The sequence below is a fragment of the Streptomyces sp. NPDC057939 genome, assembly GCF_042887545.1.
Classification (GTDB): Bacteria; Actinomycetota; Actinomycetes; order Streptomycetales; family Streptomycetaceae; genus Streptomyces.
Map to the genome: position 1 here is coordinate 1 of NZ_JBHVPG010000049.1, position 56,608 is coordinate 56,608.

47 protein-coding genes and 1 pseudogene (1 of these 48 cut by a window edge) are annotated in these 56,608 nt (G+C 73.6%); 31 read left to right on the forward strand and 17 right to left on the reverse strand.

All coding sequences use genetic code 11. The features are described 5' to 3' along the window. Together carB and ACFVS6_RS34205 are read left to right on the forward strand one after the other, a co-directional pair. Window positions 1-576 (forward strand): annotated as a pseudogene (carB, locus tag ACFVS6_RS34200) (carbamoyl phosphate synthase large subunit); the annotation flags it as partial. Window positions 577-688: 112 nt separating this feature from the next. Then, complete coding sequence (locus tag ACFVS6_RS34205; protein ID WP_389710153.1) at window positions 689-1,273, forward strand: hypothetical protein; 585 nt, start codon at window positions 689-691, stop codon at window positions 1,271-1,273. Window positions 1,274-1,497: 224 nt separating this feature from the next. Here the strand turns inward: ACFVS6_RS34205 and ACFVS6_RS34210 are convergent, their stop codons facing one another. Beyond that, complete coding sequence (locus tag ACFVS6_RS34210; protein WP_389710155.1) at window positions 1,498-2,721, reverse strand: molybdopterin molybdotransferase MoeA; 1,224 nt, start codon at window positions 2,719-2,721, stop codon at window positions 1,498-1,500. A 627-nt stretch (window positions 2,722-3,348) separates the two neighbouring features. After that, on the reverse strand, window positions 3,349-4,227 hold the full coding sequence (locus ACFVS6_RS34215; RefSeq protein WP_389710157.1) for an SDR family NAD(P)-dependent oxidoreductase: 879 nt from the start codon (window positions 4,225-4,227) through the stop codon (window positions 3,349-3,351). 89 nt (window positions 4,228-4,316) lie between these two features. On the opposite strand from ACFVS6_RS34215, the gene ACFVS6_RS34220 reads away from it, so the two are divergent. Continuing rightward, complete coding sequence (locus ACFVS6_RS34220; protein ID WP_389710158.1) at window positions 4,317-4,784, forward strand: MarR family winged helix-turn-helix transcriptional regulator; 468 nt, start codon at window positions 4,317-4,319, stop codon at window positions 4,782-4,784. On the opposite strand, the gene ACFVS6_RS34225 is transcribed toward ACFVS6_RS34220, so the two are convergent. Then, window positions 4,771-5,421 (reverse strand): TetR/AcrR family transcriptional regulator, encoded by a 651-nt coding sequence (locus ACFVS6_RS34225; protein ID WP_389710160.1) that lies wholly within the window; start codon window positions 5,419-5,421, stop codon window positions 4,771-4,773. The genes ACFVS6_RS34220 and ACFVS6_RS34225 overlap by 14 nt on opposite strands. Window positions 5,422-5,485: 64 nt before the next feature. Here ACFVS6_RS34225 and ACFVS6_RS34230 point away from each other — a divergent pair, with 64 nt between their 5' ends. Continuing rightward, on the forward strand, window positions 5,486-7,126 hold the full coding sequence (locus ACFVS6_RS34230; RefSeq protein ID WP_389710162.1) for an FAD-binding oxidoreductase: 1,641 nt from the start codon (window positions 5,486-5,488) through the stop codon (window positions 7,124-7,126). Between the two features lie 134 nt (window positions 7,127-7,260). Here the strand turns inward: ACFVS6_RS34230 and ACFVS6_RS34235 are convergent, their stop codons facing one another. Beyond that, window positions 7,261-7,599, reverse strand: a complete 339-nt coding sequence (locus ACFVS6_RS34235) for a hypothetical protein (RefSeq protein WP_389710164.1) — start codon at window positions 7,597-7,599, stop codon at window positions 7,261-7,263. Window positions 7,600-7,819: 220 nt separating this feature from the next. Here ACFVS6_RS34235 and ACFVS6_RS34240 point away from each other — a divergent pair, with 220 nt between their 5' ends. The 4 genes from ACFVS6_RS34240 to ACFVS6_RS34255 all read left to right on the forward strand — a co-directional run bounded on the left by ACFVS6_RS34240 (window position 7,820) and on the right by ACFVS6_RS34255 (window position 11,307). Beyond that, a complete protein-coding gene (locus ACFVS6_RS34240; RefSeq protein ID WP_389710166.1) occupies window positions 7,820-8,707 on the forward strand; it encodes a DUF4344 domain-containing metallopeptidase in 888 nt (295 codons plus the stop codon). Between the two features lie 47 nt (window positions 8,708-8,754). Further along, window positions 8,755-9,936 (forward strand): serine hydrolase domain-containing protein, encoded by a 1,182-nt coding sequence (locus ACFVS6_RS34245; protein WP_389710168.1) that lies wholly within the window; start codon window positions 8,755-8,757, stop codon window positions 9,934-9,936. Between the two features lie 102 nt (window positions 9,937-10,038). Next, entirely contained in the window at window positions 10,039-11,010 is a 972-nt protein-coding gene (locus tag ACFVS6_RS34250; protein ID WP_389710170.1) for a TerC family protein, read from the forward strand. A gap of 75 nt (window positions 11,011-11,085) precedes the next feature. After that, window positions 11,086-11,307, forward strand: coding sequence for a hypothetical protein (locus ACFVS6_RS34255; RefSeq protein WP_389710171.1), 222 nt, complete (start codon window positions 11,086-11,088; stop codon window positions 11,305-11,307). A gap of 64 nt (window positions 11,308-11,371) precedes the next feature. On the opposite strand, the gene dhaK is transcribed toward ACFVS6_RS34255, so the two are convergent. Beyond that, entirely contained in the window at window positions 11,372-12,376 is a 1,005-nt protein-coding gene (gene dhaK / locus ACFVS6_RS34260) for a dihydroxyacetone kinase subunit DhaK (protein ID WP_389710173.1), read from the reverse strand. A gap of 269 nt (window positions 12,377-12,645) precedes the next feature. Between dhaK and ACFVS6_RS34265 the strand changes: the two genes are divergently transcribed. The 3 genes from ACFVS6_RS34265 to ACFVS6_RS34275 all read left to right on the forward strand — a co-directional run bounded on the left by ACFVS6_RS34265 (window position 12,646) and on the right by ACFVS6_RS34275 (window position 15,455). Then, window positions 12,646-13,494: an MIP/aquaporin family protein gene (locus ACFVS6_RS34265; protein WP_389710175.1), complete on the forward strand. Its 849-nt coding sequence runs from the start codon at window positions 12,646-12,648 to the stop codon at window positions 13,492-13,494. Window positions 13,495-13,558: 64 nt separating this feature from the next. After that, on the forward strand, window positions 13,559-15,076 hold the full coding sequence (gene glpK, locus ACFVS6_RS34270) for a glycerol kinase GlpK (protein ID WP_389710177.1): 1,518 nt from the start codon (window positions 13,559-13,561) through the stop codon (window positions 15,074-15,076). A gap of 76 nt (window positions 15,077-15,152) precedes the next feature. Beyond that, on the forward strand, window positions 15,153-15,455 hold the full coding sequence (locus ACFVS6_RS34275; RefSeq protein ID WP_389710179.1) for a DUF6479 family protein: 303 nt from the start codon (window positions 15,153-15,155) through the stop codon (window positions 15,453-15,455). 117 nt (window positions 15,456-15,572) lie between these two features. Here the strand turns inward: ACFVS6_RS34275 and ACFVS6_RS34280 are convergent, their stop codons facing one another. After that, a complete protein-coding gene (locus ACFVS6_RS34280; RefSeq protein WP_389710181.1) occupies window positions 15,573-16,322 on the reverse strand; it encodes a DUF4232 domain-containing protein in 750 nt (249 codons plus the stop codon). Between the two features lie 212 nt (window positions 16,323-16,534). On the opposite strand from ACFVS6_RS34280, the gene ACFVS6_RS34285 reads away from it, so the two are divergent. From ACFVS6_RS34285 to ACFVS6_RS34300, 4 genes are all read left to right on the forward strand, one after another. Then, window positions 16,535-18,016 (forward strand): helix-turn-helix domain-containing protein, encoded by a 1,482-nt coding sequence (locus ACFVS6_RS34285; RefSeq protein ID WP_389710183.1) that lies wholly within the window; start codon window positions 16,535-16,537, stop codon window positions 18,014-18,016. A 144-nt stretch (window positions 18,017-18,160) separates the two neighbouring features. Continuing rightward, entirely contained in the window at window positions 18,161-19,837 is a 1,677-nt protein-coding gene (locus ACFVS6_RS34290) for an FAD-dependent oxidoreductase (RefSeq protein WP_389710185.1), read from the forward strand. Next, window positions 19,834-21,312: an ATP-binding protein gene (locus ACFVS6_RS34295; protein WP_389710187.1), complete on the forward strand. Its 1,479-nt coding sequence runs from the start codon at window positions 19,834-19,836 to the stop codon at window positions 21,310-21,312. Before ACFVS6_RS34290 ends, ACFVS6_RS34295 begins: the two co-directional genes overlap by 4 nt. Continuing rightward, on the forward strand, window positions 21,309-21,662 hold the full coding sequence (locus ACFVS6_RS34300; protein ID WP_389710189.1) for a UBP-type zinc finger domain-containing protein: 354 nt from the start codon (window positions 21,309-21,311) through the stop codon (window positions 21,660-21,662). The genes ACFVS6_RS34295 and ACFVS6_RS34300 overlap by 4 nt, the downstream gene beginning before the upstream one ends. Window positions 21,663-21,736: 74 nt before the next feature. Here the strand turns inward: ACFVS6_RS34300 and ACFVS6_RS34305 are convergent, their stop codons facing one another. Further along, the gene (locus ACFVS6_RS34305) at window positions 21,737-22,087 is read right to left on the reverse strand and encodes an SH3 domain-containing protein (RefSeq protein WP_389710191.1); all 351 of its coding nucleotides are present in this window, start codon (window positions 22,085-22,087) and stop codon (window positions 21,737-21,739) included. A 268-nt stretch (window positions 22,088-22,355) separates the two neighbouring features. Here ACFVS6_RS34305 and ACFVS6_RS34310 point away from each other — a divergent pair, with 268 nt between their 5' ends. Continuing rightward, a complete protein-coding gene (locus ACFVS6_RS34310; RefSeq protein ID WP_389710192.1) occupies window positions 22,356-23,186 on the forward strand; it encodes a hypothetical protein in 831 nt (276 codons plus the stop codon). Between the two features lie 73 nt (window positions 23,187-23,259). Continuing rightward, a complete protein-coding gene (locus tag ACFVS6_RS34315) occupies window positions 23,260-23,577 on the forward strand; it encodes a hypothetical protein (protein ID WP_389710194.1) in 318 nt (105 codons plus the stop codon). A 129-nt stretch (window positions 23,578-23,706) separates the two neighbouring features. Here the strand turns inward: ACFVS6_RS34315 and ACFVS6_RS34320 are convergent, their stop codons facing one another. Together ACFVS6_RS34320 and ACFVS6_RS34325 are read right to left on the reverse strand one after the other, a co-directional pair. Next, a complete protein-coding gene (locus tag ACFVS6_RS34320; RefSeq protein ID WP_389710196.1) occupies window positions 23,707-25,182 on the reverse strand; it encodes a multicopper oxidase family protein in 1,476 nt (491 codons plus the stop codon). 137 nt (window positions 25,183-25,319) lie between these two features. Continuing rightward, on the reverse strand, window positions 25,320-27,704 hold the full coding sequence (locus ACFVS6_RS34325; protein ID WP_389710198.1) for an FUSC family protein: 2,385 nt from the start codon (window positions 27,702-27,704) through the stop codon (window positions 25,320-25,322). 1,221 nt (window positions 27,705-28,925) lie between these two features. On the opposite strand from ACFVS6_RS34325, the gene ACFVS6_RS34330 reads away from it, so the two are divergent. The 4 genes from ACFVS6_RS34330 (at window position 28,926) to ACFVS6_RS34345 (ending at window position 31,712) form a co-directional block, all read left to right on the forward strand. Further along, a complete protein-coding gene (locus tag ACFVS6_RS34330) occupies window positions 28,926-29,465 on the forward strand; it encodes a hypothetical protein (RefSeq protein WP_389710200.1) in 540 nt (179 codons plus the stop codon). Between the two features lie 274 nt (window positions 29,466-29,739). Then, window positions 29,740-29,865, forward strand: a complete 126-nt coding sequence (locus tag ACFVS6_RS34335; protein WP_389710201.1) for a hypothetical protein — start codon at window positions 29,740-29,742, stop codon at window positions 29,863-29,865. A 108-nt stretch (window positions 29,866-29,973) separates the two neighbouring features. Beyond that, window positions 29,974-31,524 carry an aKG-HExxH-type peptide beta-hydroxylase gene (locus ACFVS6_RS34340; protein ID WP_389710203.1) on the forward strand — a complete coding sequence of 517 codons (1,551 nt, stop codon included), beginning with the start codon at window positions 29,974-29,976 and terminating at the stop codon, window positions 31,522-31,524. After that, on the forward strand, window positions 31,521-31,712 hold the full coding sequence (locus tag ACFVS6_RS34345; RefSeq protein WP_389710205.1) for a hypothetical protein: 192 nt from the start codon (window positions 31,521-31,523) through the stop codon (window positions 31,710-31,712). The genes ACFVS6_RS34340 and ACFVS6_RS34345 overlap by 4 nt, the downstream gene beginning before the upstream one ends. A 105-nt stretch (window positions 31,713-31,817) precedes the next feature. Here ACFVS6_RS34345 and ACFVS6_RS34350 read toward each other — a convergent pair whose 3' ends face one another. From ACFVS6_RS34350 to ACFVS6_RS34360, 3 genes are all read right to left on the reverse strand, one after another. Continuing rightward, entirely contained in the window at window positions 31,818-32,465 is a 648-nt protein-coding gene (locus ACFVS6_RS34350) for a response regulator (protein WP_389710207.1), read from the reverse strand. After that, a complete protein-coding gene (locus ACFVS6_RS34355) occupies window positions 32,462-33,682 on the reverse strand; it encodes an ATP-binding protein (RefSeq protein ID WP_389710209.1) in 1,221 nt (406 codons plus the stop codon). Before ACFVS6_RS34355 ends, ACFVS6_RS34350 begins: the two co-directional genes overlap by 4 nt. A gap of 203 nt (window positions 33,683-33,885) precedes the next feature. Beyond that, on the reverse strand, window positions 33,886-34,743 hold the full coding sequence (locus ACFVS6_RS34360) for a DUF692 family multinuclear iron-containing protein (RefSeq protein ID WP_389710211.1): 858 nt from the start codon (window positions 34,741-34,743) through the stop codon (window positions 33,886-33,888). A gap of 220 nt (window positions 34,744-34,963) precedes the next feature. Here ACFVS6_RS34360 and ACFVS6_RS34365 point away from each other — a divergent pair, with 220 nt between their 5' ends. Then, on the forward strand, window positions 34,964-35,701 hold the full coding sequence (locus ACFVS6_RS34365) for an aquaporin (RefSeq protein WP_389710213.1): 738 nt from the start codon (window positions 34,964-34,966) through the stop codon (window positions 35,699-35,701). 113 nt (window positions 35,702-35,814) lie between these two features. Here ACFVS6_RS34365 and ACFVS6_RS34370 read toward each other — a convergent pair whose 3' ends face one another. Beyond that, complete coding sequence (locus ACFVS6_RS34370) at window positions 35,815-37,014, reverse strand: PucR family transcriptional regulator (RefSeq protein ID WP_389710215.1); 1,200 nt, start codon at window positions 37,012-37,014, stop codon at window positions 35,815-35,817. Between the two features lie 219 nt (window positions 37,015-37,233). Between ACFVS6_RS34370 and ACFVS6_RS34375 the strand changes: the two genes are divergently transcribed. The 3 genes from ACFVS6_RS34375 to ACFVS6_RS34385 all read left to right on the forward strand — a co-directional run bounded on the left by ACFVS6_RS34375 (window position 37,234) and on the right by ACFVS6_RS34385 (window position 41,910). Beyond that, window positions 37,234-38,772, forward strand: a complete 1,539-nt coding sequence (locus ACFVS6_RS34375) for an alkyl sulfatase dimerization domain-containing protein (RefSeq protein ID WP_389710217.1) — start codon at window positions 37,234-37,236, stop codon at window positions 38,770-38,772. Next, complete coding sequence (locus ACFVS6_RS34380; protein WP_389710219.1) at window positions 38,769-40,109, forward strand: MFS transporter; 1,341 nt, start codon at window positions 38,769-38,771, stop codon at window positions 40,107-40,109. Before ACFVS6_RS34375 ends, ACFVS6_RS34380 begins: the two co-directional genes overlap by 4 nt. A 496-nt stretch (window positions 40,110-40,605) precedes the next feature. Continuing rightward, a complete protein-coding gene (locus ACFVS6_RS34385; protein WP_389710221.1) occupies window positions 40,606-41,910 on the forward strand; it encodes a bifunctional 3,4-dihydroxy-2-butanone-4-phosphate synthase/GTP cyclohydrolase II in 1,305 nt (434 codons plus the stop codon). 65 nt (window positions 41,911-41,975) lie between these two features. Here ACFVS6_RS34385 and ACFVS6_RS34390 read toward each other — a convergent pair whose 3' ends face one another. The 3 genes from ACFVS6_RS34390 to ACFVS6_RS34400 form a co-directional block, all read right to left on the reverse strand. Then, entirely contained in the window at window positions 41,976-42,242 is a 267-nt protein-coding gene (locus ACFVS6_RS34390; RefSeq protein WP_389710222.1) for a hypothetical protein, read from the reverse strand. Window positions 42,243-42,327: 85 nt separating this feature from the next. After that, the gene (locus ACFVS6_RS34395) at window positions 42,328-43,809 is read right to left on the reverse strand and encodes a peptide MFS transporter (protein ID WP_389710224.1); all 1,482 of its coding nucleotides are present in this window, start codon (window positions 43,807-43,809) and stop codon (window positions 42,328-42,330) included. Between the two features lie 177 nt (window positions 43,810-43,986). Continuing rightward, window positions 43,987-45,318, reverse strand: a complete 1,332-nt coding sequence (locus ACFVS6_RS34400) for an aspartate aminotransferase family protein (protein ID WP_389710226.1) — start codon at window positions 45,316-45,318, stop codon at window positions 43,987-43,989. A gap of 255 nt (window positions 45,319-45,573) precedes the next feature. Between ACFVS6_RS34400 and ACFVS6_RS34405 the strand changes: the two genes are divergently transcribed. Then, window positions 45,574-46,992: a purine-cytosine permease family protein gene (locus ACFVS6_RS34405; protein ID WP_389710252.1), complete on the forward strand. Its 1,419-nt coding sequence runs from the start codon at window positions 45,574-45,576 to the stop codon at window positions 46,990-46,992. A 28-nt stretch (window positions 46,993-47,020) separates the two neighbouring features. Then, a complete protein-coding gene (locus ACFVS6_RS34410) occupies window positions 47,021-47,818 on the forward strand; it encodes a nitrilase-related carbon-nitrogen hydrolase (protein WP_389710227.1) in 798 nt (265 codons plus the stop codon). Window positions 47,819-47,882: 64 nt separating this feature from the next. Here the strand turns inward: ACFVS6_RS34410 and ACFVS6_RS34415 are convergent, their stop codons facing one another. Beyond that, window positions 47,883-50,678, reverse strand: coding sequence for a LuxR C-terminal-related transcriptional regulator (locus tag ACFVS6_RS34415; RefSeq protein ID WP_389710229.1), 2,796 nt, complete (start codon window positions 50,676-50,678; stop codon window positions 47,883-47,885). Window positions 50,679-51,433: 755 nt separating this feature from the next. Between ACFVS6_RS34415 and ACFVS6_RS34420 the strand changes: the two genes are divergently transcribed. From ACFVS6_RS34420 to ACFVS6_RS34435, 4 genes are all read left to right on the forward strand, one after another. Next, the gene (locus ACFVS6_RS34420) at window positions 51,434-52,372 is read left to right on the forward strand and encodes an oxidoreductase (RefSeq protein WP_389710231.1); all 939 of its coding nucleotides are present in this window, start codon (window positions 51,434-51,436) and stop codon (window positions 52,370-52,372) included. 496 nt (window positions 52,373-52,868) lie between these two features. Then, entirely contained in the window at window positions 52,869-54,140 is a 1,272-nt protein-coding gene (locus tag ACFVS6_RS34425) for a YcaO-like family protein (RefSeq protein WP_389710233.1), read from the forward strand. Window positions 54,141-54,144: 4 nt separating this feature from the next. Then, a complete protein-coding gene (locus ACFVS6_RS34430; RefSeq protein WP_389710235.1) occupies window positions 54,145-55,737 on the forward strand; it encodes a TfuA-like protein in 1,593 nt (530 codons plus the stop codon). Between the two features lie 391 nt (window positions 55,738-56,128). Then, window positions 56,129-56,608: the beginning of a quinone oxidoreductase family protein gene (locus ACFVS6_RS34435; protein WP_389710237.1), read on the forward strand. Its footprint extends 531 nt past the window's final position; the window shows 480 of its 1,011 coding nt (coding positions 1-480); the start codon lies at window positions 56,129-56,131; its stop codon lies off the right edge, out of view.

Sequence of the window (56,608 nt, forward strand, 5' to 3'; positions counted from 1 at the left end):
CAGGCCGGGGCCTACGGCCCGCTGCCCACCAAGGGCCGCGCCTTCATCTCCGTCGCCAACCGCGACAAGCGCACGATGATCTTCCCGGCGCGCGAACTCGTCGCCCACGGCTTCGAGCTCATGGCCACCTCCGGCACCGCCGAGGTCCTGCGCCGCAACGGCATCAACGCCACCGTCGTGCGCAAGCTCAGCGAGGGCGAGGGCCCCGACGGCGAGAAGAACATCGTCCAGCTCATCCACGACGGACAGGTCGACCTGATCGTCAACACCCCGTCCCGCGGAGGTGGCGGCAACGTCGGAGGCGACGGCCACGCACTGCGGGCCGCCGCTGTCGCCCGGTCCGTACCGTGCCTGACGACGGTCCGGGCGTTCGCCGCGGCCGTCCAGGGCATCGACGCGCTCAACCACGCCGAGATCGGGGTGCGTTCCCTCCAGGAGACCGTCGCCGCCCTCGCCCGGCTGCGCGCGGCGCAGCATCAGGAGCCGGTCCTGCACCGGTACGTCGCCCCGGGCCTCCCCTACGCCCGGTCGCGGGAGCAGCAGACCGGCGCCGAATGCGCCGTACCGAACCTCTGACAATTACTCATCCCGAGGGATTCCGGGGCGAGTCAGACCATTTCGCACCCCTTCGTCCTGGAAGGTGGGGCGGTCCGCGTCCACAGGCGTTCCGCCCCAAGAAGGGTCCCTCATGAGGAACACCAGAAGTCTTCTCGCTCCGGGTCTGACCTGCGCGCTGCTCTCGGCCGTCCTCTCGACCGGCACTTCCTCCGCGCTCGCGGCGGACGGGCCGGAACACGAGGCGGGCAACAAGACGATCATCGTCAACAACGGCAGCCACAACAACATCGGGGGCCGGGACAACCTCGTCGGCTCCGGTCACACGGCGGGTACCGGGCACACGGTGTCGTCCGGGGCCACGGGCGGCGTCGAGGACACCGACGAGGTCAGGCTGCGGGTCCTCAGGCAGAGCCTCCGAGGTCTGCAGACCATCCCCATCCCCGGGTTCCTCTGCCCGACGGATCACCCCTGGCTGGTCGGGCAGAACTACTCCGGCGGGGAGAACGTCCCCCGCGGCGTCGAGGTCGTCCAGGCGGGTGCCAACATCGCCGTCGCCATCGAGGAGCAGCAGCCGGTCCTGGAGGGACTGGCCACGGGCTGGACCGGCAGCTCACTGCACTCGGCCACCAACTGGGACGTCCGCACGCACGCCCTGGAACTCTGGGCACACTGCACCTCGGACGCCTCCCGGGGGTACAACCCGGGACAGGGCTGAGGCTCCGACGGCCCACGGCGCGCTCGGGAAGAGGCGCCGGGTGCCCGGCGCCACTTCCCGAGCGCGGCCTACGCGCCCAGGTAGGCCCATGCCCGGGTGCCGGAGCGCAGCGTCACTCGACTCCTGGCGTGGTCGTCGACCCCGTAGGCGCGGAACGTCGGTCCCGCGTCGGGCAACCAGGTTGCGGACGGATCCTGTTGCCCCTTCGATCCGGTGGCGCGGAGTCAGCCGTTCAGGAGCAGCAGCGGCGCCGGTGCGCCGTTCAGCCATCCTTCGCCGATCACGGCCAGGGCGTCTCCCGCGGCGGCCCCTCGGAGGAAGGCGGCCCTGTGGCCGCCGACGACCCGGGCCCCGGCCTCCTCCCAGGCGACGGGCACCAGCCGCGCCGTACCGGGCACGGGCCGTACGTCCCCGTGCACCGCGACCCGCGGCAGCGCGGGCAGGCCGCGGCCCGAAAGCCCGGCGATCAGCGGCGCGAGGAGCGTGTGGGCAGCGACGAGAGCCGCGTACGGGTTCCCCGGCAGGCCCACGACCCAGCGTCCGTCGGCGAGACCGGCCAGCAGCTGCGGGTGCCCCGGTCGGCAGGCCACGGTGTCGACGACCATCCGCGCCCGGGCGTCGTGCAGGAACTCGCGCAGCTGGTCGGTGGCGCCGACCGAGGTGGATCCGGTGACCACGACGACCTGCGGAGCCCGCGGCTCGCGCACGGCCCGACCAAGCGACCCGATCGGCCGGTCGGGAACGTGCTCGACCGACACCACCTCGCCCCCGAACGCGGCGACCAGGGGCGGCAGCAGCGGCCCGAGCGCGTCCCGCACCCGGCCCGGTCCGGGCGGGCCGGACCGGTCCAGCTCGTCCCCGGTGACGAACACCCCCACCGTCGGCCGGGGGCGCACCCGCAGCACGTCGTGGCCGCAGGACGCGGCGAGCCCGATCAGCGCCGGCCCGACGCGGGTGCCGGCCGGGGCGAGACGGGTGCCGGCCGGGGCGTCCTCACCGGTCCGCCGGATGTGCTCCCCCGGTGCGGGCACCGGTCCCGACACCAGGCCCTCGCCGCCGCGCGCCGACTCCAGCGGCAGCACGGCGAGGGCGCCGGCCGGCACCGGGGCGCCGGTGGAGATCTCCACCGCTTCGCCCGGGGCCTGCGTCCCTCCTCGGACGCCGCCCGCCCGGACGGAGCCGACGACCCGCCACGGCCCGGGGCCCGCCACCGCGTACCCGTCCATGGCGGCCGTGTCGAACGCCGGAAGGGGCCCGGGCGTGCACAGGTCCGCGGCCGTGGTGAGTCCCGCCGCCTCCGCGAGCGGCACCGGGCGGGCGGCCGGCGGCGACGGCGCCCGGTGCGCCAGCTCCCGGGCCCGCCCCCAGGGCACTGCCCGGGCGGGCGGGGTGGCGGTGCGTGGGGTGGCGGTGGTGGGCACGGGGGTGGTGCCGGTCGTCGCGGGCATGCGGCCAGCGTGCGATCCCTGTTTTTCCGTCGTGCACGGGGAGCGTTGCGTTCTCGCGCCGCCCTGCTCACCGCAGGCCCCGGCACGCGGTGAGCTCCAGGCCACACAGAAGATTCGCACATGCGGCAAGGAATGCGGAACAAGCCGGCAGATGCGCATCTCATTGCACGCTTTGCCTCTTGGATGATTTACTGAACCTACACGGGCCCCAGTGGCCCGATTCCGTTCCAGGAACCAGTCGTCCCCGCGGGTCGACGCTTGGTTCACTGATGCGGACGCCCCACCCCCGGGACTGCTTGCGGCTCTCGCAGCCCCGGGTGGGCGCGGCGAAGGAAGCCCCTGCGTGCCGATCGCGGTGTTCGACGCGCAGGGGCTCCGTCACGTCGGGGCGGATCCGCGCCGGCGCCCGTCACAGGACGTTCATCAGGATGATGGCCACGAGGTTCAACAGGATGACGGTGATGACTCCGCCCACCGCCATCCAGGCCCGCTGCGATTCGTCCATGGCCATGAGGAACCTCCCGGCTCGGGCGTGTCGCCACGCGCGGCTCCGGCGGCGGCCGGTCCGCCCCGGCCATCATGCCCCCGTTCCGCACGGAGCACAGTTCGGCCGCCGGGGGCGTCCGGTCAGGAGACCCAGCCGGTGGTCATGCCGATGACGGCGGAACCGTCCCCGTCGGCGAGCTTCGTACCGGTGAAGTCGCGGGCCCACTGCGAGGTCTGGATGCGGAACGCGGGGCGCTCCGCGGTCAGCGCCTCCATGACCGCCTCGGCCGCGCCGGCCGGGGTCTGGGCGCCGTCCATGAACTGACTGACCGTACGGTTCACGTAGCTGTGCATCGCGTCGGCGTACGGGCCGGCGGCGGCGAGGGTGCCCTCGATGTCGAGTCCGAGGTTGTTGACGAACTCCGTCGCCACCGCGCCGGGCTCGACGACGGACACGCTCACGCCGACGGCGCCCGCGACGGGGGCCAGGCTCTCCATGTACCCCTCGACGGCGAACTTCGCGGCGCAGTAGGCCTCGTTGAAGGGCTGGCCCACGACGCCGCCGACACTGGTGACCGTGATCAGTCGGCCCCCGGAGGCCCGCAGGTGCGGCAGGGCGGCCTTGGAGACGTTGAGCACGCCGAAGAAGTTGACCTCCATGACCTCGCGGACGTCGGCGACGGTTTCGAGTTCGAGGGTTCCCACGTGTCCGGCGCCCGCGTTGTTCACGACGGCGTCCAGTCGCCCGTGGTCGGCGATCACGCCGTCGATCGCGGCGGCGACGGAGCGTTCGTCGACGACGTCGAGCTGCCGGATGTCGACCTCCACCCCCGCTTCGGCGGCGGCCTCGCGCAGGGCGTCGGCCCGACCGGTGTCACGCAGGGTGGCGATCGTGCGCCAGCCCGCACGGGCGGCCGCGACGGCCGCGGCCAGACCGATGCCGGAGGACGTTCCGGTGATCAGGACGGTGGGGCGGGCCGCGCCGGGAGTGGTTTCGGGGGTGGCGGGGAAGGAGGTCATGACGGTCACCTTTCACGGAACGTGATTTATGTGCGTGCACACACACCATAAAGTTATGTGTGCGCGCACGCAACCTCTAGACTGCCGACATGCCGAAGAAGCTCACCGAAGCCGAGATGCAGCCGGCCGACTACGCCTTCTACGGACTGGTCTGGGCCGGGACCGTGATGACCGACCGGGTCGACCGGGCCCTCGTGAAGGCGCACGACCTTCCCGTGTCCTGGTTCGAGGTCATGCTGTGGCTCGCCACCAGCCCCGAGCCCGTACCCGCGTCCGTCCTCGGCAACAGCACCCTGCTCAGCCGCAGTCAGGTGTCCAGGGTCGTGGACGCCCTGCAGGCGCGGGGTCTGGTGACGCGCACGCCCTCGACCCGCGACGCGCGGTCGGTGGAGGTGTCCCTCACGGAGGCGGGGCGCACGGTGTTCGCCGAGGCCGACGCGACCCGGCGCGAGGCCCTGGCGCCGGTGTTCACGGACCTCCTCGACGAGCGGGACCTGGAGGCGCTGGGCACCGTGTGGCGCAAGCTCAAGGCCACGAAGGACGTCAAGGGCGCGTAGCGGCCGTGCCGTCCGGGATTTCCGACGCGATCCCGGCGGCGGCGGCGAAGAGGCGGGCGCAGCGCAGCGTCATGGCGTCGGGGGTCTGCTCCGGGTGCTTGACCCACCAGCGGACGAGGGTGGCGACCAGGTCCCGCCAGACGTACTTGAGCGCGTCGGCGTCCAGCGGATCGGTGGATCCCGTCGTGCGCAGCAGCTCGGCGGTACCGCCCGCGGCGAGTCGGTCGATGGCCGACCAGTACTCCGAAGCGCGCCGCACGGCCTCGCCGTCGGGCGGCAGGGTGGTGTCGTAGAGGACGAACCAGGCCTCCCGCTGCCCCTCCAGCGCCGTGAAGAGGGCGCGGAGCACGCGCAGGGGGGTGTGCGACGCGGTCCCGTCCGGGCCCATGGCCGTGCGGATCGTGGCGAGGATGCGGTCGCCCACGGGGACCAGGCAGGCGACGTACAGGTCCTCCTTGGTGCCGAAGTACTGGTGGAGCAGGGTCTTGGTGACGCCCACCCGGGCCGCGATCGCGGGGAGCGACGCGGCCGCGTAGCCGCGGGTCCCGAACTCCTCCGTGGCCGCTTCGAGCATCTGTTGCCGGCGGTGCTGCCGCGGGACTCCCTTGGTGCCGGCTTTCGAAGGAGGGGTTGCCATGGACGGATATTATCAGTAAGTAATTTACCCCTAGGTAAATTCCTGCCACCTCCGGAGCGCCTCCATGGCCGGCACCACCGTTCAGCCCACGTCCCGTACCCGCTCCTGGTGGGGTTGGGGCTGGGCGGACGCCCACCCCGACGACGCCGAGTGCGTGGCGATGGGCGCCCTCCTCCCCGGCACCCTCGCCCGCCCGCTCCCCGTTCCCCGCGTCGCGGACCTGGACATCGCCCGGCCGGCGGTCGAACCGCCGCCGAGCCTCGCCCACCTGGTCCGCGACGACCCGGCGGACCGCGCGGCCCACGCCATGGGCAAGGCGTACCGCGACGTCGCCCGCGCCCTGCGCGGTCGGCCGGGCCGCATCCCGGACCTGGTGGCCCGGCCGACGGACGAACAGGGCGTGGCGGACCTGCTGGACTGGGCCGGTGACCGGGAGGTCGCCGTCGTCCCGTACGGCGGGGGTTCCTCCGTCAGCGGGGGCGTGGAGTACCGCGGCGACGCCCACCGGGCCGTGCTGTCCCTGGACCTGACGGCCATGGGCCGCGTCCTGGAGGTCGACACCGAGGGCCGGGCGGCACGCATCCAGGCGGGAGCGCTCGGGCCCGACCTGGAGGACCAGTTGCGGCCGCACCTGCTGACCCTGCGGCACTTCCCGCAGAGCTTCGAGTTCTCCACCCTGGGCGGCTGGCTCGCCACCCGGGCGGGCGGCCACTACGCCACCGGGCGCACCCACATCGACGACTTCGTGCAGTCGCTGCGCGTGGTCACCCCGGCCGGCACCAGCAGCTCCTGGCGGCTGCCCGCCTCCGGGGCCGGGCCCTCCCCCGACCGGCTGTTCCTCGGGTCGGAAGGGGCGCTGGGCGTCATCACCGAGGCTTGGGTGCGCCTCCAGGAACGCCCCCGCCACAAGGCGTCCGCCGCGGTGACCTTCACCGACTTCCAGGACGCGCTGCGGGCGGTGCGGGCCCTGGCCCAGTCCGACCTCTCCCCCGCGAACTGTCGGCTGCTCGACGCCGGTGAGGCCGCCCTGGCGGGTGCGGCCGGGGGTGACCGTTCCGTTCTGGTGCTGGGCTTCGAGTCGGCGGACGAACCGGTGGCCCGACGGCTGGAGCGGGCCGTGCGGCTGGCCCTCTCGTACGGCGGGCGGCGCGACGGCGCCACCGCCGCGGGCGGGGCCCGGGGCGGGTCGTCGGACGGGATGCCGAGCGGGGCTCCGGGCGGCGACGCGGCCGTGCGCGCGTGGCGGTCCGCGTTCCTGCGGATGCCCTACCTGCGCGACGGCCTGGCCAGGATGGGCGCCGTCGCGGAAACGTTCGAGACGGCCGCGACCTGGGACCGGATACCGGGCCTGATCGAGGCCGTGCGCACCGAGGTGGGCGCCGCCGCTCTCAAGGCCACCGGTCACCCCGCGACCGTCAACTGCCGTCTGACGCACGTGTACCCGGACGGCGCGGCCCCGTACTTCACCGTCCTGGCCGCAGGCCGCGCCGGTGACGAGGTGGCCCTCTGGGACGACCTCAAGGCGGTGGCGGGCGAGGTCCTGCACCGCCACCGGGCGACCATCACCCACCATCACGCCGTCGGCCGCGACCACCGCCCCGGCTACGACCTCCAGCGCCCCGAACCCTTCGCGCTCGCGCTGCGGGCCGCGAAGGGGGCGCTGGACCCGCGGGGCATCCTGAACCCCGGCGTGCTCGTGGACTGAGGATCCGTACGGATCCGGCCCACCGGGCGGCCGGATCCGTACCGCCGCGGGCAGCCGTCGGGCGCGGGCGTCGGGCCGGGCCGTCGGGCCGGGCGCTCAGGCCCGGCCGGTGTACGGGCCGCCTCGGCCGTCCGTCACCACCCCGACCAGGGCACGCGGCAGGTGTGCGGGCCGGCGCCTTCCGGGCACAGGCCCCTGATCACCGCCTTGCGGAGCGCCCGGTGGGTGCGCAGCGAGCAGACCAGGCGGACGTGCAGCTCGGCCGCCTCCCGTCGACCGCTGTCCGCTCCGGGGTGCTCGATGGCCCACTGCTCGGCGAGGAACTCGTACCCCCGCGCCAACGACGGGTCGTCGGCGGCGCGCACGACGATGCTCCTCGTGACACGGGCCGCGCGGCGGGCGACCTCCCGGTCCACGACCTCCGCGACCCAGGCCAACCCCTCGGCGTCCGCGTACAAGCCGAACCTCAGCATGCGTGTCCCCACCGACCGCACCAGTCCCTTCCCCACGTCCGTGCCCAGCCCTGAGCACTCGGCGCCATGATCCCCCGCACGCCCCGGGCCGTCGACCGCATTTCGTTCCGTCGCGCAACCCGTCAGCCCCTCCATCACCCGTCCGGTCCATCGGAATCGCCCGTACGGCAGTCATGCCGGATCGTGGCCGGTGGTACGCCGGGCAGATCGGAGGTCTGCTGTGAACCGCTGGAGCACTTCCCTCGCCGCCGTGTCGGTGGCCGCGGCCTGGACCCTGTGCGTCGTGGCGCCACCCGCCACCTCCTCCGACGTCCCCGCCGACACGGCCCGTGCCGTCCGTGCCGTGACCCCGGAGCCCTCCGCCACCACCGGGGGCGAGTTCCTCGGCGAGTACGCGCCGATCCGCCGACCGGACGGGGGCGCGGCGGCGCGCGGACAGGAGATCATGCGGGGCGGCCGGTACCTCGAACGCTTCACGGCGTTGTCCAACGCCCTCCTGAACGTCCCGCAGGACATATCCGTCCTGGCCGTGCAGTGCGGCGCCGACAACGCCTTCTACCGGAACCGTCAGATCCTCCTGTGCTACGAGTACGCGGCCGAACGGGAGCGTGCGTTCACCGAGGCCAACGCGGAGACGGACGCCACCGCCCCCGGCGCCACCCACGACCCCGTACTGGACGACGTCGCCGGGGCCGTGCTGGGCACCTACTTCCACGAGCTGGGCCATGCCGTGATCGACGTCCACGACCTGCCGTCGACCGGCAACGAGGAGGACGCCGCCGACGAGCTCGCCGTCCTCCTGCTCCTCGCGGTCGACCCGAGCGGCGACACCACGCGCAGCACCCTGTGGGCGCAGAAGCTCGCGGCCAGGGAGGAGGCCGGAACCACCCCCGACCACTCGGACGAACACGCCCTCAGTGGGCAGCGCTACTACAACCAGCTCTGCCTGCTGTACGGCTCCGACCAGGTCGAGTACGCCTGGATCGTGTCCGACGAATGGCTGCCGAAGCAGCGCGCGTACCGCTGCGACAGGGAGTACCGGCAGGCTGTCAGCAGTTGGGAGACGCACCTCTCCACCCACTGGAAGAAGCAGCCCCCCGAGGAGTGACCGGCACCGCCCCCCGTCCGCTCACCGACCTCCATGGAGGCACCGTCGTGCGCCGTTCCAAGCCCCTCACGCTCGCCTGCCTGTCCCTGCTCCTCGGCGCCTCACTGGCCGGCGCGCCCGCCGCCGCCGCTCGGGCCGAAGCGGCTCCCGTCGCGGCCTGCCCGGCCGGCCAGGCCACCCTCCGCGGTACGTGCGTACCGTCCGATTCCGCGGAGTTCGTGCGCGACCGGGTGCGCGACGCGCTCGCCCGGTACAAACTGACCGCGGCCATGGCCGAGGTGTGGATCGACGGGGAGCGCGTCACGGAAGCCGCCGCCGGCCAGGCGATGACGGGCGTACCCGCCACCACCGACATGCGCTTTCGGATCGGCGCGGTCTCCATCCCCTACCTGACGACCGCGTTGCTCCGGATCGTCGACCGGGGCGGGGCCTCACTCGACGACAAGCTGTCCCGTCGGCGCCCGGACGTGCCGCACGCGAACGAGATCACGCTGGGCATGCTCGCGTCGACGACCTCCGGATACGCGGACTACGTCCGGGACCCGAAGTTCATCGCGGACCTGTACAAGAACCCGTTCCGGAACTGGACGGCGCCCGAACTCGTGGAGATCTCGGTGTCCAAACCGCTGGTGCGCGCGCCCGGTTCGGGGTTCGCCTACTCCCACGCCAACTGGGTGCTGCTCGGCGACGTCATCTCGCGGATCGACGGGCGTCCGCTCGCCGAGGTGATGGAGGCCGACGTCCTGAGGCCGATGGGACTGGACGCGACCGACATCCCGACCACGGCCGAGATCCCGGCGCCCGTCCTGCACGGATTCGACAACGAGCGCGGCGTGTTCGAGGACGCCACGTACTGGAACCCGTCGTGGACGCTGGCGCCGGGCGCGGTCATGACGGGCACCCTGGGTGACATGGCGAAGTCGCTCACGGCGATCGGCGAGGGTGATCTTCTGTCGCCGGAGTCCCACCGCAAGCAGCTCGCGCCCGTCTCGCAGATCGATCCGAACACCTCCTTCGCCCTCGGTCTGGCCGTGCAGAACGGCTGGATCCTGCAGAATCCGTCCTTCGCCGGGTATGCGGGAGCCGTCGCCTACCTGCCCTCGAAGAGGATCGCGGTCGCGACGGTCGCGACGCAGGGGCTGGGCAGCACCGTGCAGAACGCGGCCTCGGCGTTCCTGGCGGAGATCGCCAACCACCTCGCCCCGGAGGCCGCCCTGAAGGCGGAGTGACCCACGGTGCGCCGGCGGCCGAAATGCCGCAGACTCCTCTAAGAGGCTCGACCCGGTAGGCCCCGTGCGTCGCGCGCGGGCCACGACAAGGGTGTGGTCGGCGTGCTCGATGTCCCGATGTGGCTGTGGGGGACGTTCGCCGCGACCGTCGTGGTGTCGCTGGCGGTGGACCTGCTGGCCCACCGCACCGCCCACGTGATCGGCTTCAAGGAGGCAGCCCTCTGGAGCGCCCTGTGGGTGAGTCTCGCCCTCGCCTTCGGCGGGTTGGTCTTCCTCGTCCTCGGCACGACGGCCGGAACCGAGTACACGACCGCGTGGTTGCTGGAGAAGAGCCTGTCCGTCGACAACCTGTTCGTCTTCGCGGTGATCTTCGCCTACTTCAAGGTGCCCCGCGAATACCAGCACCGGGTGCTGTTCTTCGGGGTGATCGGGGCCCTCGTGTTCCGGGGGATCTTCCTGTCCCTCGGCGTCGCGGTCGTCACCCGCTTCACCGCCGTGCTGTTCGTCTTCGCCGCCGTGCTGTTCTACAGCGCCTACAAGCTCATGAAGGACGAGGAGGACAGCTTCGACCCGGGCAGGAGCTTCGCCGTGCGGATGCTCCGCAAGGTCGTGCCCGTCCGCGACGAGTACGCGGGGACGAAGTTCTTCGTGAAGGAGGCCGGCAGGCGCGTGGCGACGCCGCTGCTCGCCGTGGTCGCCGCGATCGAGGCGGCCGACCTCATCTTCGCCGTCGACAGCGTCCCTGCCGTCCTCGCGGTCAGCGACGACGCGTTCATCGTCTACACGAGCAACGCGTTCGCGATCCTCGGTCTGCGCGCCCTGTACTTCCTGCTGGCCGGGCTGTTGGACCGGTTCCACTACCTGAGCAAGGGTCTCGCGATCATCCTCGCCTTCATCGGGGTGAAGCTGATCCTCCAGGCGTCCCACAAGATGATCAGCCCGAGCGTGCCCGAGATCCCCTCGCCGGTCAGTCTGGCCGTCATCGTCGTGGTGCTGGCCTGTTCCGTCATCCTCAGCGTCCGTCGGCCGCCCGCCGCGGAGGAGGACGATCCGTCCCGGTCGCCCGGCGACTGAAGCGGAACGGGGCCTTGGACGGGAACCCCGAGAACCGACCTCCCATTTCGGGACGAACGGGCTTATTGTTAAAAAATGAGTAAAACCGAGCATGAGACCGGTCCCCAAGGGGCGCTTGCGTGCCCGGCCTGCAAGCAGTCCGTGAGCACGACCGTCAAAAGGCGGCACAAGACGCTGGGGGTCTACGTACCCGTGTGGGTCCCCGGCCCCTGCCACAACCCCGCATGTCCCGACTACCTGGCGGACCCCCGACAGGCCGAACACGGCCACGTCGAGCACGGCCACGGGGCCCGCTGAGCTCCCCCTCCCCCGCACGACCCGACCGGTCCGCCGGCGCGGACCGGCCGGGGCCGCCGCCCCGTCAGCGGCCCCAGCGCAGGGCGGCCGTCTGTACGGGGGCGTCCCACAGCCTCAGGAGTTCGTCGTCGGCCCGGCACAACGTCACCGAACAGCCCGCCATGTCCAGCGAGGTGACGTAGTTGCCCACGAGCGTCCGCGCCACCGGCACTCCCCTGGCCGCGAGGATCCGCGCGACCTCGGCGTGGAACCCGTAGAGCTCCAACAACGGCGTCGCCCCCATCCCGTTGACCAGGGCCAGCACCGGGCCGTCGGCGGGAGCCACCGCCGCCAGGTCCTCCAGTACGGCGGCCACCGCCACCTCGGCGATCTCCCGCGCGGGCATCATCGGACGCCGCTCACGGCCGGGTTCCCCGTGGATGCCGACGCCGAGTTCCAGTTCTCCGTCTGGCAGGTCGAAGGTCGGGCTGCCCTTGGCCGGGGTCGTGCAGGCGCCGAGCGCCACGCCGAAGCTCCGCGAGGAGGCGTTGACCCGGCGGGCCAGCGCCGCGACCCGCTCCAGCGGCGCCCCCTCCTCGGCGGCCGCTCCGGCGATCTTCTCGACGAAGAGGGTGGCCCCGGTGCCGCGCCGCCCGGCCGTGTAGAGGCTGTCGGTCACCGCGACGTCATCGTCGACCAGCACCCGCTCGACCCGGATGCCGTCCTCCTCGGCGAGCTCGGCGGCCATGTCGAAGTTGAGGACGTCGCCGGTGTAGTTCTTGACGACGAACAGCACTCCCCGACCCGAATCGACGTCCGTTGCCGCCCGCACCATCTGGTCGGGCACGGGTGAGGTGAACACCTCGCCGGGACACGCGGCCGACAGCATCCCGTGACCCACGAACCCGGCGTGCAGGGGTTCGTGGCCGGAGCCGCCGCCGGACACCAGGCCGACGCGCCCGCCCTCCCTGGCGTCCCGCCGTACGACCACCCGCCGCTCCACGTCCACGGCGAGGTCCGGGTGGGCCGCGGCCATCCCCCGCAGGGCGTCGGCGACCACCGTTTCCGCACTGTTGATCAGCATGTTCATGGAGTGCCTCCCGGGTGGCCGATTGCGGTCGGCGGGCCGGTCGCGGACGATCGCCGCGCCCCGCCGTACCCCCCAAGTGTGCCGCCGCGCCGGGGAGATCCGCGAGGGTGCCGCGCCCACCGACCCACCACCCGCCCCGCCTCCACCTCGGGCCCCGCAGATGTGTGGCATATGTTCCGGATCGCGGGGAACACGTCCAGTATTGAACTAATTGCGCAGTACGCGGGTCGTGGGACGGCCGGGGACCGGCCGTCGGGAAAGGGGCCCCCATGGTCAAGCGACTCAAGGACTCAGGGCTGGTCGGCGAACTCTCCGCCGAATTCGCCGGCACCATGGTCCTCATCCTCTTCGGCTGCGGGGTGGTGGCCCAAGTCGTCGCCGGCGGGGGCCTCACGGATCCCGCGGGCGGCCTCGGCAACCACGACAGCATCGCCTGGGCGTGGGGCCTCGCCGTCACCCTCGGCGTCTACGTCGCGGCGCGGCTGAGCGGCGCCCACCTCAACCCGGCCGTCACCGTCGCCCTCGCGGCGTTCAAGGGCTTCCCGTGGCGCAAGGTGGCCCCCTACGCGCTGGCGCAGACCGCCGGCGCCTTCGTGGCGGCGCTGATCGTCCGGTGGAACTACACCGAGGCCCTCGCGAAGGTCGACCCCGGCCACACCATCAAGACACAGGGCGTGTTCTCCACGCTGCCCGCCAACGGGAACACCAACCTCCCGGTCACCGAGTGGGGCGCGCTGCGGGACCAGATCATCGGCACGGCGATCCTGCTGCTGCTGATCCTGGCGGTCACGGACCTGATGGGCACGCCGCCGGGCGCCAACCTGGCCCCGTTCATCGTCGGCCTGATCGTGGTGGCGATCGGCATGGCCTGGGGCACCAACGCCGGTTACGCGATCAACCCCGCACGTGACTTCGGCCCCCGGCTGGCCAGCTTCCTCACCGGATACGGCGGGGCCTGGCGAGATCAGTACGGGCAGTTCTACTACTGGGTCCCGATCATCGGCCCCCTCATCGGCGGTCTGCTGGGCGCGGGCCTGTACAAGTTCCTCATCGGCCGGTTCCTGCCGACCGCCGAACCGGAGCCGCCCGGCCGGGTGCCCGCTCCGGACGAGGGCTGAACGACCGGGAGGGAAATCCGCGGGACCGACCCGAGAGAGCGACCGACCCGAGAGGAGGCCTCCCATGGCCGACTTCGTCGGAGCAGTGGACCAGGGGACCACCAGCACCCGTTTCATGGTCTTCGACCACGCGGGGAACGAGGTGGCGAGGCACCAGCTGGAGCACACCCAGATCCTCCCCCGTTCGGGCTGGGTCGAGCACGACCCCGTCGAGATCTGGGAGCGCACCAACTCGGTGATGCAGAACGCCCTCCGGCACGGGAACCTCGCGGCTTCCGACCTGGCGGCCATCGGCGTCACCAACCAACGGGAGACGACCGTGGTGTGGGACCCCCGCACCGGGCGCCCCTACTACAACGCGATCGTCTGGCAGGACACCCGTACCGACTCGATCGCTGCGGCCCTCGAACGGTCGGGCCGCGGGGACGTCATCCGGCGCAAGGCCGGCCTGCCACCGGCCACGTACTTCTCCGGCGGCAAGATCCAGTGGATCCTGGAGAACGTCGACGGGGTCCGCGCGGCCGCCGAGGAGGGACACGCCCTCTTCGGCAACACCGACTCCTGGGTGCTGTGGAACCTCACCGGCGGTCCCGACGGAGGCATCCACGCCACCGACGTGACCAACGCCTCCCGCACGATGCTGATGGACCTGGAGACCCTCGACTGGGACGACGAACTCCTCGGGTTCTTCGACGTGCCCAGGGCGATGCTCCCGAGCATCAACTCCTCCTCCCATCCGGACGCCTACGGACGGACCCGTACGTCCCGGCCGCTGCGCGCCGCCATCCCCATCACCGGGGTCCTCGGCGACCAGCAGGCGGCCACCGTCGGACAGGTCTGCTACGCGCCGGGCGAGGCCAAGAACACGTACGGCACCGGCAACTTCCTCGTCCTCAACACCGGTACGGATCTGGTCCGGTCGCAGCACGGGCTGCTCACGACCGTGGCCTACCGGTTCGGCGACGAGCCCACCGTGTACGCGCTGGAGGGCTCCATCGCCGTCACCGGCTCCGCGATCCAGTGGCTGCGCGACCAGTTGAAGATCATCAATGACGCGGCAGACAGCGAACGTCTGGCCCGCACCGTCGAGGACAGCGGCGGCATCTACTTCGTCCCCGCCTTCTCCGGCCTGTTCGCACCGTACTGGCGCTCCGACGCCCGCGGCGCCATCGTCGGACTCGCCCGCTACCACGACGACGGCCACCTGGCCCGGGCCGCACTGGAGGCCATCTGCTACCAGAGCCGCGACGTGGTGGAGGCCATGGAACAGGACTCCGGCGTGCACCTCGACGTGCTGAAGGTCGACGGCGGCGTGACGGCCAACGACCTGTGCATGCAGATCCAGGCCGACGTCCTGGGCGTACCGGTCAGCCGACCGGTCGTCGCGGAGACGACCGCACTGGGCGCCGCCTACGCCGCCGGTCTGGCCACCGGCTTCTGGCGGGACACCGACGAACTCCGCACCCACTGGCAGGAATCCCGGCGCTGGACGCCCGAGTGGTCCGAGGACCGGCGCGCACAGGGGTACGAGGGCTGGAAGAAGGCGGTGGAGCGCACCCTCGACTGGGCCCGGGTCGAATAGGCCCGCCACGTCCCGCCTCGTCCCACCACCTCCCACCTCGGCACATGGGCCGCGCCGCACGGGGTAGGCGCGGCCCATGGAAACGACGCTCGAACCCGCGATCACCACGGCCGCCGAAACGTCGGGCGGTGCCTGGCTGCTCCCCCTGATCGGCATCGTCGTGGCGGTGATGCTGATCGCCGCCGTCGGGTGGGGGATCAGGCGCCGTCGGACCCTGCGCACCGGGCCCACGGAAAGCGGGCCCTCCGCCCCGGGTACCACCGCCACGCCGCCCCCGGCGGACCCGGGCGACTTCTCCGGGGGTCGTGGTCACGCCGGACCGCACGACTTCCCCGGCTACGGGAACATCGGCGACGGCGGCGAGAAGCGCGACGGCTGACCGTCGGCGGGCACGACCGCAGCACGCGCGGGAGCCCACAGCAGCACACGAAGTGCGACGCAGCACGCCCATCGAACGTCGGTGGGCGTGCTGCGGCGTACCGGCCCCCGGGTCGGTTCAGGAACCGAGGGCGTCCTCGACGTTCTGCTGCCAGTACCCGACGGTCAGCGAGCTGTCGTAGTGGACGCCGGCGGCCGGCAGCGCGGGGGTCGCCGACGCGCCGCCGCTGCTGTTGGGCGTCATGCCCTGGAAGGCGACGGTGAGCCGGCGACCGGTCGTGCCGCCCTCGCCGCTCCCGTCGGCCGCCGACAGCAGGGCCGCCGCGTAGCCGGACCCGCCGGGTGCGAGGGACACCACGGCCTGCGGCTGGGTCTCCTTGCGGGCGGCCGGCGCCCACTGCATCTCGTCGAAGCGCAGCACCGGGTGGTACGTGAGGTCGCACGGCTTCGAGCCGGTGTTCTTCACCGTGATCAGCATGTGGTTCAGGGGACGCGACACCGGCTGGACGGTGACGGTGGTGTTGGCGCCGTTGCACAGGACGCGCTTCCCGTCGGCGGCCGGCTCCGAGGGGCCCTTCGCGTTCGTGGGACCGGTGCCGGTCTGCACGCCGCCGTTCGTGCCGGTCCCGCCCGTCGTCCTGGCGGGTGCCGGATCCTGGGCGCCCGACGGGGCGCCCTGCGGGGTGGTGGTGGCGCCCTTCGCGGAAGGGGTGGCCGAGGCCGCCGCCGCCCCCTCGTCCTTGAGGCCCGTGCCGTCCTGACAGCCGGTGAGGGCGAGCGCGGCCACGACGACGACGGCCGCGCCGACGAGCCGTCGGGGGGTGCGGGTGGCGGACGTCGCGGTGGGGGCGGAACGGAACACGAACATGGCTGATCGCCTCTCATACGGGTTGCCCGCGGCGGCGGTCGGGACCGGCTGCCGGAGGCGGTGTGCTTGGATGGCATCAGCCTGTGCGGTGATCCGTCCCGGTCACCACCAGCAACGGGTGATCAGGGACGCTGGGACGCCCACACAGGCTCTGAGCTGCTGAAACAACCTGTTCCTGGGACGCGGGACGGGACATCCGGGTGGGAGGAACAGTGTCGGAAGACACTGCTGGGTCCGAGTTCGCCGTGCTGTTGCGCGAGTTGAAGGACCGGTCCGGCCATAGTTACGGGACGCTCGCCAAGCGCCTCCACATGAGCACGTCGACCCTGCACCGGTACTGCGGCGGCGACGTCGTCCCGGCGGAGTACGCACCGGTCGAACGGCTCGCCCGGCTCTGCAAGGCGTCGCCCGAGGAACTCCTGGCACTCCACCGGAGTTGGGTGCTGGCCGACGCGAACCGCCCCCGCAAGGGCGGCGATCCGGGCAGCAGGACCCAGACCCGCCCCGCGCCGGCTCCGACCTCCCCCTCCTCCCCCCAGTCGCCGACCTCACCGGCGCAGGCATCACCGGCCCCGGAGGCCCGGACGTCGCCGGCCCCGGAAGCCCGGACGTCGGCTGCCCCGGCGGCGCAGACGGACGCGCAGGCGTCGCCGGTCCCGGAGGTACCGCCCGCGGCATCGGAGGTGACCGGGCCGTCCACCGCCCCGGGGGGTCGCGTGTCGGATCCGTCGCGGCGCCGGCCGCGCGGGCCCGTCCTCGCCGGGATCGCCGTGGCGGTCGTCGCCGGGGTGGTCGCCCTCGCCCTGAGCCTGTCGGCCTCGGACACCGGCGTCCGGGGAGGCCACGTCGGCGCCGCCTCCGCCGCACCCGGCGAACCGGGGCGTGCGGGCGGCGGGACGGCGGCCGCGGGTCCGTCGACGACGGCCTCGTCCCCCGCGTCCGCGTCGGGCTCCCCGTCCGCGTCCCGGGACGCCGGAGCGGGCCCGGGGGGCGCCGTTCCCGGGACGGCCGGTACGGGAACGGCCGCCGGATCCTCTTCCGCCTCCCCCACCGGCCCTGGAGGCGGCGCCGGTCCCGCGTCCGGCGCGCCGCTGACGGTCGCGGCGCAGCCGCACACCTGGGAGTCTCCCTGCGGCCAGCACTACCTGATCGACAAGCCGCCGGCGGAGGTGGGACCGCCGCCCCTGGAACGGGACGCACCGGCGTGGGTGGCGGCGTCGGGAGCGGTGCCGGCGGGCGAACAGTACGTGACGCTCACCCTTCAGGGTTCCGGCAAGGAGACGGTGGTCCTGGACAGCATGACCGTCCGGACGGCCGGCAAGCGCACGCCCCTCGCCTGGAACGACTACGCCATGGGCTACCCGGGCGTCGGCTGCGGGGCCGGCGTGCCGACGCGTTCGTTCACCGTGGCCCTCGACGCCGCGCGGCCGGCCTTCGCCCCCGTGGCGGGACAGCCGAACTTCCCGTTCCGGGTGAGCGAGTCCGAGCCGGAGGTGTTCTACGTCAAGGCGGACGCCTCCGCGTACGACGTCAGCTGGTACCTGGAACTGGCCTGGTCCAGCGGTTCCCGGCACGGCACCCTCACCATCGACCACAACGGGAAGCCGTTCCGTACCAGCGGCCACAACGGACGGCCCGGCTTCGAGTTCCCCCTCGGCGGCGAAGGTTGGGTCGCGGCGGGATCGACCAGCTGACCGGGAGCGACCGGTGGTGTACCGGGAGCGCACGGTCGACGGCGTCCCGGAGCGGTTCCGGACGATCGAACATACGATGGGCGGGAACCGGCGCGGACGGCCCGCGGTGCCGCCCGCCCAGAGCACTCGGGGTGGAGACGACGCATGGCACAGGCCGCCGACCCGGCACGGACCGTCATCCTCACGGTGGACGACGACCCGGGGGTCTCCCGCGCCATCGCCCGTGACCTGCGGCGCCGCTACGGCGCCGAGTACCGGATCGTGCGCGCCGAGTCCGGTGGGTCCGCGATGGAAGCGCTGCGCGAGTTGAAACTGCGCGGGGACCTGGTGGCGGTGATCCTCGCCGACTACCGCATGCCGCAGATGAACGGCATCGCCTTCCTCGAAGAGGCCATGGGCGTGTACCCGGGAGCGCGGCGCGTGCTGCTCACCGCGTACGCCGACACCAACGCGGCCATCGACGCGATCAACGTGGTCGACCTCGACCACTACCTGCTCAAGCCCTGGGACCCGCCGGAGGAGAAGCTCTACCCGGTCCTGGACGACCTGCTCGCGGCGTGGCGCTCCAGCGACCACCGCCCGGTGCCGGCCACGAAGGTGGTCGGGCACCGCTGGTCGGCGCGTTCCTCGGCGGTCCGGGAGTTCCTCGCCCGCAACCAGGTGCCGTACCGCTGGTACTCCTCCGACGAGCCGGAGGGACGACGGCTGCTGGAGGCGGCGGGGGCCGACGGGCAGCGGCTGCCGCTGGTGGTCACGCCCGACGGCGGCGTGCTGGTCGAACCGGAGGCGCCCGAACTGGCCGCCCGGGTCGGGCTCGCGACGACCCCGACCGCCGACTTCTACGACCTCGTGGTCATCGGGGGCGGCCCCGCCGGGCTCGGCTCGGCGGTGTACGGGGCCTCCGAGGGGCTCCGTACGGTCCTGGTGGAGCGGTCGGCGACCGGGGGGCAGGCCGGGCAGAGTTCCCGCATCGAGAACTACCTCGGCTTCCCGGACGGCGTCTCGGGCGCGCAGCTCACGGAGCGCGCCCGCCGGCAGGCCGGCCGGTTCGGTGCCGAGATCCTCACGGCGCGCGAGGTCACGGGGCTGGAGGTCAACGGTCCGGCGCGCGTCGTCCGCTTCTCCGACGGCTCGACGGTCGCCGCGCACAGCGTGATCCTGGCGACGGGCGTGTCGTACCGGCAGCTCCACGCGCCGGGCTGCGACAGCCTGACCGGCTGCGGGGTGTACTACGGCTCCTCGCTCACCGAGGCGGCCTCCTGCCAGGGGCAGGACGTGTACATCGTGGGCGGCGCCAATTCCGCCGGGCAGGCGGCGATGTACCTGTCTCGGGGTGCCAAGTCGGTGACGCTACTGGTGCGCGGGGAGTCCCTGGCGGCGTCGATGTCGTACTACCTGATCCAGCAGATCGAGGAGGCCCCGAACATCACGGTGCGGCCCCGGACCGTCGTCGACGAGGCGCACGGCGACGGGCACCTGGAGCAGTTGACGCTCCGGAACGTGGACAGCGGGGCGACCGAACTCGTCGACGCGCAGTGGATGTTCGTGTTCATCGGCGCGGCCCCCCTGACGGACTGGTTGGACGGCACGGTGCTGCGCGACGAACACGGCTTCATCCTGGCCGGGCCGGACCTCACGCCGGACGGGCGGCCGCCGGCCGAGTGGGAACTGGACCGTTCCCCCTACCACCTGGAGACCAACGTCCCGGGCGTGTTCGTGGCGGGCGACGCCCGCGCCCGGTCCGCGAAGCGCGTCGCGTCCGCCGTCGGAGAGGGAGCCATGGCCGTGATGCTCGTCCACCGGTACCTGGAGCAGTCGTGAGCGGGCAGGTCATGCCCTGCGCCCCGCAGGAGATCGCCTCGCTGTTCCTGTTCGAGAAGCTCTCCCCGGAGCAGCTCGGGCGGCTGTGCTCCGAGGGGCGGGTGGAACGGTTCGACGTGGGACCGGTGTACACGGAGGGCGACCCGGCCACCTGCTTCTACGTGATGATCGAGGGCACCGTCGTCCTGGCCCGCCGGGTCGGGGGTGACGACGTGGAGGTGAGCCGCACCTCGCAGCGCGGCGTGTACGCGGGTGCGATGCAGGCGTATCTGGGTGAACAGGTGCCGCAGACCTACACCAACTCGATGCGGGTGACGGAGCCGACGCGGTTCTTCGTGCTGCCCGCGGACTCGTTCGCGGACGTCATGCGCGAGTGGTTCCCGATGGCCGCGCACCTGCTGGAGGGGTTGTTCTTCGGTTCGAAGAACACGCAGCGGGCGATCGGGCAGCGCGAACGGCTGTTGGCCCTGGGATCGTTGTCCGCGGGCCTCACCCACGAGCTGAACAACCCGGCCGCGGCGGCCGTACGGGCCACCGCGGCGCTGCGGGAGCGGGTGGGCAAGATGCGGCACAAGCTGGCCGTCATCGCGCAGGGCCCCTACCCGCGGGAGGTCATCGCCGGCCTGATCGACATCCAGGAACGCACGGCCGAACGCGTCGCCAAGGCGCCGGCGTTGAGCCCGTTGGAAGCCTCCGACCGGGAGGACGAGCTCGCCGACTGGCTCGATGACCACGGCATCGCGGAGGGCTGGAAGGTCGCGCCGACCTTCGTGCAGGCCGGACTGGACACGGACTGGCTGGAGCAGGTCGCGGCGGCCGTCGACGAGGACATCCTGCCGGGGGCGATCGGCTGGCTCAACTACACGGTCGAGACCGAGCTGTTGATGGACGAGATCAACGATTCCACCACCCGCATCTCCCACCTCGTGGACGCGGCCAAGCAGTACTCGCAGCTCGACCGCGCCCCGCACCGGGTGGTCGACGTCCACGAACTCCTCGACAGCACCCTGCTGATGCTGTCCGGGAAGATCGGTCGCGGGGTGCGCGTGGTCAAGGACTACGACCGCTCGTTGCCGGACGTGCCGGCGTATCCGGCGGAGCTAAACCAGGTGTGGACCAACCTCATCGACAACGCCGTCTTCGCGATCGGGAGCACCGGCGGCGAGGGCACCCTGACGGTCCGCACGGCGCGGGAGGGGGACCGGCTGCTGGTGGAGTTCCGCGACACGGGACCGGGTGTTCCGGCGGACGTCCGCAGCCGCATCTTCGACCCGTTCTTCACCACCAAACCGGTCGGCGAGGGCACCGGTCTCGGCCTGGACATCTCCTGGCGGATCGTCGTCAGCAAGCACCACGGCAGCCTCCAGGTCGAATCCGTCCCGGGCGACACCCGCTTCCAGGTACTGCTCCCGCTGACCGCTCCGGAGATCGGGGAGCCCCCCGAAACCGACACCACCGAGGAGGACCCCGCATGACCGACATCGACGGCATCGACCCGAGCGCTCCGCCCAGCGGCACCGGGTGCGCCGACTGCGACGAAGCGGGCGGCTGGTGGTTCCACCTGCGGCGCTGCGCCGAGTGCGGCCACATCGGCTGCTGCGACTCCTCGCCGGGCCAACACGCCACCGCGCACTGGAAGTCCAGCGGCCATCCCCTGGTGCAGAGCTTCGAGCCGGGCGAGGAATGGTTCTGGAACTACGCGACCAACGCCATGTACGAGTCGGGTCCCGCGCTGACGCCACCGAACGGCCACCCCTCGGACCAGCCGTCCCCGGGACCGGCCGACCGCGTCCCGCAGGACTGGGCCGGCCTGCTGCACCGCTGAGGTCCCGACCGCCCGCGCCGGCACCCCGCCTCGCCCTGCCGTCGTAGGGGGGTGACGGCAGGGGCCGGCGGGGATCAGCAGGAGCGGACCGGCTGGAGGTTGTGGACGAAGCGCGCCGAGACCCAGCCGTCGGAACCCTGGATCCGGTACCAGACGGGATTGCCGTCCACCCAGCCGCCCCGCTTCTGGCAGTTGAGCAGGATCCGCTGGTGCGGACGCAGCACCTTCACGACGCCCGAGTACACCGTCGGCTTCTGCCGGACGTGGAGCGCCGCGTCGGAGACCACCTCACCGACCGGGTACGCCGCCTTCGGCGCGCCCTGCGCGGGGAGGGATCCGTACTGCCCCGCGGCTCCTGCCGTCGCGGCCGCCGGGCCGATCAGCACGGCCGCTCCGACCGCGCACGCGAGTACCGTTCTCTTCATCCTTGCACCGCTCTCCGCAGATCCGTACCGGCATCGGGTGGCCGGCGGGCGCCCGGCCTCTTCGGCACCCTCCTCGACTATCCGCGCGGGCAACCCGTTCGGCGGGCGGACACGCCCGCGCTCCTCCGGATGGCCCCACGGGGGCCATGGACCTGACGTGCGTTCAGGACCCCGAACGCGAGCCGATAGGGTGTTCGATGCCCCGTGGTGGCGCGTGGCCCGCACCCCACGGCGCTCGTACGGCAGGCGTGTGACCCGGAGGCATGAAGTGAGTGGGACCAGACCGATCCACGACACCCGGTCGGCGCCCGGCGGTGCGCTGAGGGCGTTCCTCAGAGCCTGCTGGGCGAGCGACGACGAGGCCCCCAGGGCCGAACGCGTGGACGACCGGGTCATCCGCCGGATGCAGGGCACGCGGATGACGCTGGGCATGGGCGCCGGCGTCTGGCTGATCGTTTCGTACCCGCTGAGCGACGGCGGCGAGGAGTTCGTGCTCGGCAAGATCGTCGAACTGGGCTTCTCCTGCCTCGTCCTGACGATCGGCTCCGTGGTCGGCATCACCGCCTTCCTCGTCATGAGCAGCCGTGACAGGCGGCGGGACTTCGCCGAACGTCTGCACAGGCCGATCCTGACGGTCGTGATGCTCGCCACCGGCCCGTTCCTCATGTGGGCGTCGCTCAAATCCCTCCGGGGAGAGCTGGTCGGCGTCGACGTCTTCCAGGGCATCATGGAGTTCTTCGGCGACGGGATCTTCGCCAAGCTGGTGGTCTTCCTGCTGCTCGCCGTCGGATGGCTCGCGTCCATCGCCGTATTGATCTGTTCGGTCCCCTTCACGCTCTACTCGGCCTACATGTGCGTGTTCACCTGCATCCGGGCCGGGGACGTGCACCAGCTGCTTCCCGCGCTGATATCCCCGCTGCTGGTCTGGTCGCTCCTCGCCTTCCAGCTCTTCATCGGTCCCGACGTGGCCGCCCCGCCGCTCGTGCTGTACACGTTCATGTTCGGCGGCCCCCTGTCGGTGACGGCGCTCTCGGTCTGGGAGGTGCGCCGCCTGCGCGTCCGCCACGGCATCACCCTGCGCAATGCGCTGGGCCGCTGATCCGTCGAATTCGGCGCCAGCGCGCCGCCGGGCCTCAACTGCGGCAGGCACAGGGCGGATTAGGCTCGGCACGATGACGGAGAATGAGATCCAGCTCAAAGCGATCGCCGCGCTCACGGCCATCAGGTCCGGCGCCGACAGCCAGTTCGTCTCCGACCTGCTGGGCGAGGTGATCCCCGCCGAGTTCGTCGTTCCGGTCGACGCCGGCTTGGAGGAGACGGGCCTGGCCGTGCTGCGGCAGGTCTCGCAGCCGCTCAATGCCCTGGTCAACGGCTTCATCCTCGCGTTCGACGTGGTGGCCACGGCACTCGACGCCGCGGACCTCGACACGTCCACCGAGGACCTCCTGCAGACCCTCGCCCTGAGCCTGGCGGTCGAGGACACCGAATGACCGGACCCCGGTAGCCCCGGAGGGATCCGGACGCACCGACGGCCCGCGCCCCTTCCCGGGCGCGGGCCGTCGAGCGTTTCCGGTGCTTCCCCTCGGCTCGACGGGGTCACGTGATCGACCGGAGTGCCCCTAGTTGTCGATCTGGAGGGTGGCCATCATGCCCGCGTCCTCGTGGTTGAGGATGTGGCAGTGCAGGACGGTCTTGCCCGTGTAGTCGAGGAACCGGGACCGGACCACCATGTTGCCCCGGGCCGGGACGTCGACCGTGTCCTGGAAACCGTAGTTGACCTGCGGCTTCCCGTTGATGCTCATCACCTGGAAGTCGTTGGTGTGGACGTGGAACGAGTGGACCTCGTCACTGTCGTTGCGGATCGTCCATTCCTCGACCGTGTTGAGCTTGACCCGGAAGTCGGTGCGGTTGTGGTCGAACTGCTTCTTGTTGATGTAGAACTGCGTGCCGTCCGCGTTCTCCGTGAACACGATCGTCTTGCGACCCGCGACGGTTGCCGTCCCCAGGTCGTCCACCGGGGCGAAGGTGGTCGGCAGGGCAGCCTGCTCCACCGGCTCGCCGGAGGTCTCCACCGTCGCCAGGGTGGCCTGCGGGAACTGGTTGCCGGCCTTGCCGGAGTTGTACGGCAGGGTTTGCAGCTCGACGGTGCCGGCCTTGCCGCCCTGCACCAGTACGTCGTACCGCGCGCCCGCCGGGATCACGATCGAGTCGGCCGAGTAGACCTTGTTCACCGGGTAGCCGTCCTGGGCGACGACGTGGAACTTGCTGCCCGGCAGCGCGACCTTGTAGAAGATGTTCGCCCCGATGTTGGCGAGGCGCCACAGCTGGGTCTCGCCCGGCTTGATCCGGATGCGCGGGTTGAGCTGGCCGTTCACGGTGCGGGTGGTCGGCGCGCCCATCTTGAGGTCGGCCGTCTTGATCTGGTCGCCGACGATCTGGAAGTCCTTCAGCGCCACCACGTGCTGGGTGATGCCGCGCAGCTCCGGCGGCATGTACCGGTCGAGACCGTCGACCACGATGATGCCCGCCATGCCGCCCGCCGTCTGCGCGGCGGACAGGGTGTGCGGGTGCGGGTGGTACCAGTACGTTCCCGGTTCCAAACTCTTCGGGAATTGGTAGGCGAAGTCGAAGGTCTTGCCCGGTGCGATGTTCAGGAAAATATTGTCGGAATTCCCGGTCGGTGAAACATGCATGCCGTGCACGTGGAGATTCGTCTGCTGGTCGAGCTTGTTCTCGAAAGCGATCTCCATCCGGTCGCCCGGCTGGAGCCGCAACGTGGGCGGCATGTACAAGCCGTTGTACGTGAGCGCCCACAGGGACCGGCCCGCCAGTTGGACCTTCTTCCGCTCGACCACGATCCGCGTCTTCAGCAGGCCGTTCCGGCTCACGACCTGGGCCGGGTCACGGAGATCCTCGGTGGCCGCGGCGGTCAACGCCGGTGAGGGCGAGACCGTGGAGGCGGGCGAGGCGGAGACGGAGGCCGTGGGCGCCGCTCGGCCCTCGCCCGTCCTGGCGGTACCGCAGCCCGAGGCCAGGGCGAGCGCGCCGAGCAGCGAGGCGACAGCGGTCCACCGGGCGAATTGATGTCTTCTCATCCGGACTCCGAGACGTAGTGGGCACTCTCCGCGGCCCTGTGGGGCCGCCTTCGGGAGATCATGCCGCGCCGGGGTCTGGAATTAATTCAATGACCCGCGCTTTGACGGCAAAGCCGGATCATTCCGGTTCGCCGGAATTAATGTCGTACCGCACCGGAAATGACCCGCTCCATCGCCCGGACGTCGTCGTCCAGGCGCTGGAAGTGCCGCAGGAAGCGCACGGCGTCCGGGCCGACGCCCGGTCCGGCGACGCGCGCCCCGAACTCCGGCCCGAGGACCGCCGTGCCCGATTTGACGCCGCCGGACCCGACGGTGGCGCCGCCGGACCCGCGGGTACGACCGGCGCCGCCGGTGTCACTGGTGTTGCCGGTGTCACTGGCGTCCCCGGCGTCACTGTCCTCACCCGTGATCCGCGCCGCGAGGAGGGTCAGCTTCCCGTTGACGGCGCCCACCGCTTCCTCCAGCAACGGCTCGGCGCTTGCCCGGGACCAGGCACCGGGTTCCACCCGCTCCGCCTCCACCGCGAGGGTCCTGGCGTGGTAGGCACAGGTCTCCAGCAGGCCCATCAGCCGGAGCGCCGCACTGCGGCGGTTGCGGTGCGGCGCCACGGGGTGGACCACCGGCGTCACCGACCGGGCGAGCTCCGCGACGGCCCGGTCCAGGGCCTGCGCCGCACGGACCGGGGTCGCCCGCGCCGCCGGGACGCGCGGGGCCGATCCCGGGTCGGTTCCCGGACCGGGATCGGCGGCGCGCGGTCCGGTCACCCTGCGCACGGTCTCCTCCAGCGCCCCGGCCAGGGCGGCCAGGGCGGCGGCGAACTGGACGTCGGTCTGCCGGGCGGTCGCCCGGGGCAGGATCACGACGGCGGCGAGCACCCCGCACACCACGCCGAACCCGGTCTCCGCCATCCGGATCAGCAGCAGGCCGCCGGTGTAGTCGCCGAGCAGGTCCGACAGCAGGGCGATCATCAGCGTGATGAAGAAGGTGGCGACTGTGTACGACAGCGCGGCCGTGTACGCCATGCCGAACACGCAGACGAGGGTGAGCAGGAAGGCCCCCCAGGGGTGCCCCGCGAGGCCGGCCGCCACGGCGATGCCGACCAGCATCCCGGCGGCGGTGCCGAGCACCCTCCGGTAACCCTTCAGCGCGATCTCGCCGGTGGAGGAGGTGTTGAAGAAGACCATCCAGCAGGCCAGGACGGCCCAGTACCAGTGGTCGACGGAGATGAGTTGACCGCCGACCGTGGCGAGGGCCGCACCGCAGGCGACCTGTACGGCCGCACGGGTGGTCGGACGGCTCCACCCGACCGGACCGCCCGACGCGGGCCTCCCGGGCGTGGCCGGGTCCGCCCCGGACGTCGTGGGCGCATGGGGAGCGGCCTGTCGCGGGTCGCCCCGGAAGGCGTCCCGCAGGGCGGCGGCGGCCTGCTCGAAGTCCTCCACCGCCAGGTGCGCCTCGACGTGGACCGGGTCGGTGTCCGGGGGCAGGGGGGCAGGCCGCGGGAACGGTCCGCCGGCCAGGGCCGGCCCGAGGGCCCGCACGCGCGCGGCCAAGGTCGTGGCCCTGGACGGCGCCGATGTCCCGGCGGCAGGGCCATCCGGTGCCACGGCGCCCACGGCGGGCCCCGAACCGTCTCCGGGCAGGTGCAGTCGGTGTGCGAAGTCGGTGGCGCCCGTACCGCCCTCGACCGCCCGGAGCACCATCACCACCATGCGTTCGGCCCGTACGTCGGCCTCCGTCATCCGGGACCGGACGAGGTCGGCGACGGGCGGGGACGCGCACAGCTCGACGCTGTCCTGGAGCATGAGCGCGCACGTGTGCAGTCGCACCAGACGGCGCTGTACCGCCCTCAGCCTCGGCTGGGACACCGGCCCGGGCGTACCGTCACCGACCAGGTCCGCGAGGGCGGAGGCCAGGTCCGCCAAGCAGGTCCGGACCGACCGCTGGAGGCGGGCGAACGAGCGGGCCGGGGTCGTCCTCAGGAGCGCGAACCGGACGACCGCCCCGCAGCCGAACGCCACGGCCACGGCAGCCCACAGCCGTGGGAGCTCCGCCGTCGTGAACGTCACGAACTGCATGACGAAGTACATCTGGAAGGCGTTCATGCCCAGCGCGGTGCCGCGGGGGCCGTAGCGGCGCACGTACACCGTGACGAACAGCAGCACCACGAACACCGCGCCCGACACTTCCGGGTAGGGCTTCAGCAGTACGGCGACCGTCGCGGAGGCCAGTGCGACCGGAAGGCTCAGGGCGTGGGTGACGGCCTGCTCGCCGGGAAGCGGTCCGGTGAGCACCATCGACCACACCAGTGCCGACGAGCCGGCCGCGACCAGGTAGGGGGTGGCGAAGCCGAACGCCCACAGGACCGCCAGGGTGAGGCAGATCGCGAGGACGGTGTTGGCCGCCCCCACGAGGCGGACCAGCCCGGGGTCCGACGCGCCGAGCGCCTCGCGCACGGAACGTGGTTTCTCGCGCATCGCAGCCGGTTCCTCGTCCACCGCGCCGTCCTTCCCGACCGCCACCCTTCCAGTGAACCGCGGGTACGGCCCGGGCACCGTTCGGCGCTCCGCGGCCGTATCGACCCGAGGGCCCGCCGGGGGCGGAAGAATGCGGACCGGCGGTTGCCGGTCCGGAGGGGTGCCGGGGCGGATCGGGATGTGCTGCGGGGGTCTACTCGCGGATTGGTCACCGTCGGGTCTTACACCCGAGTGAGCGGTTGCCGTCGCAGCCGCGCATGCTCCTCATGTCGCGGACTTCCCGTACTTCCGGCCTGCTGTTCCGTTGTCCCCACCCCCGTGCGCACTACCGACCATACGAACCCGGCGGAGCCGTGTGAGCCTTCGTTCGGTCGGCGCGCCGGGTCTCCGCCGTTCCTCCGATCGGTCCCCCCTCACCGACCCCCTCGGCCGATCGAGCGGGCACCCTCCGCCGCCGCTCGACGCCGTCGTCCGACTGCTCGTCCGTTCGTATGACCGGCCCGTGCCCCCTCCCTCCCTAATGTCGTACGCAGAACCCCCACCGAGAGGAGCACGACGATGGTGAAGACCACAGCGGCCCCCGTCACGGGCCGTGGCGCACCGCTGGGAATCGAACTGGTTCCCGCGGCCGCCCGCCGGTAACGGGGACCCCCCCCCCGCGGTGGGGGCGGCGCGGCCCCCCCCCCCCCGCCCCGGGGCTGCCGCACCCGCTGCGGGTTCTCGGGGACGTACGCGGGGGCCCGCACCCCGACGCGGGGCCCGGCCTCCGCTCGTGCTCCCGCCTCCCGCCTCCCGCCTCCCGCCACCACGCACCCGCACCCGCCGAGCACGCCCCGGCGGGTTTCGTCATGTGCCGTGGACGTGGCCCGGGTTCGTCCGGGTGCCTCACCCGGACGAACCCGGCGACCGGCCGGGTCCGTGGACCGGCGGTCGGCTCCGCCGGTCGCCCCCGACCGGGTACGGCCGGCGCGTCCGGACGTCGCTCGGTGCGGGCGCCGTGCGGCGAGGCGGAGGCCGAGGCGCAGGATTCGGCGCGGGCAGGCGAAGAGCACCCCGCACCGGCGGCCACCCGGGGCGAGCCCGCTCGAAGTCGCCCCGTTCACCACGCCGGACGGCGGCGCACACACCCGACGGCCCTCGACCGCGACGCGGCCCGCCGCGTCCGGGGACGAGGTCGTTGTCCGCACCCGCCCGGCCTTCGCGGGCACGACGGAGGGGCCCGGAGCCCATGCGGCTCCGGGCCCCTCCGGGGAACACGGTCAGGCTATGGCCTTCTCACCAGTGGGAAGGGAGCTGATCGCCTTCTCGGAGGGCAGGGAGTTGAGGTCCTTCCCCGACGGAAGGGAGCTGAGGTCCTTCCCCGTCGGAAGAGAACTGATCGCCTTCTCCGAGGGAAGCGAGCTCAGCGACTTCCCCGACGGGAGGGAGTTGAGCTTCTTCCCCGACGCGAGAGAGCTGATCGCCTTCTCCGACGGAAGGGAGCTGAGGTCCTTCCCCGACGGAAGAGAACTGATCGCCTTCTCCGAGGGAAGCGAGCTCAGCGACTTCCCCGTCGGTATCCGGTGTTCGGGGGTGGCTACGGCCAGGCTCTTGCCGCCCGAGGCCTGCAGCTTCGGGCCGGTGGCGGCCTGGGCGGTGAAGGCGGTGACTCCGGTGAGGGCGAGGACGCCCGCGGTCAGGCCGGCGGTGGTGAGAGCTCGGGTCGAGAACATGTTCCTGGGCCTCCGGTGGTTTCGGGTTGCAGCGCGGTCACGGGGCCGGTTCGGTCCCGTGGGGACTGGGTGCCCCGAGCGCTGGTTCCAGTGAAGCCGGCGGCCACGGGTCGACGCGTCCCCCGATCGGTCCACGGGGTGGAGGAACGGGTGGGGAACGGCGGCTGAGGGACGCGGAACGGCCGCTGGGGGGGGCGGCGCGGCCCGTCCACCGACGCCGCGCCGCGCCGCGCCGGGGCCTGCCGGAGCGGGGACCGGTGCGTCATCCCCGGAGCCCGCCGAACGGATGACGAGCGGGCGCGGCCGCCCTGCCTAGCGTGAAGGCGCGGTGAATCCACCGTTTACCCGATTCGGACGAAGGACGCGCCATGCCCACCTCACACGTCGCCCCGCCCCGCCTGACCGAACCGCTCATGGACCTCCCCGAGGTCAACTTCGACCTCGCGGAGGAGCGCGACTGGATCCCCCCGCTGGTCGCTCCCGCGGCCCGGTGACCGGGGGTGGCCCGGGATCGACGAGAACGCCGGTCCCGGGCCCGCCCTCCGGAACGTTCCAGCCCCGCCCCCTCCCTTCCCCCTCCCCCGCACAGCAAGGTGAATCGCATGCCCCGGAACCTCACGGAGATCGACCGGATCCTCGGTACCGACCCGCGGTTCGGCTCCGCCGACACCATCGACGCCCGCAACACCGCACGGTTCCGCGTCGGATTGCGGATCCTCGCCGGGCGTCATCCGCGCCACGCGACGGAGTTCGGTCGCGTCGGGCGACTGCCGACCGCCGGCCTGCGGCGCCTCCTGTGCGATCCGGTGCTCCACAACGCCTTCGAACGCGATCTCGCCGTGGCCCTGAGCCGGCCGTCCGAGCCGAGCACCCTGGCCCTGATGCTCCGGCAGGCGGGCTCCGCCAAGGACGCACTGGGCCCCTGCGAAGGGCTCATGGAATCCCACCACCAGCCGTGGCCCGCCCTGGGGCCGGCCTGGGTGTGGACCTCCACCCTGCCGGAGGAGGCACACCCGCTGCTCACCGCGCTCGGCCGGCGGCGTGACGACGTCTTCGAGGAGATGGGCGTGACCCGCCGGGTCGAACCCGACGGCGAGGCACTGGCCGCGCTGTCCCGGGGAGCCGAGTTGCTCGCCGAGTTGCTCCCCCACACCGGGGCGGGTGCCCTGCGGCACGTCGCCCTGGTCGGGTTCGCCGAGGGCGAGGACGAGGACGGCAGCGTGCACTCCTTCGCCTGTGGCGACCGGCTGCCCTCCGCCCTCTTCCTGTCGCCCCACGCGCTGACCGACCCGTGGAAGGCCGCCGAACTCCTCTTCCACGAGTCGCTCCACCTCAAGATGTTCGACATCATGCGCACCGGCGCCCTGGTGTCCGACATCGGCCGGATGACGGGGATCCCGCCCTGGCGGGTGGTGGACTGGAACCTGCGCCGGGTCTACAGCTCCCTGCACGTCTACGCCCACATGGTGCTCTTCTTCGCCGCCGCGGCAGCCGCCCCGGCGGAGCTGCGGCGCCGCTACGGGGAGCCGCCCGCCCGCGAGTCGGTCGGTGCCTGCACTCCGGGCAGCGTCGCCGCGGCGGAAGGCACGTACGCGACGAGCGAGGAGCGCACCCGGTACCTGGCCTGCCAGGCGCTGCACGCCCACGGGGACGCGCTGACCTCGGACGGCCGGGCGATGGTGGTGCGGCTCCTCGACGCGGTCGCGCCCCTCGTGCCCGGGCTCCCGCCCACGGACCGGAGTCCGGAACACGCCACCGAGCGGGTAACGGCGTCGGCGCCCGACCCGGCGGCCGTCCCGCACCCCGGCGGCTACCACCAGCGACGGCCGATCACGGTCCTGCCGCTCCAGGACCAGGGCACGCTCCTGGCGGTCGCCCCCGGATCGAGCCGGATGGTGTGGCTGAACGCGCACGCCTGGTTCGTGTTCTCCCTGTGCGACGGCCGGGACCTGCGGGCCCTGGAGGCGGCGTACCTGCGAAAGGCTCCGGGCGGGCTGTCCGGTCTCGGCGGAGCCCTGGAGGCCCTGCTGTCCGCCGGCCTGATCGCCCCCACCGGCACGCCGCCGCCCGCCACCGTCACCGTCCCCGCCACCACCCCCACCACCGCTCCGGCCGCCGCCGGATCCCGTGCGACCGAAGGAGCAGCGCGATGAACTGTCACATCTGCCGGACGGACTCCGGACACCACCGGCCCGCCGAGGCCGTGTGCCGCGTGTGCGGCGCGGCGGTCTGCGACACGCACGTGCGTGTGGGGCGCCGGGAACTGACCCAGGCCCGGGGCATGGGCACGAGCAGTGTCCGCGTGGTCACGGCCATGCACTGCGCGCGCTGCGGCGGCTGAGGCGGCAGACGGCCGCACCGCCCCCGCCGCCACCACCACGACCGGCCCCCGGACGCTCGCGCCCCGGGGGCCGGTCGGATGCCCGGCTCCGTCCCCGCGGCGCCGTCACTCCAGCATGTGCGTCCGCATCGCCTTGGCGACCGCGGCGCCGCGGTCGGACACGCCGAGCTTCTCGTACAGCCTGCGGATGTGCGTCTTGACGGTGGTGGGCGCCAGGTACAGCTCCTTGGCCATGTCGGGGACCGACAGGCCCTGCGCGATCATCTGGAGGACCTGCCGCTCGCGTGCGCTGAGCAGCGGTTCCTCCGATCTGGCCCGCAGCCGGACCTCCGAGGCGAGCCCGGTGACGAGTTCCGGGTGCAGCACGTTCTCGCCCTTGGCGCAGGCCATCACCGCCGCGATGATGTCGTCGCGGTCGGACTCCTTGGACAGGTAGCCCGCCGCGCCCTCCTGCACCGCCCGGTACACGACGTCGCTCTCGGTCGTGGCCGAGAGCAGCAGCACGCGGGTCGGCAGTTCGTCCCGGGCGACGGCGTGCGCCACCTCCAGGCCGTCCAGCTCGGGCATGCGGTAGTCGAGCAGGGCCACGGCCGGCCGGTGCTCGCGGATCGCCTCCAGGGCGGTGCGGCCGTCGCCGACCGCCGCCACCACTTCGACGCGGCCGCTGCCGTTGAGCGCGGAGACGATTCCGTCCCGGTACACCGGGTGGTCGTCGCCGACCACGACCCGCACCCTGGGCTGTCCGTAGGTCATGGTGCCTCCACATCGGCGCGCTCCGGCTCGGGCAGGGTGACGCGCACCCAGGTGCCCCGTTCGGTGGGAACCAGCTCCATGCGGCCTCCCAGGGCCTCCACCCGGGCCCGCTGCGAGGCGAGTCCGATGTGTCCCTCGGCGAGTCGGTCGGCGCGCACCTCCTCGTCCATGCCGACGCCGTCGTCCCTCACCTCAAGAATCACCGCTGCTCCCGTGTCCCGCAGCCCCACGCGGACGTGTTCGGCCCCGGAGTGGCGTTCGACGTTGGCCAGCAGTTCCCGTGCCAGGCCGAACACGACCGGGTCGAAGCCGTGGCGTCGCGGGTGGTCCAGGTCGCATTCCACGGCGATTCCGGTCCGCTTCTCGGTCGTTCGGGCGAGGGAGCGCACGGCGGCGGCCAGCCCGGCCTGTTCCAGTACCGACGGGTGGAGGGTGACGCTGACCTGCCGCAGTTCCTGCGAGACGTCACCGAGCAGCTCGAAGGCCCGTTCCAGCAGGGCGGGCGCGCCGTCCGGGGCCTTGCGGGCCTGGCCCAGGTCCTGGCGGACGGCCAGTACCGTCTGGAGGGGTCCGTCGTGCACGCACTCCGCGACGGTGCGGCGCTCGCGCGCCTCGGCGGACACCACGTCCCGCAGCAGGATCGACCGGCTGATGGTGAGGGCGGCGACCCGCTCCAGCCGGCGGTCCTGCACCCGTGACACGGCCATCGCCACCACGCACAGCAGGATCAGCATCGCCAGCAGCGTCAGCCCCTCCGCGCCGCTCAGCTCGCGGCGGAAGGCCGAATCGGTCAGTACGGAACCGCCGGCGGCGATGGCGGCGACGGACAGCAGCAGCGCGCGCCTGCCGGGATGGGTCGCCGTGAAGAACGGCAGGAACGCCAGCAGGCCCAGGGAGAGGTAGCTGCCGATGGACAGGAACTGCAGGGCGGACACGGCGGCCACGTCGACGATCGCCATCGGCGCCAACCGGCGGATCCGCTGGGCCCGCTCGGGGCGGTGGCGCCACATCCACCAGGTGAAGAGGGACACCAGCCCGTACGCGCCGACCAGTGCGAACTGCGCGGGCCACTGGTCGGGCGGCGTGCCCGCCCAGGCCACGAGTGCCATGACGCCCACCAGTGCCAGCCGGAAGATGCTGCGCAGCCGTTGGGCCTGCCGGTCGAAGTCGAGGAAGATGTCCGCGACGGCGTCGGCCCCGGGGGCATCCGGTGCCACCGGCGGCCAGTGTCCGACCGCGCGTTCCGTTGCCGTTCCGCTGCCGCTGTGGCGCACACGCCCAGTTTAGGTTCCCGTGCGCGGATCCTGCCGTGCGTGGGGTTCGCGCCCCCCGGTTCCGGCCGGGGGCGCCGCGCACGCCGGCCCGCCCCCGGGGGTCGTGCGCGGGGCCCGTCCCGGTCCCGTGCCGAGGGCTGCGGGCGTCACGCGGGGGCCCGGTGCGGCACGGCCCCGGCGGCGTTCAGGATCCCGCGGGCGCGGCTCAGCTCGGCGCGCAGTTCGCCGAAGTCGTCGGGGAAGTCCTGGTCGCGTTCGACGAGGGTGGCGCGCACCGACGTCGTGCGGTCGAGCAGCCGGGACAGCAGGTGCCACACCCCTTCGGGTACGGGGGCGCTGTGCGTGTCGGTGGCCATGTGCCCCTCGTCGCCCTCCGTCCCGCCCGCGAGGTGCACCTGGACGACGCGTTCCAGCGGGATCGTGTCGAGGAACTCCTGGGCGTCGTAGCCGTGGTTGCGGGAGTTGATGTCGAGGTTGGTGAGGTCGAGCAGCAGGCCGCAGTCGCAGTGTTCCATCACCTCGGTGATGAACTGGGCCTCGGTCAGGGGCGACGGCAGGTCCAGGTAGTAGGTGATGTTCTCCAGGATGAGGGGGACCCCGACGGCGTCCTGCACCCGCTGGGCGCGCCGTCCCACGGCCGCAGCGATCTCCCGCAGCCGCGGCAGCGGTACGAGGGTGCCCAGGGAGATGCCGCCGGCCCGGGTGAAGCAGAGGTGGTCGCTGAACCAGGGCGCGTCGATCTCCGCGACCAGCGCGGCCAGCGCCTCGACGTAGCCGGCCGCCGGTTCCTCGGGGGCGCCCAGCGACAGTTCCAATCCGTGCGGGACGAGCCGGTGGTGCTTCCTGAGCCGGTGGAGGCGTTCGCGGGCGTCGGGCGGTGCGTCCAGGTAGTGCTCGGTGATGATTTCCAGCCAGTCGGCGGCCCGGGGGCAGGCTTCGATCTCCGCCGAGATCTCGGTGCGGTAGCCGAGACCGGAGCCGAGGTGGGGCAGGTCGGCAAGCATTCCTGATCCTCCTGTCCGTGGGACGGGGCACCGGGGAACCGGCGCTGACGCCACGCTAGGGCGGGCCCGGGGACGGTCCTGTAGTGCGTTCGGGTGAGGGGGCGGGGGACGGGGACGTCCCCCGCACGGACCTCGGGGACGACAAGGCCCCGGTCTCCCCGCGGGGACAGTCGAGGAAGCACCACGTCCCTCACCCTGCTGCGTCACGGAGCTCACGACGATGAACAGAGCTGTCATTTCCGAGTTCGCCGGAACCGCCCTGCTGGTCTTCTTCGGTGTCGGGGCCGCCGCCGTCGGCGCGCCCGTCATCGGGCCGACCGGCGTCGCCCTCGTCTTCGGTCTGGTCCTCGTCGGCCTGGCCTACACCCTGGGCCCGGTCTCCGGCGCCCACCTCAATCCCGCCGTCACGCTCGGCATGCTGTTGGCGCGGCGGATCGGCCCCCGTACGGCGGCGGCCTACGCGGTGGCCCAATTGGCCGGCGGCGTCGTCGGCGCGGCCGTCCTGTACGCGCTGGCGCACACCATCCCCGGGTTCGTCACGCACGGGACCTTCGGGTCCAACGGCTGGGGCGTCCGCTCCGAGATGGGCATCAGCGGTGCCGGTGCCTTCCTGACCGAGACCGTCCTCACCCTGCTGCTGGTCCTGGTGGTGCTCGGCGTCACCCGCCGGACCGCCGCGCCGGGCGTCGGTGGCGCCGCGGCCGGCCTCACCCTGGCGGCCGTGGTCTTCGTGGGCTTCCCGCTGACCGGCACCGGGGTGAACCCGGCGCGCAGTCTCGGCCCGGCCCTGTTCGCGGGCGGTCCGGCGCTGTCGCAGGTGTGGCTGTTCCTGCTGGCCCCGCTGGTGGGCGGCGCCCTGGCCGCCGGCATCGACCGGTTGCTCCATCCGGTGGCGGTCGTGGCCCTTCGGTCGGCGGAACCCCTTCGGGGGACGACGCTGAGGGTTCCGGCGGCCTGACCGAGGACCCCGAGCCCGCCGGAGAGCGGCGCGACGGTCCCGCACCCGGGCGCCGGGGGCGGGACCGTCGACAATCCGGTGTCCGGGTGGCCCGGTGCGCGGACGGTCGGACGTCAGTGGGGCGGCGCCTCGCGGAGCAGTTGGGCGGCCAGCGCGAGTGCGGTGCCGTGCGGCGAGTTCAGGTCGAGGCCCGTCAGGGCGGTCAGCCGGGTCAGCCGCTTGTCCACGGTGTTGGGGTGGACCCCGAGCGCCGAGGCGGTGGCCCGGCGGTCCAGGCACAGCTCCAGGTGGGTCCGCAGCGTCTCCAGCAGCTCGGGCCGGTCGGCCACCGGATCGAGCAGGGCGGCGATGCGTTCACCGCTCGGACCGGGCCGCGACAGGTGGAATTCGAGCAGTACGTCGTCCAGCCGGTGGACCGTGCCGGCGGGCAGGCCGCGGGCCCGGGCGATCCGGACGATCTCCCCGGCCGTCCGGGCCGCCTCCGGGATGCCCGCCGCGTCGGTGGCGACGGCCGCCGCCACGCGCACCGGCGCCCCGTAGCCCTCCTCCAGGAGCCGGGCCAGGTCGTCGGGCACCTCCCCGCAGCGGGGGACGACGGCGTGGCCGCAGGCCCCGCCCTCCTCCGGCGCGCCGTCCGTCAGGGCCGGTACGTCCGCTCCGAAGGCCGACTGGAGGGCGGCGCGGATCCGGCGCTGGCGACGGCGCTCCGCGACGGGGCCGTCCGGGGCGTCCACCCGCCCGGCGTGGAAGGCGAGGAGCAGCAGCGGGCCGTCCAGGACGAGCCCGGCGCGGCGTGCCTCGTCCGGGTCGAGCACCCCGTGGAGCAGGCCGCGCACCAGCCGGGTCCGGTCCGTGCGCCGGGCGCTCTCCAGGGCGTCCCGCTGGTGGAGGTAGTGCTGAGTGACCGCTCCCACGACCTCGGCCTGCGACTGGAACAGCAGGTCCACGAGCTCGGCGAGGGCCGGTCCGTCGTCCGGCCCGGCCTCCTCGCGCATCACCTGCCACAGTCCGTACACGCCCATCGCGTACGTACGGAGGAGCAGGTCGAGCGGCACCCCCTCCTCGGCGCGCTGCGCGGCCCGCTCCCGGAACAGCCGGTATCCGTCGGGGGCGGCGGGCGGGGAGATCACGCCCCGGAGGAAGAGACGGACGCCGTGGCGTACGGTCGCCGCGATCTCCAGGTCCTTGACGTCCGCGGGCAGGGTTCCGTAACCCGGCACGCTTTCGAAGAACTCCCTGCTCATCCGTCGTGCCAGGGCATTGGTCCGGGATTCGCAGCGCACGGCCAGTGCGCGGGCGGAGTCGGAAACCACGCGTCCCCCCAGAGTCGCGATATGTGACACGTCACCCTAATGGCCGTGTGCGGGTGTGACGAGGGCCGGTGTCGCCACCCGGCCCGCGCGCACAGACTCTGCTCCCGGGGCGCCGCTCCGGCACCTCCCCCGATCGGCGCGGCGCCCCGGCCGACCCACGACGGGGCGGCGGGCCACCGCGGCCGCGCCACCCGATCGGACCGAGAAGGAGCCACGCGCATGACCGCACCCTCCGCACCCGCCTCCCCGGAGCCGCGCGCCGGCCGTACGACCCACGAACGGTCGCGGGAGTACCTCGCGTACGCCGACCGGGTGTGGCACGGCAAGGCGGACCTCGGGGCGCACCTGGCCGGCGAGTTCACCGGGAACCGGCTGGTCCTGGTGCGCCCCGGCATCGGCTTCTATCCCGGCTTCGCCAACTCGATGACCTTCGACACGGGCGAGGGCCTGGTCCTGGTGGATTCCGGCGACGTGATCACCGCCGCGGACCGGCACGCGGCGGTGCGCGCCTTCTCCGCGGACCCGGTGCACGCCGTCGTGCTCACCCACGGCCACGTCGACCACGTCGGCGGGCTCGCGCCCTTCGACGCCGAGGGCCACGGCCCCGAGGTGGTCGCCCACGAGGCCCTCGCGGCCCGCTTCGACCGGTACCGCCGGACCGCGGGCTACAACACGTGGATCAACCGCCGCCAGTTCGGCGTCCCGTGGCTGGAGTGGCCCACCGACTACCGCTACCCCGACACCACCTACCGCGACCGGTACACCCTGCGTCGGGGCCGCCTCACCTTCGAACTCGTGCACGCCCGCGGCGAGACCGACGACCACACCTACGTCTGGGTGCCCGAAGCCCGGACGCTGTGCACCGGCGACCTGTTCATCTGGCACGCCCCCAACGCCGGGAACCCGCAGAAGGTCCAGCGGCACCCCGAGGAATGGGCCCGCGCCCTGCGGGACATGGCGGCGCTGGACGCGGAACTCCTGCTCCCCGGACACGGCGTGCCGATCGTCGGGGCCGAGCGGATCCACCGGGCCCTCACCGACACGGCCCGGCTGCTGGAGACCCTGTGCGACCAGACCCGCGCGCTCATGAACGAGGGGCTCCGGCTGGACGAGGTGGTGCAACGGGTGCGCGTTCCGGACGAGTTGCTCGCCCGGCCGTACCTCCACCCCGGCTACGACGAACCCGAGTTCGTCGTCCGCAACCTGTGGCGACTGTGGGGCGGCTGGTACGACCTGAACCCCGCCCACCTCAAGCCCGCCCCGGAGGCCGAGGTCGCCGCCGAACTGGCCGCCGCCGCGGGCGGCGCCCGCGCGCTCGCCGACAGGGCCGCGCGGCTGCTGGCACAGGGACGGCTCCGGTTGGCCTCGCACCTCGCCGAGACGGCCGCCCTCGCCGCGCCCGAGGACGTCGAGGTGGCCCGGATCCGGGCCCGTGTCTACACCGCCCGGGCCGGGGTCGAACAGTCGACGATGGCCCGCGGCATCTTCGCCTGGGCCGCCGCCGAATCCTCCGCGCTGGTCGAACGGACGGACGTGGCCACGGAGCTGGCCCGCACGCCCCAGGGCGCGCGGCGCGCGGCGGGCCGGATCGGCGTGGGCCTGACCGACGAGGGCGACGCACCCCCCGAGGAGACCGGGGGGACGGAGAGGACGCAGAAGACGCAGAAGACCGGAGCCACCGGGGGGACGGGCCGGAGCGACCCCGACGCCGAGGAGTTCGCGGCCGGCGGTCGCGGTACCGACGGCAGCCAGGCATGACGGTCTGCTCCACCCGCCCGCCCGACGGCGCTCCCGCGCCGCCCGGGGCCTGGGCCACCGCCTGGATGTTGCTGCTGTTCATGGTCGTCAACTTCGCCGACAAGGCGGTACTGGGCCTGGCCGGCCCCGAGATCATGCGGGAACTCGGCCTTAACCGGCAGGAGTTCGGCGCCACCCAGGCGGCGTTCTTCGCCCTCTTCTCGCTGTCGGCGATCGGCGTCTCCCTGCTCACCCGCACGGTGCGCACCACCGTCCTGCTGTTGCTGATGGCGCTGGCCTGGTCCGCGGCCCAGCTGCCGATGCTGGCCGCCTCCGCCGGGTTCGGGACGCTGATCGCCACCCGGGTGCTGCTCGGCGCGGCGGAGGGCCCGGCCGCACCGGTCGCGGTGCACCACCTGTACGGCTGGTTCCCGCAGCGCGAACGCACCCTGCCCACGGCCGTCCTGTTGGTCGGCGCGGCCGTCGGCGTGGCGGTCGCGGCCCCCGCCCTGTCGTTGGTGATCGGCTGGTGGGGATGGCGCTGGGCCTTCGGCGCCGTCGGCTGCGCGGGCCTCCTCTGGGCGGCCGTGTGGGCGGTGCGCGGCGGCGAGGGGCAGCTCGCGCCGCCGCTCACCGGACGGGGCCGCCGCCGGGACGCAGCGGGCCCCTCGGACGCGTCGGGCCCTCCTGCCGCGGCCCGGGTCGCCGGCGTCGGCGAACCGTCGCTCCGGCGGATCCTGCTGTCGCCCACCGTCCTCGCCGGGGGCTTCGGGTGCTTCGCCGCCTACTGGCTGATGAGCTCGCAGCTGACCTGGGTCCCGGACTACCTGCACACCGCCCTGGGCTGGGACACGCACCAGGTCGGCATCGCGGTCGCCGCCGGAGCGCTCGGCAACGCCGCGGTACTGCTCGGCCACGGCATGTTGAGCCGGCGCCCGTCGGCCGCTGGGCGCCGGCGCCTGCCGTCCGGAGCGGGCGCGGGGCTGCTGATGGTCTGCTCCGCGGTGGCGGTCGCGGTGTTCGTCACCGCGCAGGTCCTGTGGCTGAAGCTGCCGATGATGCTGGGCATGGGCCTGTCCATGGTGATGATGACGGTCGGCCAGACCGCCTGCGGCCGCATCACGACGCCCCGCCTGCGGGGCGTCGTCCTCGGAACCGTGGTCGGCGTCGCCTCCCTGGGCGGGGTGCTGGCCCCGTTGGTCCTGGGCCGGGTGGTGGACGCGGCGCCGACAGCGGTGACCGGTTACACGCACGCCTGGCTCCTGACCGCCGCGCTCCTCGCCCTCGCCGGCCTGCTCGCGGCGCTGTTCCTCCGCCCGGAACGGGACGCGCTCCGTCTGGGCGTCCCGGAGCCCTGATCCCCCGCGTCACCGGCGGGAACGCCGTGCCGGCGCGCCCCGTCGTCCGGGGAGGGAGTCGGCGGCGGTGGCGGCCAGTCCCCGGGGCGACGTTCCGCCTCGCCGTCCACCTGCCACCACCGCCGCCGAACACGGAGCGGAGCCGCGGGCACACCTGTCGAGCCGAGCACGTGCGCCCGCGGCCGCTCCGCGGGGCTCGCGCGGCCGCCGACCGTCTCCCGGTACGGAGAGGGTCGGCCCGCAGGACCGCGCGAGGGGGCGCACGGGCGTCGTCCCCCCACGGGCCTCCCGTGCGCTGCGCCCACGCTACGTCGCCCCCGCCGCCCTGTCTCCGACCCGGACCACTCACATGCACCCGCCCCGGAACCACTCAGTGCGCGACCCCCGCTCGCCCGATCGGAGGACACGGCCGGGGCCCCCGGGCCGGCCTACTCGGAGAGACCCCCCACGCCCGCCACCGGGGCGGCGTCGGGACGAAGGCCGGAGGGCCCCTGCCATGACCAGCACCCCCACCACCGCCACCGCCACCGGTTCCACCGAGCGCCCGCGCGGTCCGCACGCCGCGCACGGGGTCCTCGACTCCGTCGAGCACGCCGTCGCGGAGATCTCGGCGGGCCGTCCCGTGATCGTCGTCGACGACGAGGACCGGGAGAACGAGGGCGACCTGGTGTTCGCGGCCGTGCACGCCACTCCGGCCCTGATGGCGTTCACCGTCCGCCACACCTCCGGCGTCATCTGCGCCCCCATGCCCGCGGACGCCCTCGACGACCTCCGGCTGCCCCCGATGACCACGGTCAACGAGGACCCGAAGGGAACCGCCTACAGCGTGTCCACCGACGCGCGGGACGGCATCACCACCGGGATCTCCGCCGCGGACCGCGCCCGCACCGTACGGCTCCTCGCCGATCCCGCCACCGGCCCGGGCGACCTGACCCGTCCGGGGCACGTGTTCCCGCTGCGGGCCGTCGAGGGCGGCGTACTGGTCCGCCCCGGGCACACCGAGGCCTCCGTCGACCTGATGCGCCTGGCCGGTCTCCCGCCCGTCGGGGTGATTGCGGAGGTCGTCAACGACGACGGGACCATGGCCCGGCTGCCCGAGCTGCTGGTCCTGGCCGAGGCCCACGGTCTCGCGGTGATCTCGATCGAGGACCTGGCCGCGTACCGGCGCCGGACCGAGCCCGTGGTGGAGCGCGTCGCGACCGTCGCCCTTCCCACGCCCTTCGGCGAATTCACCGCGGTCGGCTACCGGGCCACGGACACGGACTCCGAGTACGTCGCCCTCGTCGCGGGCGGTCTCGACGAGCACGGCGAGCTGCCCGGCACCGACGCGGACGTGCCGGTCCGGCTGCACTCCGCCTGCCTGACCGGGGACGTCTTCGGCTCGCTGCGGTGCGACTGCGGCCCGCAACTGGACGAGGCCCTGCGCCGCATCGCCGCGCACGGACGCGGGGTGGTGCTCTACCTGCCCGACCACGAGGGGCGCGGCATCGGCCTGGTGCAGAAGCTGCGCGCGTACGAGCTCCAGGAGGCGGGCCGTGACACGGTGGACGCGAACCTGGACCTCGGGCTGCCCGCCGACGCCCGGGACTACGGGGCCGCCGCGGACGTCCTGAAGGACCTGGGCGTCCACGCCTGCCGGCTGCTGACCAACAATCCCGCCAAGACGGCCTCCCTCGCGGACCACGGCGTACGGGTCGGCCGGACGGAGCCGCTCGCCGCGCCGGCCGGCGACCACAACATCCGGTACCTGGTGACCAAGCGGGACCGGATGGGCCACCAACTGCCCTGGCTGGTCTCGTAACCACGCACCCCCGGCACCGCCGCGAGGCCGATACGGCCTCGCGGCCGGTCAGGTGTCGCGGCCGGTCAGGTGTCGCGGTCGCAGGTCGCGCAGATCACCACGCCGCTGATGGGCGGCCACCAGGCCTGCCCGGCCTCCCCGGGCCGGTCGCCGGGCGTCGGGCGCAGGCCCGCAGTGCTCATGCCGCAGAGGGTGACCGGTCCCGGCGCCGTCCCGGAGTCGTCCGTCTCGGCCGCGTGGACCGTGCCGATCCCGTCGGGGACCGTCCCGTCGAAGGGGGGTCCGTCCGTCCCGCTCGCCCGTACCTCGTGGACCGCCGCGTATCCGTTCACGCGTCCCACGGTAGGGCGGCCGCGCCGGTGCCGCCGCCGCGGCGGGCCCGCTCCGTCCCCTCGCCGACCGAACGGAGCACGGACCTCAGTGGTGGCCGAGGAACCGGGCGGCCACGGTCTTGCGGGCCAGCAGCATGGCCACGCCCACCGCCACGGCCACCAGCACCTCGATCGCCACGAACGGAATGCTGTTGAGGTTCGCCCCGGCGATGGCGGCGAGCGAGGTGGCGCAGTCGCCCGCGGTCACCGCGAGGAACCAGACGCCCATCATCTGGCTGCCGTACTTCTCCGGCGCGAGCTTCGTCGTCGCCGACAGGCCGACCGGCGACAGGCACAGCTCGCCCACCGTCTGGATCAGGAAGATGAGGGCGAGCCAGAGCGGCGAGACCTGCGTGCCGCCCTCCGCGGCCGCCAGGGCCAGCAGGAACACGGCGAACGACAGGCCCACCAGGATGAGTCCCATTCCGAACTTCGCCGGTGTGGAGGGTTCGCGGTCCCGGCGGGCCAACCACTGCCACAGCCAGGCGAACACGGGGCCGAGCGCCATGATGAACAGCGGGTTCAGCGATTGGAACCAACTGGAGGGGAAGTCGAAGCCGAACAACGTGGTGTCGGTGTTCTCGTCGGCGAAGATGTTGAGGGTGGAGCCGCCCTGGTCGTAGACCATCCAGAAGACGGCGGCCACGACGAACAGCCAGATGTAGCCCGACACCCGGGACTTCTCGGCCGCGGTCAGTTCCGGGTCGCGCCGGATGCGCGCGAGGGTCCATGCCGGGAAGACCAGCCCGATCACCGTGAGCGGGACCATCACCCAGTTGAGGGTGTAGTGCCCGGACAGGCCGACGACGAGGTAGAAGACGATCGGTACGAGCAGCCAGAGCAGCCCCTTGCGCAGCATGGCCCGGCGCGCGGTCGCGTCCATCGGCGAGGGGACGAGATCGCTGTGCGGACTCAGCGAACGCCGGCCCAACAGGTACTGGGCCAGGCCCAGGGCCATGCCCACGCCGGCCACCGCGAACCCGAGGTGGTAGCTGACCTTCTGCCCGATCGTGCCGATGACCAGCGGGGCGAAGAAGGCACCGAGGTTGATGCCCATGTAGAAGATCGTGAAGGCGCTGTCCCGGCGCTCCTCCAACGGCCCCTGGTAGAGGTGGCCGACCATCGTCGAGATGTTGGCCTTGACCAGGCCCGAGCCGACCGCGACGAAGAACAGCCCGGCGAAGAAGAACGCCGTCGTGGGCACGGCCAGCAGGAAGTGCCCGATCATGATGATCACGCAGGCCGTCGTGACGGACCGCCGGGGTCCGAGGAAGCGGTCGGAGACCCAACCTCCCGGCAGCGTCAGCAGGTACACCATGGAGACGTACACGCTGTAGATGGCCACGGCCGTGCCGGTGGAGTAGCCGAGGCCGCCCTCGGCCACCGGAGCCGCCAGGTAGACGGCCAGCAGGGCGCGCATGCCGTAGTAGCTGAACCGCTCCCACATCTCGGTGAGGAACAGCGTCGCGAGTCCTCGGGGGTGTCCGAAGAACGTCCGCGGTTCGACTTCCCGGGCCTCTGTGCCCACGGTGCCCCCGTACTCCTGGTTCCGGCATGCGCGATGACAGCTGCAACGTACGTCGGAGCGGGGGCGCAGGTGCGGTGGCCCGGCCCGGCGGGCCGCGCGGGTCCGGCGGAGTTCCGCCGTTCGGTGGCGTCCGCCCTCCCCACGGACGCCTCGGCGGACGCATGGCGACCCTCCGGGTCAGCCGCCCAGGCGGCGCACCTCGCCCGTCACCACGTCGGCGATGCGCTGCGCCTGCACGTCGGTGATCACCAGGGGCGGGGTGAGCCGGATGACGGGGTGGGCGGTCGGGATCAGGACCCCGGCCTCGGCCGCCCTTCCCGGCAGCAGCCGGGCCCGTTCGGCGACGGCCGGGTCCTCGGTGAACTCGACGGCGAGCATCAGGCCGCAGCCGCGCACCGCGCGGACCCAGGGCAGTTCCTCCAGCGGCCGCAGGGCCGCGAGCAGTCGGGCGCCGGTCTCCGCCGCGCGCTGCGCGAGCCGCTCCCGCTCGATGATGTCCAGGTTGGCCAGGGCGACGGCCGCGGCGGTGGCGTGCCCGCTCGCGGTGAAGCCGTGCAGCAGCGGGAAACCGTCCAGCATACGCAGCGCCCGCTCCCCCGTCAGGACGGCACCCATCGGTATGTAGCCGCTGGTCAGGGCTTTGGCGGTGACCACCAGGTCGGGGCACATGCCGAATCGGGGCGAGGCGAACCAGTCCCCGGTGCGGCCGTATCCGGTGGCGACCTCGTCGGCGATCAGCAGGATGCCGTGGTCGTCCAGGACGCGGCGGACTCCGGGCCAATAGCCTTCCGGGGGAACGATGTTGCCGGCGAAGCCCAGGACCGGTTCGCCGATGAGGGCGGACACCCGGTGCGGACCGGCCCTGGCGAGGGCACGTTCGAGTTCGGCGAGGAGCGCGGGCACGGGGTGCGGACCGAGTCGCGAGGGATCCGGCCTGGTCAGCCGGAGCACGTGCCCGGACGGCGGGCCGAGTCCGCGGTGGGCCGCGGGCGACGTGGTCACCGCGAGGGCTCCGGCCGTCATGCCGTGGTAGCCGCCGTCGAGCGCCAGGACGAGGGGGCGGTCGCTGCCGTCGTGCTGGAAGTGGGCGAGCCGGGCCAGTTTGAGGGCGGTCTCCACGCCCTCGCTGCCCGAACTGGTGAAGGACACCCGACTGCCGGCGACGGGCGACAGCTCGGCCAGCCGCTCGGCGAGGAGCAGTGCGGGTTCGTTGACGGGTCCCGCGTGCAGGGGGAAGGCGGCCAGTTCGCGCATCTGGGCCGCGGCGGCGTCGGCCAGTTCGGTGCGCCCGTAGCCGACGGCGCACTGGCCGAGGCCCGCGAGGGTGTCGACGAGTTGCCGTCCGGCGCTGTCCCACACCAGGGCCCCGCGTCCGCGGACCAGGCACAGCCGCTCCGCCGGTTCCCTGCCGATCACCCCCCTCGGCAGCAGCACCGGGTACGGGCGTCGCGGCGGGACGATGTTCCGGCCGGCGCGGACGTCGGCCCCTGCGAGGGTTCTGGGCTTCATCACGTTCTCCTTCGGCGGGGCGCCGCCGTCGGGTCCGTTGGCCGGCCGCACTGGACGCCGATCCCACGCTAGGAGCGCGACCGCGGCCGGGCGGTCATGCATTCGATCGATGGTGCAGAGGAGCGGTCGGGGCGGCGTCCGCCCTGCTGCCGCTCCTCCGACCGGAGGACAGGGGCGGCCCGGGCGCGGTGACACGGTGGCGTCATGACTCCCCTCGTCCGGCCCGTCGGTCACCACTCCCCAGGTCACCGGCCGATGGGTCACCGGCCCCCCGGTCGGCGACCCATCGGCCGGCGGCTGGCGGACGCCGTCGAGACCCGGGGCCTGGAGCCGGTGCCCGACGAGGAGCGCACGGCCCGGATCCGCGGCCTGTTCCCCACCTGGATGGCCGGCAACACGAGCGTGCTGCTGTTGGCCATGGGCGCGGGGCTGACCGTCGCGGGCCATCTCTCCCTGGCGCAGGTCCTGATCGTGGCGGTCGTCGCGCCCGTGGTCTCGTACGGGATCGTCGGCATCGTCTCCGTCGCCGGCAGGCGCGGCGGGGCTCCCGGACTCGCGCTCGCCCGGGCCGTGTTCGGTACCCGCGGCAACCTGCTGCCCGGCACGGTGATCTGGGTGGCCCGCTGGGGCTGGGAGACCATCAACGCCGTCACCGGCGCCTACGCGCTGCTCACCGTCCTGCGTCTGGTGACGGGGGTCGGGGAGAGCACGGCGCTGATCGTCGCGGCGCTCGCGCTGTTCGTGACGGGCAGTTTCGTCGTGTCCGGCCTCGGCCGGTCGGCCCTGCTGCGGGCCGGTCTGTGGGCGGCCTGTCTGTTCGGCGGGTTCAGCGTCCTGGTGATCGCCCGGGTGGCGGCCACCACCGACTGGTCCGCCGTGTGGCACCGCTCCGGCGGCTCGACGGCCGTGCTCGTCGCCGGTATCGGCACGATCGCGGCGGGCGGGATCAGCTGGGTGCCCTCCGCGCCGGACTTCACCCGGTACCTGCCCCGGACCGCCTCCGCGACGGCGATGGTCGCCACCACCGTCGCCGGGGCGGGCCTCGTGGTCACGCCGCTCGTCATCGTGGGCGCGGTCCTCGCCGTCGGGAACCCGGGCCTGGCCGCGGCCCCCGACCCCGTCGCGTTCATCGGCGGACTGCTGCCCGTGTGGCTCGCCGTGCCCTACCTGCTGACCGCGGTCGCCGGCATGGTCCTGATCAACGCGATGTCGATGTACTCCGCCGGGTTCACCGCGCAGACCCTGGGAGTTCGGCTGCCCCGGGTGTGGGCGGTCTCCCTGAACGCGGCCGTGAGCCTGGTCCTCGGGACGCTGATCATGGCGGTCGCCCGGAGCTTCCAGAGCACCTTCGTGTCCTTCCTCACCCTGCTCTCGGTGGCCTTCTCCGCCTGGACCGGGGTGTTCGTCGCGGACATGCTGCGCCGACGGGCCTACGACCCGGCCGGGCTGCTCGACGTCCGCCCCACCGGCCCGTACTGGTACCGCGCGGGTTTCTCTCCCGGCCGCATCGCGGCCTGGGCCTTGGCCGTCGGCACCGGACTGCTCTTCACCCGGGTCGCCTGGTTCGACGGTCCCCTCGCCTCGACCTGGCCGGGCCGGTACGGCCTGGGCTGGGTGGCCGGCATCGCCGTCGGCGCCCTGCTCGGCCGTGCCACTCACCCGCGCAGCCCCTGAGCCCCCCCCTTCCGACAGGAGAGAAACCATGCGCGCCTCACTCATCCAGCTCCGTGTCGACGCCTCCGAGAACGCCGAGGACCGTCGCTCCCGTGTGCTCCGTTCGGTGGTGCGGCGGGCCGGCGACGACCTCGTCGTACTGCCCGAGCTCTGGACCGCCGGGGCGTGGGCGCACGACACGTGGGACCGCGACGCGGAGGGTCTGGACGGGCCCACCGTCGCGCTCATGGCCCGGGCCGCCCGGGCGGCCGGTGTGTGGCTGCACGCCGGGTCGATCCTGGAACGCGGCCGTGACGGCACCCTGTACAACACGGCGCTGGTCTTCGACCGGGACGGCGAACTGCGCGGCCACTACCGCAAGATCCACCGCTACGGGTTCGACAGCGGCGAGGCCGTGCTGCTCGGGGCGGGCGACGCGGCGACCACCCTCCCCACCGACTTCGGGACGCTCGGCCTGGCGATCTGCTACGACCTGCGCTTCCCCGAGCTCTTCCGGGCCCTGGTCGACGCCGGCGCCGAGCTGATCGTCGTCCCCGCGGCGTGGCCGGCCGGACGGTTGGAGCACCTCAGGCTCTTCGCCCGCACCCGCGCGGTCGAGGAGCAGGTGTACCTGCTCACCTGCGTGGCGGCGGGCGAGCACGGCGGGGTGTGCCAGGCCGGGCACAGCATGGTGGTGCACCCGTGGGGCGGGGTACTGGCCGAGGGCGGTCCGGGCGAACAGGTGGTGACCGTCGAGCTCGACATCTCCGAGGTCGGTCGCGTCCGCAAGGAGCTTCCGGTGCTGCGCGACCGGGTCCTCGGCATCCCGGCTCCGGTCCGCTCCTGAGTGGTGCCCCCTCGGCCCGCCGCCGAGGGGGCACACGTCCGCGTCCTTCCGGTCCCCCGTCCGCTCATCCTTCGCCGGCCACCGGTGCCGTCGCGCGCAGCAGACGCGCGGCGAGCTCCCGGCGGCCGGCGACGCCGAGCTTGCCGTACACGCGGTGCAGGTGGTTCTCGACGGTCCGGTGCGAGAGGTGCAGCAGTCGACCGATCGCCTTGTCGGTGAGGCCCCGCGCCGCGAGCAGGGAGATCTCCGTCTCCCGCAGGGTCAGACCGCGGTGGGCCCCGAGGATCTGCAGGACGGGGGTACGGGCACCCCCGCAGCGTTCGACGAGCGCGTGCACCTCCCGCTCGGCCGCCCGGGCCTGCCGTTCCCGGCCGCCCTGACGCAGCGCCGCGGCGGCCGTGCTCCGGCATTCGGCGGCGAGCAGCAGCGCGCCCCGGTCCTCCAGTTCGACCGCGGCGGCCAGGAGCCGGGCGGCGTCCCGGGCGGCCCAGGCCCCGGCGAACCCCGCCCGGAGCAGGTGGGCGGGTTCGGGGACCGCCTCCGCGAGCGCCGCCAGCCGCGGCGCGGCCCAGGCCGCGTCACCGAGCCGTACGAGATCGGTGAGGAAGAGGGACTCGCGTCCCCGTCGGCCGAGCCGCAGGGCCTCGGCCGCGCCCCGCCGCAACTGTTCCCGCGCCCGGCCGAGTTCGCCGCCGCACGCGTACCGCCAGGCTTCGCCGAGCAGCAGCTCGGGGACGTCGACGTGCTCGGCGTCGTCGGACGGTCCGGCGGTCGGCGGGGCGTCGCCGTCGGGCCGGCCGGCGGCGGCCCGACCCTCGGCGACGGCCGCCGCGGCCGTGGCGAGGTCGCCCTGTTGGGCGGCGGCCACCGCGAGCAGGCCGGACGCTTGGGCGAACACGCCCGTCCGCTGCCTGCGCGAGGCGTGCGCGGCGTCCGCGAAGAGCCTCCGCGCCCGGTCCAGCCGGCCCGCGGCCAGCTCGGCGCGGCCCAGGGCGAGGACCAGACGCCGACTCTCGTGGTCGCGTACCGCCGACCGGGCCTCGTGCGCCGGGCGACCGTACGCCCGGGCCTCCGGCAGCCGCCCGGCGGTCACCAGGGCCTGCACGAGCACCCGTTGCTTCGCCGCCTCCATGACCAACCCGGTGTAGACGGCGGCCTCGTGCGGTACGGGGGCGTCGACCGCCGCCCGGGCCCACTCCACCGCCTCCTCGCCCCGTCCCAGGGTGCCCAGGGCCAAGGAGCGGACCAGGCAGGCCCGCAACCGGACGCTGTCCGTCGGGGCTTCGTGCGGGCCGCCCACGGGCACCAGCGGCGCGGTCAGTTCCAGCGCCCGGGCGCCGTCGCCGGTCCCCTGGGCCACCACGGCCTCGGCCAGGGCCAGCTCCCTGACACCGGCCTCGCCGCGCACCCGGGGGCGGGCCGCCTCGATCACCGCCCGGCACACGGCGGGCGGTGAGCCCAGGCCGTGGACGAGGTTGTGCACCCGGGCCCCGAGGACGAGCAGGGTGTCCTCCTCGGTCCGGGCGAGGGCCGCCGCCCGTGCCAGCGTCCGCTCGGCGGCGGCGCACTCGCCCGCCCGGTAGCGGGCCTCGGCCAGCAGGAGCAGGGCCGCCACGCCGTGCTGCCCCTCGGGCACCGCTTCGAGGAGCCGGCGGGCCCGCCCCGGGTCGGCCGTGTCCGAGGCCCGCACGGTCTCCGGGTCCAGGGGTTCGGGGTGGCCGTGGCCCGTCGCCTCCAGCAGCCGGACGGCGATCAGACCGGGGTCCCCCTCCCGACGGGCCCCGGAACGCTCCGTCAGGGCGGCGCTGCGCAACAGCAGGTCCCTGCGCCGGACCTCCGTCAGTCCCTCGCGCAGCACCCTGGCGTGCAGCGGCAGGACCAGGCCGACGTCACGGCGACGACCGTCCGTCCGGACGGCGATCAGGGCGGCGCGCTCCAGGGCGTCCACGGCCCGCGGGCCGGCCAGGTCCAGCAGGTGGTGCAGCGGCAGCGGCCCGCACACGGCCAGCGCTTCCAGCACCGGGGAGGCGTCGTACGGCCGTACCTCGTCGTGGACGCGGTCGACGAGGTACGGGGTGAGCGGCACCTCGGCCGCGTCCAGGTCCCAGATCCGCCCGTCGCCGGTGAGGGCCCCACCGGCCAGGGCGCCCCGGACGAGTTCGCGCAGGTACAGCGGGTTCCCGTCGCTCAGGGCGAAGAGGAGGCCCAGGGTGCGGTCCGTCACCGGCAGGCCGAGGGTCCGCTCCAGCAGCAGGGCGGTGCGGGCGCGGTCCAACAGGGGCAGGTCGACGCGGCGTACGCGGTCCTCGTCGGTCAGCGTAGCCACGGCGGTCGGGGGCCTTCCCCCGGGCGGGGCGGACCGGGCCGTCGCCAGCAGGAAGACCTGCTGGTCGTCCATCAGGCGGCGCACCAGCAGGGCGGAGTCGGGATCGAGGTGGTGCAGGTCGTCGACGAACAGCACCTGCCGTCCTGGGCGGCCGGCCCGCCGGCGGTCGAGGCCGCGGCCGGCCTCGGCGTGCAGTGCGGCCGGTGGCAGCGCGCGGGCGTCCGGGGGCAGCAGGTGGGCCACGGCTCCGAACGGTACGTCGGCTCCGGCGGTGGTGGCCCGTACCGCCAAGGTGGCGTGCCCCGCCCGGGCGGCCCGGGCGAGGCACTCGCGGGCCAGCCGGGAGCAGCCCGCGCCGGCCGGACCGAGGACGAGGAAACCGTCGCGGTCCGGGTCGGCGAGGTCCCGCGTGAAGGCCCGTACGTACGGGTCACGGCCCACGAGCGGCCAGGGCGTTCCCGGAGCCGTGGCGGCCTCGGTGGACCCGGCGGCGGTGGCCGGTGCGGTCCCGGTGGGTGAGCCGGTCGTGTACATCGCGGTCACCGCGGTGTCACACCGCCGGCCGGGGCCGGAGGGCGGCGCCGGGCGGGGCGACGCACGCCTTGTGGGCGTCGGTGTCGCGACGGACGTGCATGAGCAGTACCTCTGGAGGATCTGTGGGACCGCGGCCCAGTCTTCCGGCGGGAACCGTGGATGTCGTGAGTGGTCACCACTCAGATCGGCGGTACTCGGAACGGCCGTCCCAACGGGGGCGCGGGCGGCGGGGGCATGCCCCGGCCCTCCCCACCTTCGCCCCGGGCCCGACCCGTACGGTGTCCTCCGTCCGGTCGGACTCCGGACGGCGAACACCGCCCGGAGTCCGACCGGATGGACGACAGCCGGCAGGCGGGGCGGCCGGGGAGCGGGGCGGGTGCGCTCCCCGACGCGCCCAACGCCGGTCCGTCCCGCACGGGGTGACGCCCCGCAGGTTCCTCCTGACGAAGGGCCGGTCGTAGGACGGGGTGCGGCGGGGGCACACGGTGTGCTGGACATCGGAAAACTCCACGGAAAGGTTCACGTCATGCACGCACCGCGCCCGTTCCGGTCCTCACGCGACTCGGCCACCGCTCCGCGCACCGTCACCGCCCGGGCCGGGGACCCGATCGACGCGGCGGACGGGGCCCGGACCCCGTTCCGCGCCCCGCGGCTGCCGCGCGTCACCGGTTGGCCCGCGCCGCGGGCTTGCGGCGACGCCGGTTCCCGGCCGTGCTCCCACCACAGTTGACCCACTCATCCACCCAAGGAATCCCATGTCCTGGAACACCCGGCTCCTGCCCGACCTCCGCGGCAGGTCCGCCGTCGTCACGGGCGGCACGGCCGGAATCGGCTTCTTCGTCGCCGAGCAACTCGCCTCGGCCGGCGCCCACGTGACCCTCGCGGGACGCAGCCCCGAACGGACCCGGGCCGCCGTCGCGGCGCTGGCCCGCTCCGCGCCCGACGTCCTGTTCACCACGGTCCGCCTCGACCTCGCGGATCTGGAGTCGGTGCGCGAGGCGGCCGACACCATCCGCGCCGCGGGTCCCCTGGACATCCTCGTCAACAACGCCGGGGTCACCGCCGCTCCCCACCGCACCGAGACGCGCGACGGTTTCGAGCTGATGCTCGGCACCAACCACCTCGGCCCCTTCGCCCTGACCCTCCAGCTGCTGCCGGCGCTCGTGAGCGCCGGCTCGGCGCGCGTGGTCTCGCTGGGCAGCCTCACCCACACGCGGGCCAGGATCGACTTCGACGACCTGCACGGCCGGGGCTCGTACCGGTCGATGCGGGCCTACGGACGGTCCAAGCTCGCCGCCATGCTGTTCGCGTTCGAGCTGGACCGCCGGCTGCGCGCCGCGGGGTCCGCCGTGGAGAGCCTGGCCGCGCATCCCGGCTGGGCCGTGGACGGCCTCACACCCGCCCGGCCCCCGATGTGGGAGCCGTCGCTGTCGCACCGGCTCCGCAGCCGGCCGCTCGCGGTGATGGCGCAGGGCAAGGACCGGGGCGCGTGGCCCGTGGTGCGGGCCGCGTCGGATCCCGACGGGCAGGGCGGGCAGTACTTCGGGCCGGGCGGCCCGGGCTCCCTGCGCGGGGTCCCCTCGATCGAGCACGCCGCGGACCACGCCTACGACGAGTCGACCGCCGGCCGCCTCTGGGAGGCCTCCGAGGCCCTGACGGGCGTGCACTGGGAGCGGGCGCTGTCGGCCTGCTGAGGTGCCGCGCACCCCGTCATCCCCTCGATGGACCGATCGGAGGACACGGGCCCCGTCCGCCCCGTGGTGTTCTCGTGGGGAAGGCGCGGACAGCCCGCGTCGAAGCACCCGAACGGAGATGATCACCATGGCGGAAGTAGCGACGGAACTCACGGCACAGCTCTCGGCGGACCTCGCGACGGAGCTGGCCCGGACGCTGGAACAGGAGTTCGGCGCCACCTCGGCCACCGTGCTCGTGAGCCGGTAGCGGAGATCGGACGAGCGCGAGCCGCGCGGGTTCCCCCCGGACGCCCTCGCTCCGCGCCCTCCCCCCGGCCGGGGCACCGCCCACCGGCGGTCCCCGGCCGCACCGCGTCCCGCCCACGAAGCCCGAGAGCGCGGCCGACCGTCCGAGGGCCCGTCGTCGAACTCCCCTCCGCCCTCCGGGCGACGACGCGACTTCGACGACGGGCCCTGGGCGGCCTCCCCCAGCCCCTCCCGAAAGCGACCCTCCCCCATGACAAGCCGGACCCAGCCGACCAGCCGGACCCAGCCGACCTCCCGAACCCGCCCGCCCGCCCCCCGCCCGCCCCTGGCCCGCGTCCCCGTGGCGGGCACCTCCCCGTCGGCTGCGGAACGGAGCGTCGAACGGCTGGGCACCCACCGCGTCGTCGACGCCGAGACCACCTGGCGGCGGCTGCGACCCTTGCTGGCGGACGCCGGGATCACCCGCGTGGCCGACCTGACGGGCCTCGACGACATCGGCGTGCCGGTCTGGCAGGCGGTCCGTCCCAACTCCCGCAACCTGTCCGTCTCCCAGGGCAAGGGGTTCACGCACGCACTGGCCCGCGTGTCGGCGGCCATGGAGTCCTACGAGTCGTACGCCGCCGAGCAGGAGCGGCCCGACGCCATCACGGCGAGCACCGCGGGCCTCGCCGGGGAGCTCACCTACGACCCGTACGCCCTCGGCACCACCCCCGGCCACCGGCCGCAGCCCACCGCTCCCCTGCGCTGGTGCCCCGCCGAGGACCTGATCGACGGCGGCCCGACGTGGCTGCCGACCGCGGCCGTCACCGTTGACCTGCGGGTCCACCGCGGCTGGAGGCCGCCGAGCGGTTCGGGAACCTCCAGCAACGGGCTCGCCGGCGGGAACACCCTCACCGAGGCCACCCTGCACGCGTTGCTGGAGGTCGTCGAGCGGGCGGACCTCGCCCGCGCCCACGCCGCCGGGAGCCTGTGGCCGCGGGCCGTACCGGTCCGCGCCGGCCGGGCCGGCGCGGCCGCGACCGTCCTGCGCAGGTGCGCGGCGGCCGGCGCCGTCGTCGAGGCGGTGGACTGCACGGGCCCGTGGGGGGTTCCCACGTTCGCGGCGCGCGTGTGGTCGTCGAGCGTGCCGGCCTGGTTCTCCGGGTCGGGGACCCACCCGGACGCCGACGTCGCCCTCTCCCGGGCGGTCACCGAGGCGGTCCAGTCCCGGCTGACCGCGGTCGCCGGAGCCCGTGACGACCTGCCGCCCACCCACTTCACCATCGGCCGTCCGGACGCCCGGAGCGGCTCCCACCCGGACGGTCCGGACAGTGACGTGCTCCTGGCCCGACACCGGGACGCACCCGCGGACGACCACCCGGCGGCGCGCGACCTCGACGCGGACCTCCGGCGGCTCACGCGCCTGGCCGAACGCCAGGGCCTGCGCGTGCTCCGCACGGACCTGACACCCGCCGGCTCGCCCTTCGCGGTCGTGCGCGTCGTCGTCCCGGGCACCGCCTTCGACCACAAGGCCTGGAGCTGACGTGATGACCACCGGCCGCGCGACCCACTCCGACCGCACCACGAGCGCCGTGCACACGCCCCACACCGACCACGCCTCGCACGCCTCGCACGCCAACGGCACCACCCGCACCGTCGTCACCGTCGGCCCGACCCTGACGCGCGCCGAGGTGCTCCGGTACCTGCCGGGCGCCGAGGTCCGCGAGCCCGTCGCCGCGGGCCAGGTCCTGCGCTGGGGCCTGCGCGCGGGGGACCGCCTCCTCGTCATCGACGGCCTCTTCCTCCAGTCCCGCGCCGTGCGCCACAAGGAGCTGCTGGCCCTCCTCGACCAGGGCGTCGAGGTGTACGGGGCCTCCAGCATGGGCGCGCTGCGCGCCGCGGAGCTCGCACCGTTCGGCATGGTGGGCATCGGATCCGTGTTCCGCGCCTACCGCGACGGGGAGATCGTCGCGGACGACGAGGTCGCGCTGGTCCACGCCGACGCCGAGGCCGACCACCGGCCGCTCGGCTGGGCCCTGGTGGACCTGCGCCATGCGGTGCGCCACGCCGTCCGCACCGGGACGATCGGCCGGGCCACCGGTGACCTGATCGTCGACGCCGCCCGGCGGCTGCCCTTCTCCTGGCGCGACTCCCCCACCGTGCTGGACGCCGCCCGCCGCTCGGGAGGCGACACCGGCGAGCTGGGCGCGTTCGCCGCCGGGTACGCCCGGGGCGGCCCCCGCATCAAGCGTCGTGACGCCCTGACCGCCGTGCGTCACCTCGCGAGCCGCCCGGGCCGGGGTCCGGGCGAGCGCCCCCGGGTCGACGGCGACAGCGGCCGGCTCACCTACCGGGGCCTGCCCACCCCGCTCTCCGAAACCGTGTTCCTGCGGGCCTGGCGCTCCACCCCGCTGCCGCGCCCGGCCGCCGTCCCGCCGGGCGGGCACGTCCCGGCACCGGCGGCCGGTGCCGGGTCGACCGGCCCCGTACCCGTACCCGACAACGGATCCGCCGACCGTGCCCCTTCCGCGGGCCCGGCGGACGTGGGCTGCGAGCAGGTCGCCGAGGCGATGGCGCTGACCTGGCCCGGCTTCCCCGACTTCCTGCGCGACCTCGCCGCCCGGGAACTGCTCGCCACCCTGGAGGGACCCGAGCCCGGACCCGAACCCGCCCCCCGGACCGGCGACGTCATGGCCGAGCTCGCGGCCGGGCTCCGCGCACTGCGCCTCCCGACCGACGGGCCCGGGGACGCACCGTACGCGGAGCTCCTGCGCCCCCGCGAACGTGCGCTGCCCACGGTGCGGGCGTCCGCCCTGTTGGCGACCCGGATGTGGCGCGCCACCACGCTGCTGGACTGGCTCACTCCCGTCGTCGCCGCCCTCGTCGACCACCCGGCGTTCGCACGGACCGCCGCCGACCTGGTCGCGGCCCGCGCCGTCGTGGTCCCGGCCGAGGAGGAGGAGTCGCAGACCGCCGCGCAGTGCGCGCGGCTGCTGCGGGCCTGGCGGGTCGCCGATGCCACGGAGGTCCTGCCGGCGCTGCGGGAGCGCGGCTTCCTCGACCTCGCCGACTTCGTCGGCACCGTCCGCGCCCACCTGCCGTTCCTCGTGGCGTCCGCGGCCGAACCCGCGGCCCCGTGACCCCCTCTCCCGGTCCTCGTACCGTTCCCGGGGGCCGCCGAGCGCGAACGGCCGGCCCGGAAGGGGCGGGCCGGCGCGCACCCTGCGGTTTTCCGCAGGATGGACACCGCGGGAAACCGCACCGGGCCGGACGGGAATCCTCATACCGCCGCTGAGCTGCGCTTCCCAGCATGGAGGGGAGATCGGGCGACCGCCCGATCGACCGGACCGGCCCCCTGGAGATCCCTCATGCCCCTCGTCCTCGCGTCGCGTTGGTGTATTGCCTCGTTGGGTTGGGCGCGGCTCGCGGGTGGTTGGCCGGCGAGTGGGCGTGTTCGCGGTGGTGATCGTGGGACCGGAGTCGGAGCTGCCTGCCGGGAATCGGGGCGCCGTCGACGGGGTTGGAGGGGGCATGCGAGCGATTCAGGTGTACGAAGTGGGCGGTCCCGAGGTGCTGCGGGAGGCCGAGGTGGACCAGCCGCGGCCGGGTCCGGGCGAGGCGGTCGTGGAGGTCGCCGCATCCGGGGTCAATTACCTCGACGTCTACCACCGCGAAGGCCGGTACAGCCTGCCGCTGCCCTTCACGCCGGGCACCGAGGGCGCCGGCACGGTCGTCGAAGTCGGACCCGGCGTCGCCGACGTCGCAGTCGGGGACCGGGTCGGTTGGGTGGAGATCCCCGGCACGTACGCCGAGCGGGCCGTCGTCGACTCCTCCCGGCTGGTGCCGCTGCCCGACGACATCGACTTCGAGACAGCCGCCGCCGTGCTCCTCCAAGGCATGACCGCGCACTATCTCGTCAAGGACGCCTACCCGGTTCAGGCGGGCGAAACGGTGCTCGTGCATGCGGCTGCCGGCGGCATGGGGCTGCTGTTGACCCAGCTCGTCACCCAT

Excerpts from the sequence above, each read along its gene's own strand:
- ACFVS6_RS34205 (WP_389710153.1), top strand. The coding sequence starts at position 689 with ATGAGGAACACCAGAAGTCTTCTCGCTCCGGGTCTGACCTGCGCGCTG.
- ACFVS6_RS34210 (WP_389710155.1), bottom strand. The coding sequence starts at position 2,721 with ATGCCCGCGACGACCGGCACCACCCCCGTGCCCACCACCGCCACCCCA.
- ACFVS6_RS34215 (WP_389710157.1), bottom strand. The coding sequence starts at position 4,227 with ATGACCTCCTTCCCCGCCACCCCCGAAACCACTCCCGGCGCGGCCCGC.
- ACFVS6_RS34220 (WP_389710158.1), top strand. The coding sequence starts at position 4,317 with ATGCCGAAGAAGCTCACCGAAGCCGAGATGCAGCCGGCCGACTACGCC.
- ACFVS6_RS34225 (WP_389710160.1), bottom strand. The coding sequence starts at position 5,421 with ATGGCAACCCCTCCTTCGAAAGCCGGCACCAAGGGAGTCCCGCGGCAG.
- ACFVS6_RS34230 (WP_389710162.1), top strand. The coding sequence starts at position 5,486 with ATGGCCGGCACCACCGTTCAGCCCACGTCCCGTACCCGCTCCTGGTGG.
- ACFVS6_RS34235 (WP_389710164.1), bottom strand. The coding sequence starts at position 7,599 with ATGCTGAGGTTCGGCTTGTACGCGGACGCCGAGGGGTTGGCCTGGGTC.
- ACFVS6_RS34255 (WP_389710171.1), top strand. The coding sequence starts at position 11,086 with ATGAGTAAAACCGAGCATGAGACCGGTCCCCAAGGGGCGCTTGCGTGC.
- dhaK (WP_389710173.1), bottom strand. The coding sequence starts at position 12,376 with ATGAACATGCTGATCAACAGTGCGGAAACGGTGGTCGCCGACGCCCTG.
- ACFVS6_RS34265 (WP_389710175.1), top strand. The coding sequence starts at position 12,646 with ATGGTCAAGCGACTCAAGGACTCAGGGCTGGTCGGCGAACTCTCCGCC.
- glpK (WP_389710177.1), top strand. The coding sequence starts at position 13,559 with ATGGCCGACTTCGTCGGAGCAGTGGACCAGGGGACCACCAGCACCCGT.
- ACFVS6_RS34275 (WP_389710179.1), top strand. The coding sequence starts at position 15,153 with ATGGAAACGACGCTCGAACCCGCGATCACCACGGCCGCCGAAACGTCG.
- ACFVS6_RS34280 (WP_389710181.1), bottom strand. The coding sequence starts at position 16,322 with ATGTTCGTGTTCCGTTCCGCCCCCACCGCGACGTCCGCCACCCGCACC.
- ACFVS6_RS34290 (WP_389710185.1), top strand. The coding sequence starts at position 18,161 with ATGGCACAGGCCGCCGACCCGGCACGGACCGTCATCCTCACGGTGGAC.
- ACFVS6_RS34300 (WP_389710189.1), top strand. The coding sequence starts at position 21,309 with ATGACCGACATCGACGGCATCGACCCGAGCGCTCCGCCCAGCGGCACC.
- ACFVS6_RS34305 (WP_389710191.1), bottom strand. The coding sequence starts at position 22,087 with ATGAAGAGAACGGTACTCGCGTGCGCGGTCGGAGCGGCCGTGCTGATC.
- ACFVS6_RS34315 (WP_389710194.1), top strand. The coding sequence starts at position 23,260 with ATGACGGAGAATGAGATCCAGCTCAAAGCGATCGCCGCGCTCACGGCC.
- ACFVS6_RS34320 (WP_389710196.1), bottom strand. The coding sequence starts at position 25,182 with ATGAGAAGACATCAATTCGCCCGGTGGACCGCTGTCGCCTCGCTGCTC.
- ACFVS6_RS34330 (WP_389710200.1), top strand. The coding sequence starts at position 28,926 with ATGGCCTTCTCACCAGTGGGAAGGGAGCTGATCGCCTTCTCGGAGGGC.
- ACFVS6_RS34335 (WP_389710201.1), top strand. The coding sequence starts at position 29,740 with ATGCCCACCTCACACGTCGCCCCGCCCCGCCTGACCGAACCGCTCATG.
- ACFVS6_RS34340 (WP_389710203.1), top strand. The coding sequence starts at position 29,974 with ATGCCCCGGAACCTCACGGAGATCGACCGGATCCTCGGTACCGACCCG.
- ACFVS6_RS34345 (WP_389710205.1), top strand. The coding sequence starts at position 31,521 with ATGAACTGTCACATCTGCCGGACGGACTCCGGACACCACCGGCCCGCC.
- ACFVS6_RS34350 (WP_389710207.1), bottom strand. The coding sequence starts at position 32,465 with ATGACCTACGGACAGCCCAGGGTGCGGGTCGTGGTCGGCGACGACCAC.
- ACFVS6_RS34360 (WP_389710211.1), bottom strand. The coding sequence starts at position 34,743 with ATGCTTGCCGACCTGCCCCACCTCGGCTCCGGTCTCGGCTACCGCACC.
- ACFVS6_RS34365 (WP_389710213.1), top strand. The coding sequence starts at position 34,964 with ATGAACAGAGCTGTCATTTCCGAGTTCGCCGGAACCGCCCTGCTGGTC.
- ACFVS6_RS34375 (WP_389710217.1), top strand. The coding sequence starts at position 37,234 with ATGACCGCACCCTCCGCACCCGCCTCCCCGGAGCCGCGCGCCGGCCGT.
- ACFVS6_RS34380 (WP_389710219.1), top strand. The coding sequence starts at position 38,769 with ATGACGGTCTGCTCCACCCGCCCGCCCGACGGCGCTCCCGCGCCGCCC.
- ACFVS6_RS34385 (WP_389710221.1), top strand. The coding sequence starts at position 40,606 with ATGACCAGCACCCCCACCACCGCCACCGCCACCGGTTCCACCGAGCGC.
- ACFVS6_RS34400 (WP_389710226.1), bottom strand. The coding sequence starts at position 45,318 with ATGAAGCCCAGAACCCTCGCAGGGGCCGACGTCCGCGCCGGCCGGAAC.
- ACFVS6_RS34405 (WP_389710252.1), top strand. The coding sequence starts at position 45,574 with ATGGGTCACCGGCCCCCCGGTCGGCGACCCATCGGCCGGCGGCTGGCG.
- ACFVS6_RS34410 (WP_389710227.1), top strand. The coding sequence starts at position 47,021 with ATGCGCGCCTCACTCATCCAGCTCCGTGTCGACGCCTCCGAGAACGCC.
- ACFVS6_RS34415 (WP_389710229.1), bottom strand. The coding sequence starts at position 50,678 with ATGTACACGACCGGCTCACCCACCGGGACCGCACCGGCCACCGCCGCC.
- ACFVS6_RS34420 (WP_389710231.1), top strand. The coding sequence starts at position 51,434 with ATGTCCTGGAACACCCGGCTCCTGCCCGACCTCCGCGGCAGGTCCGCC.
- ACFVS6_RS34425 (WP_389710233.1), top strand. The coding sequence starts at position 52,869 with ATGACAAGCCGGACCCAGCCGACCAGCCGGACCCAGCCGACCTCCCGA.
- ACFVS6_RS34430 (WP_389710235.1), top strand. The coding sequence starts at position 54,145 with ATGACCACCGGCCGCGCGACCCACTCCGACCGCACCACGAGCGCCGTG.